The sequence below is a fragment of the Micromonospora sp. NPDC050495 genome (assembly GCF_040655175.1).
In the GTDB taxonomy this organism is placed as follows: domain Bacteria; phylum Actinomycetota; class Actinomycetes; order Mycobacteriales; family Micromonosporaceae; genus Micromonospora.
Window position 1 is genome coordinate 1 of record NZ_JBFAJK010000046.1, and the last position, 41,288, is coordinate 41,288.

Sequence of the window (41,288 nt, forward strand, 5' to 3'; positions counted from 1 at the left end):
AGGGATTTTCGCAGTTTCCACCAGACTGCAACGCCTTGACCTGCACCTTCACACCGCGACGCCGACTATATCGACGCTGAGCTGCGGAACACAGGTGAACCGACCGCCGCGCAACTACGCAACTGGGTCATCGGGCTGCCCACCCGGGACAAGGACGCCATCCTGACCGACCTGATCACCGGCGGCGGCAGCCACGTGCGCAGCCGACTGCTGCGTCGTTACCGCGACGCGCATCCCACCGACGTGTTCACCCTGACGGCCGCTCGTACCGCCGAGCAACTGCTCGCCACCGCCGCGGATCTGCGCGCGGAACGGGAACGACGGGACGCCGAGCAGCGCGAATGCGAGCGCGTTCGCCGGGAACGGTCCGCAGCAGCCGCCCGACAACGGCACCTCGCTCTCGCGGTTGACCAACCCGCGGCCTGGCAGCGGATCGACGAACTCATCGCTACGAAGAAACCCCGCGAGTACGACACCGCAGTTCAACTCCTCGTCGACCTGCCGACCTCGGCGAACGCGACGGAGACAACACATCGTTCCGACGCCGGCTGGCCGAGCTACGGGCGGTGCACGCCCGCAAGCCCAGCCTGCTCGAACGCCTCAACCTCGCAGGCCTCGACACCTGAACAGACCGGAGCGACCGCCGCCCACATCTACACATGTCCCTGTTCTCTGGCGACGCGACCCACGAACGCATTATCAAGCTGCAGCTGATCCTGACCCAGACCCGCCCGGTCGTGCGGGTGCCTGCCCGGCGACCGACGAACTCACCGCAGTCGACCGCTGGCCCGATACCGCCGTCATGCCGCCGTTCCCTATCCCGTGCGGCTTCGTCGGATGACACATGGTTCGCCGCCTGGTGACCATCGCCAGAGTGCGGGGAAGATCGTGAGGCCGCCCGCGGCGTACCGGCGTGACGACCCGGACAGCCGACGCCAATGGCAGCAGACTCCAGGAGCCCGTCCGGACCCGCAACCAGACATCGATCAACGTTGTTTGCTGGGGTGGGCCCGAAGGGTCGGGTGACTGTCAGGGTGTGTGCTGCCGATGGCCAGCTAGGAGTAGGACGCCTCGGCACCCTCGCTGACGACCGCTGTATCAGCACTGGATGGAGACTTGCGACCGATCGCCCTTTCCGAAGTCGTGGCTACTGAACCGCGGCGGGTCCGCGCCCCTGACCAGCACAAGCGAAAAGGGTGATGCCCGATGGGCAGCCTGTGGGCCGGCGTCGACGTCGGCAAGACCCACCACCACGTGTGCGTCGTCGACGACGACGGCACCGTGGTGGTGTCCGAGAAGATCCCCAACGACCAGCACACCATCTCCGGCATCGCCGGGCGGCTCGGCAAGCGCCGCAAGCCGATCCGCTGGGCCGCCGACCTACGCGGCGGACCCGCCTCACTGCTGCTGGCGGTCCTGTTCGACCGGGGCGCGGACGTGCGCTACGTCAGCGGCACCGTCACGTCCCGGATGGCGGAGGCCTTCCACGGCGAGCGCAAGACCGACGCCCACGACGCCTACGTCATCGCCCAGACCCTGCGCATGCGCAACGACCTTCCGACACTCAGCGTCGCCGACAGCGTGCAGCAGCAGTTGAAGCTGCTCGTCTCCCGCCGCCTCGACCTGGTCGCCGACCGGGTACGCATCACCGCCCGCATCCAGGAACTGCTGACCATGATCAGCCCTGCGCTAGAGAAGGCGCTGAATCTGCGCAGCAAGGGTGCGCTCCGGCTCCTCCCGCAGTGGCAGACCCCCGCCGGACTACGCCGAGCCGGCGAAGCCCGCATCCTGGCCTACCTACGCCAGCACGGTGTCCGGGCCGCCAAGGCACTCACCGGCAAGGTTCTCACCGCTGCACGGTCACAGACCGTCGCCGTCGCGGGGGAGGCCACCGCGGCCGGGATCGTGGCGCAAATGGCCACCGACCTGGAGGCAGCCAACGACCGCATCACCATGATCGAGGAAACCCTCGCAGGCATCGTCGCCGACCATGAACTGGGCGAGATCGTCACCAGCCTGCCCGGCATCGGCACCACCCTCGCCGCCGAGTTCCTCGCCCACGCCGGCACCCTCACCACCTACCCCAGCCCCGCAGCACTCGCCGCCCACGCCGGCCTCGCACCGATCTCCCGGGACTCCGGCCGCCGCCAAGGCCACCAGGTCCGGCCCCACCGCTACCACCGCAGCCTGCGCCGGGTGTTCAGCATGTCCAGCTTCGCCGCCCTGTCCCACTGCCCACGATCACGCGACTACTACGACGGGTGACCGCACCACGGCCCGGAAACTGCGCCAGCAGTTACACAGCCTGCCCAGCCGGGACCCGAACGATCCCGGCTACCGGCGGCTGCGCTACGTGCGCTACGCCGATGACACCCTGCTCGGGTTCGTCGGACCACGAGCCGAAGCCGAGGACATCAAACGGCGTCTCGCTCAGTTCCTGCGCGACGATCTCAAGCTGGAACTGTCCGAGGACAAAACGCTGATCACGCACGCCCGCACAGGCGCGGCGAGATTCCTCGGCTACGAGCTCACCGTCCAGCACGGCGACCACATGCACCATCGTGGGAACCGGACGGTCAACGGCACGATCGGGTTACGCGTGCCGAAGACGGTGATCAAGGCCAAGTGCGCTCGGTACTTGCAGCGCGGCAAACCCGCGCATCGGACCCGGCTGGTCAACCACGATGACCACACCATCATCGCGACCTACGGAGCCGAATACCGAGGCATCGTCCAGTACTACCTGCCCGCCGGAGATGTCTGGCGGCTGAGCCGGCTGCGCTGGGTCATGGAGACCTCCATGCTCAAGACGCTGGCCCTCAAGCACCGCTCAGCGGTGTCGAAGATGGCCCGGAAATACCGGACCTCCATCGACACCCAGCACGGCAAGCGGCGGTGTTTCGAGGCCCGCATCGAGCGTGAGGGCAGAGCACCACTGGTCGCCCGGTTCGGCGGTATACCACTCAAACGGCAGAAGACAGCGGTCCCCATCGACCGCAGTCCTGCCCCGGCCGTCGCCCGCAAGGAGTTGATTAACCGGCTTCTCGCAGGCAGGTGCGAGGTCTGCAGCGGCAGCGTGGACGTCCAGGTCCACCACGTCCGCAAACTCGCCGACCTCAACCAGGCCGGGCAGTCACGCAAGAACACCTGGACGAAGATCATGGTCAAGCGGCGACGCAAGACGCTCATCGTCTGCGCCGACTGCCACCACCAGATCCACTCCGGGAACAGCGCCGCACTCACGCAGTAGTCACCGGAGAGCCGGATGCTCGGAAACGGGCCCGTCCGGTTCGGGAGGAGGGCGTTGGAAAAGGACCTGCCCCGGCAGACACCTCGTCAACGCCCCACCTCACCACACCGACGGTGTGCCGGCCCTTCTTCAGATCACCCGTCTCGTCGATGACCAGCACCGCCTCGACATCCCCGAGGTGCTCACCGACGAACTCGCGGACATCGGCACGAACCTCGGCGTCATCCCACGTCACCCGGGTCAGCAGCTCCTGCATCCCGTCCGGGCCGGCATCCCCGGCGTACTCGGCGATCGTCCAGCAGTTCTTCCGCGGCAGCGGCGCCAACAGCCCCCGAACGAAGTCACGCACCCGCCGACGCGGTTCCGGCCTGCGGAAACGCTGCCCGACCGTCAACATCAGGTCATCGAACAACACCCGCCACCGCTGGGCGTCTACCCTGTATCCGGCAGCCACCGCTGCGTCATGGTCAGTCCACACAACCGTCCATGATCGACGGTGGCTGCCCTCGTACCCCCACCGCACCAAACCGCAGCTCAGCCAAGGTCAACATCCCCGGCTGGAGTATTAACTTCGAAGAGCCAGCAAACCTGGACGAAGATCATGGTCAAGCGGCGACGCAAGACGCTCATCGTCTGCGCCGACTGCCACCACCAGATCCACTCCGGGAACAGCGCCGCACTCACGCAGTAGTCACCGGAGAGCCGGATGCTCGGAAACGGGCCCGTCCGGTTCGGGAGGAGGGCGTTGGAAAAGGACCTGCCCCGGCAGACACCTCGTCAACGCCCCACCTCACCACACCGACGGTGTGCCGGCCCTTCTTCAGATCACCCGTCTCGTCGATGACCAGCACCCCGTCGGGGTGGCCGAGCTGCTCGATCAGCCAATCACGCACGTCATCGCGGACGGCGTCGGCGTCCCACGCCGCCGTACGCAACAACCGCTGTATCGCCTGCGGATCCGTGTGACCAGCCCGTTCCCCGAGGGACCAGCAGCTTTTGCGTTCCACGCCCGACAGCAGCCCTTCCACGAACTGCCCGGCGGTCCGGCGCGGCTCCGCCCGCACGAATCGGCCCGCGACACGCGTCACCGCCTCGTCCAGGATGATCCGCCACCCGGCGGGGTCTACGCCGTGGCCCACGGCCACTGCACGATCTTCGGTTGTCCTCAAGGCATCGATGATCAACGCGGTGGCCGTGCTCATGCTCGTGCCACGCCCAACGCCGAAGCCAAGTGACGTTGGAGTTCTAATAGTGCTTTGTTAGGTCGGTGTGGCGTGTCGCTTGTACGAGCGTCGTGCTGGTGTTTGGGTGCGGTGCGTGGATGAGCGAGAGCTGGCTTGGGTGCGGGGGCAGTTGGAGGATTTCGCGGCGGGGGTGTTCGCGGGGTTGCCGCGGTCGGATCAGCGGGCGACGGGTCTGCGGTATCTGCGGGGACTGATGCTGGACGGCCGGCGTAAGTCGATGCAGCCGATGGCCGAACGACTCGGGGTCGATCACCAGCAGTTGCAGCAGTTCCTAACCTCATCCACCTGGGATGTCGCCGGGGTGCGGCGACGGTTGGCGGCGGCCGCGGTCGACCTGGTGGCGCCTCAGGTGTGGGTGGTGGACGACACCGGGTTCCCCAAGGACGGCAAGGCGTCGGCGTGCGTGGCCCGGCAGTACTCCGGCACACTCGGCAAGGTCGCCAACTGCCAGATCGCCGTCAGCGTCCACGCAGCGACCGACGCCGCCTCGGCGGTGCTGAACTGGCGACTGTTATCGTGCCGGAATCCTGGGACCACACCTGCGTCCCCGGCCCGGACGGCAAGCCCGCGAACCCGCATGCCCGCAGGCTGCGCCAGCAGCCGGTCACCCTCGATGCGGCCGGGGCGAAGAAACCACACACCCGCGTGCAGTTGCCGCCCGAGGAGCAGATCGACCAGATCCGCCGGCGGCGCACAGCATCGAAGGTCCCCGACGCCGAGCGGTACCGGCCGAAGTGGCTGATGGCCCTGGAAATGCTCGACGAACTGGCCGCATGGGGGCTGCGTCCGCCGCTGCTGACCGCCGACGCCGGCTACGGCCAGGTCGCCGAGTTCCGCCAGGGCCTGACCGAACGCGGCATCAGCTACATCGTGGCTACCACGTCGAGCACCACCGCTCAACCCGGCGACGCCCAACCCGTGCAGGTTCCCTACGCCGGAGTCGGCAAGCACCCCACACCGAAGTACCCGCAGCCGGCTCGCAGCCTGAAGGACCTCGCCCTCGCCCACGGCGCCGAGGCAACAAGTGTGGTGCGCTGGCGTGCCCGGCTACCCGCACCCGACCGAGCCCCGGGCCGGCCTGCCGGCGAGCTGGCCGGGCACTTCTTCGCCGTGCGGGTGCGTCCCGCCGGCCGGGCCGTCCGACGCGGACCGCACCGCGGCGACGACGGAGTCCTGCTCGAATGCTGGCTGCTCGTGCAATGGCCCCCTGGCCATGACGAACCGACCGACTACTGGCTGTCCGACCTGCCCGCCGACACACCCTTGACCCAACTGGTCCGCCTGGCCAAGAGCCGCTGGCGCGTCGAGCACGACTACCGCGAACTCAAAACCGCCCTCGGGCTGGATCACTTCGAAGGCCGCTCCTGGATCGGCTGGCACCGCCACGTCACCCTCACCGCGGCCGCCCAACTGTTCCTCACCCAACTACGGACGACACACCCAAAAGCAACGGGGCAGACCTGAGCCTCTACGCGGTCCTGCGGCAATTGCAGTACTTACTCGCGACCTGGCTCGGGTTCTGCCCCCTCTGCCGCCAACTCGTCCCAACCTAACAAAGCACTACTAACACGCTGCTTCGCCCTTGTCCGCAGGCTGATGACCGCGCGTGGCCGGTGCTGACGGCCACGTGGGCCCGTCAGTGGGTGGGATCGGGAACGGCTCCTACGTCGGTGGCCGGCTGACCAACAACGCCAGCAACATGCAGCGATGGATCAGGGATCCCCAGGGGGTGGATCAGGGCACGGCGATGCCGAGCCGCGGTGTGACGGAGGCCGATGCTCTGGATCTCACGGCATTCCTGTTCACGCTTGAGTGACGCCTCAGCTTGTCCTGACTGGAAGGAGGACCCGGTGCCGGCCACCGCGCGGGGCAGAACCCCGTCCCGATGGTCCGTGCGATTCGGCCGAATGGCCGGAGTCGCTGCGGCCTGCCTGTTCCTCCTGCCCCCGGTGGTTGCGCCCGCGTCGACGGCGGTCCTGACCGGTCAGGGTCCGCCGCGGTACCCGGTGGCGGCGAGCAGGTCCGCCACCCGGGTCGCCAGCCGGCTCGCCTCCGGCTCGTCGCCGAGCTGTCCGACGGTCCGGGCGAGGGTCTCCGAGGCCCGGCTCTCGACGAGTCGGTATCCCGCCCGGTTGGAGAGCGCCACCGCCGCCCGGGCGTCCGCCACGGCGGCGACCGGGTCACCGGCGGCCAGCCGGGCGGCGGCCAGGCCGGCCAGCGCGGTAGCCTCGCACCAGGAGAACCGCGTCTGCCGGGCCTGTTCCAGCGACTGCAGGTGTTCCGCTGCCGCCTCGGCTGGGCGACCCAGGGCCAGCAGGACCCGGCCGAGCGCGTCCCGCGCCCACGCCTCGGTGCCCAGGTCGCCGATCTCCCGGGTCAGCTCCACGCTCCGCTCGGCGTCCGGCCGGGCCTGCGCGGCGCGGCCGGTTGCGGCCCAGAGCACCGCCCGGCCGGCCAGCGCGGTCGCCTCGCCGTACCGGTAGCCCAGCTCGCGGTTGGCGGCCAGCCCGCGGGTGTAGAGCTCCTCGGCGGCGGCGTGGTCGCCGAGATCGCGGCGTACGCTGCCCAGGTCGACGAGGAGAACGGCGACGTTGTACCGCGCCCCGGCCCGCTCACCCCGGTCGTGCGCCGCCCGGAAGTGCTCCTCCGCCTCGGCCAGCGCGCCGAGCTGCCAGTACGAGAAGCCGAGGTTGGCCAAGGACATCGCCTCTCCGCCGGCGTTGCCGAGCCGGCGGTTCAGCTCCAGGGAGAGACGCGCGCAGGTCAGCGCCGCCTGCGGCTCGCCGAGCCGTTGGTGCACCGCGCTGAGGTTGTTCAACATCGCGGTACGCCCCTCCGCCCAGTCGTCTCCGGTGTCGATCGCCAGCGCGTCGCTGAGTTGTCGGCGGGCGTCCTCGTACGCACCGCTGGTGACGTGGACCAGGGCGATGCTCAGGTGCATCGCCGCCTGGGCCAGCGGGTCGCCCTCGGCCCGCGCGGCGTACAGCGCGACGGTCGCCGCGGCTAGCCACTCCGCGCGCCACCCGCGCTGGTGGAAGTACGCACGCAACGCGTCGGCGAGCTGCCAGGAGTAGTGCCGGGGACCCTGCCGGGCGGTCTGTTCCACCGCCGCAGTAAGGTTGGTCCACTCGGCGTCCAGCCAGGCCAGGGCCGCTTCCGGGGTGTCGAAGGGGTCCTCCGGTACCGGCCGGGGCAGCCGCGCGAAGTGCGGGATGAGCTGCCGGCCCGCCGCGTCGGCGTTCGTCAGGTAGTGGTCGAGGAGCCGCACCCGGGCCTCGTCCCGCCGACTGTCGTCCTCCTCGCCGGTGACCCGGTCCACGGCGTACCGGCGCAGCAGGTCGTGAAAGCGGTACCGGCCACCCGGATGGCGCTCCACCAGGTGCGCCGCGGCGAGAGCGCGCAGCAGCCGTTCCGCAGTGCCCGCCGGCGTACCCGCGAGAGCCGCGGCGGCACCAGCGGCGAAGCTGGCCCCGGGGACCAGCCCGAGCCGGCGGAACAGCCGCTGCTGCTCGGCCGGCAGTGCCCGGTACGACAGCGCGAACGCCTTCGTCACCGCCCCCTGGTCGGCCCCGTCGATGGTCAGGCCGGCCAGCGGGTCCCCCTCGGCGAGTTCCCGGGCCAGGCCTGCGATCTCCGGCTTGCTGGCGGCCTGCAGGTTGGCCGCCGCGATGCGCAGGGCCAGCGGCAGGTGCCCGCAGAGCTGGGCCAGCCGGGCGGCGGCGGCCGCCTCGGCCCGGACCGCGCCGTCACCGAGCAGGGTCGCCAGCAGGCCGGCCGAGTCGGCCGGGCTGAGCACGTCCAGCGGCACCGGCCGGGCGCCGGCCCGGACCACCAGCTCGCTCAGGCGGTGCCGGCTGGTGACCAGGACGGTGCCGGCGGACGGGATCAGCGGCAGCACCTGGTTGGCGTCGCGGGCGTTGTCCAGCACCAGCAGCACCGCGCGGCCCGCCAGTTTGGAGCGGAACATCGCCACCCGGGCGTCCAGCCCGTCGGGCACGGCCCGGGGGTCGACGCCGAGCCCGCCGAGCAGGTGGGCCAGCGCCTCAGCCGGCGGGACGGGCTCCCGCTCCGCGTCGAAGCCGTGCAGGTCGACGAAGAGCTGTCCGTCGGGGAAGGCGTCGCGGACCCGGTGCGCCCAGCGCACCGCCAGAGCAGTCTTGCCCACCCCGGCGGTGCCGCTGACCACCCAGATCCGGATGCCGGCGGAGGGTTCGGCCAGGATCGCGTCCAGCCGGGCCAGATTGGCGGCCCGGCCGGTGAAGCCGGGCACGTCGTGGGGCAGTTCGGCGGGTCGCGCCGGTGCCCCCCGTTCGACGGTCCGGGGCAGGTCCAGCGTGGGGTCGCCGCGCAGGACGAGTTCCCCCAGGCGGCGCAGCTCCGGGGCGGGGTCGAGGCCCAACTCCTCGGCGAGCTGGGCCCGCACCCGCCGGTACGTGGTCAGCGCCCGGTCGGCCCGGCCCTCCCGGTACAGGGCGAGCATGAGCTGCCCGGCCAGGCGCTGCTGGTCCGGATGCCGGGCGACCTGGTCGGCCAGCTCGGCCACCACCTGCCGGGCCCGGCCGAGCCGCAGCAGCGCCTCCGCGCGGTCCTCCACCGCCGTCCACCGGGCCTCAAGCAACCCGGCGCAGAGTCGGTGCCGGACCTCGTCGTCGGCCACGTCGGCGAGCGGCTCCCCGCGCCAGAGGCCCAGCGCGGTGTCGAGCAGGTCGACCGCGGCCTCCTCGTCGGCGGTGCGGGCCTGCGCGGTCAGCGCGGTGAACCGGTGCGCGTCCACCTCATCCGGGTTGACCCCGATGAGGTAGCCGGCGGCCCGCCCGGCGATCTCCACCGGCGCGCCGGCCCGACGGAACGCCGCCCGCAGCCGGGAGACCAGCGCTTGGACGGTGCCCCGGGCGCTGGGCGGGGGCGACTCCCCCCAGACCAGGTCGATCAGCCGCTCGACCGGCACCACCTGGCCGGCCTCGAGCAGCAGCGTGGCCAGGACCAGGCGGGGCTGCCGCCCGCCCAGGTCGAGGTGGACGCCGTCGGACCATACCTCGACGGCGCCGAGCACCCGGAACTCCATGTCGTGACGTACCTCCCCGGTGATGCAGTATGCCGGTCCGCCGTGCGGCGGCTGCAAGCCAGCCGCAAGGGGTTTGCAGTCATGGGAGTAGATCATCGTGCGGTCCTCATCGGGGCGGCTCCCCCCAGGATCGCGCCCCGACGGGGACACCATCGCGGGCGGCACGGGCCGCCGCAACACGGGACGTCTTGGGTACGGAATTTACGGTCCGGAGGAAGGTCGGAGGATGCTCGCATCGGCGGCCGCGCTTGCCGATTTCGCAGTCGCGCGCGCGTACAACCGCGGTTCGTCGGCGGTCCGAAGGGGCTGGTGGCCGTGTCCGGTGGAACGGCCGAGGGTGCAGGCGAGGCAACGGCATGCCAAGCAGGGCGCCGTCGCCGTGTTTCGCACAACAATGGCAACGATGACGCCTGTCGCCAGGATCCCGCCAAAGCTGAATCAGATCTCGCCCGGACCCTCGTGGCACATCTCCTTGTGTGTCTTGTAATGCGATAACACAACATATTGCTTCGATTAGAAGGCGCAAACCTCAAATGGATTTCCGACGGCGCTTGCTCGCCGGTGTATTGCTCAGCCCGCCCGTTGCGCAGGCGCAGTCTGCCCCGGTCGTAGCGGTCCATAAGGTGCCGATTGCCGCCGGTATCAGCCGTCACCAGGTGACGAGCCCAATTGGCCGGATCGGCGAGTCGCCTACCGGTGACGCTTACTACGACGACATTCGCGTACCGCAGGCAGGGATTCAGGCAACTGCTACGTTCGAGACTGGGTGGGGGATGTGACGCTGCGCGGCGATCATATAGCTCTTGTCGGAATGGCCGCACGGTTCCCGGGGGCCGACTCCGCCGACGAGTTCTGGCGGAACCTCTGCGACGGCGTCGAGTCCGTCGAGTGGCGCACTCCTGAGGAGCTGCGCGAGATGGGAGTCGACGCGGCCGAGTACACCTCGAACAAGTACGTGTCTGCCTCCTACTCGGCGTCGGACCTCGACAGCTTCGACTCGGGCTTCTTCGGCCTCACACAGCGCGAGGCCGAGATCAAGGACCCACAGCATCGCCTTTTCTTAGAACTCGCCAACACTGCGCTGGAGCAAGCTGGTTACGACTACCGCCGCATGACGCGGAGAGTCGGTGTCTTCGGCGGCACAGCGAACAGCACGTACCGCGAGGACTACGTCTCGCGGAATTCGGCAGTCATGCGGGTAGCCGGTGGCATGAGCGTCAGCATCGGCAACTACCCCGATTACGTTGCCCCTCTAGTCTCGTACAAGTTCGGGTTCCTCGGGCCAAGTATCTCCGTCTACACGGCGTGCTCCACCTCGCTGGTCGCCGTCCACCTGGCTGCGCAGAGCCTGCGCAACGGCGAGTGCGACGTGGCCCTGGCGGGCGGTGCTCAGGTCGACCTCCCCCTCGGCGCCGGGTACGCGCACGTCGAAGGCAGCATCTACTCCGCCGATGGGCACGTGCGACCGTTCGCCGCGAACGCCACTGGCACGATTTTCTCCAACGGCGGTGGCGTTGTGGTTCTCAAGCTCCTGGAGGACGCCCTCAGGGACGGCGACACCATCCACGCCGTCATCCGCGGTTCCGCCGTGAACAACGACGGCGACGACCGGGCCGGATTCACCGCCCCCGGTGTCCACGGCCAGACCGAACTGATCCTCGACGCGCTCAGCGACGCGGAGGTCGACCCGCGCACGATCGGATACCTGGAGGCCCACGGCACCGGCACCGTCGTCGGGGACCCCATCGAGATCAGCGCGATCGCCGAGGCGTACGCCCAGCACACCTCCGAGCGCGGCTTCTGCGCCCTCGCCTCCCTGAAGGGCAACGTCGGGCACCTTGGCCCGGCGGCCGGCATCGCCAGCCTGATCAAGGTGGCGTACGCGCTGCGCGAGGGCGTCATCCCGGCCAGCCTTAACTGCACCGAGCTCAACCCGGCACTCGAACTCGACAAGACCCCCTTCCGCTTCCAGCGTGAAGCCACGCGATGGGAGTCGGACGGTTCCCCGCTGCGTGCCGCGATCAGCTCCTTCGGCATCGGCGGCACCAACGCCCACGCCATCCTGGAGCGGGCCCCGGAGCCGGAGCCCGCGGCGACGTCCGATGACGAGCAGGGATACCACGTGCTTCCGTTGTCGGCCCGCAGCGCGGACGCTCTGGAGCAGGCCGCCGCCGACCTGGCCGCGCACCTGGAGACCCATGGGGGTGAGCTGGCTGATGTCGCGGGCACGCTGCAGAGCGGACGCGGCCAGCACGACTACCGGCGTGCCGTCGTCGCCGCCACCACCGAAGAGGCCGTTGCGGCTCTGCGCCGTGGAGGTGACTCCGCTCTCGCCGTCGACGGCCGGGGCGGCAAGCAGCAGGAGGTCGCCTTCCTCTTCCCGGGTCAGGGGGCTCAGTACCCGGGCATGGCGCTGGGGCTGTACCGCACCCAGCCCGTCTACCGCGAAGCCCTGGACCGCTGTGCCGACGTCCTCGTGAAGGTGCTGGACTGCGATCTGTTCGGCCTGCTGTACGCCGACGCCTCCGACCCGGAGGCCGCCGTGCTGCTCGCGGAGACCCGGATCACCCAGCCCGTGACCTTTGCCGTCGACTGGGCGCTGGGCCAGCTGTGGCAGTCCTGGGGGATCAGCCCGGCGGCGATGCTCGGCCACAGCGTCGGCGAGTACGTCGCCGCCACCCTCTCTGGTGTCCTTGAGCTAGAGGACGCCCTGCGGCTCGTGGCCGGTCGCGGCGCGCTGATGCAGTCGCTGCCGCGCGGTGCGATGCTCGCCCTGCCGCTCGACGCGGAGGCGGTCCGCCCGCTGCTGGACGACCCGGAGCTGGCCGGCGAGGTTCAGCTCGCCGCGTCCAACTCACCATCGGCGAGCGTGGTTTCGGGCACCCAGGAGGGTGTGGACAAGCTGCGCGAGATCCTCGAGGAGATGGGGCTCCGGGCGACGCCGCTGCGCACGTCGCACGCGTTCCACAGCCAGATGATGGACCCGATCCTGGATCAGTTCCGGGAACTCGTCGCCTCGGTCCGGCTGTCGGCGCCCGTTCTTCCGTACGTCTCGAACGTCACGGGCGACTGGATCACCGAGCAGGAGGCCCGCGACCCCGACTACTGGGTCCGGCACCTGCGCGGCGAGGTTCGCTTCGCTGCCGGCCTGGCCACCCTGGCCCGGCGGGGCGGGCTCGTCCTGCTCGAGGTGGGAGCAGGGCAGGCCCTGTCCTCCTTCGCCCGCCAGCACGCCATGGTTGACGGCGGTCAGATCGCCGCCGCCCAGACGCTGCGTTCCCCCAACAAGGCAGTCGACGACGGCGCATTCGTCCTGGCCGCCGCCGCCAGGCTGTGGGCCTCCGGCGTGAACCTCGACTGGGCCGAGGTCACCGGCCGCCCGCACCGCAAGGTGCCGCTGCCCACCTACCCGTACGAACGCCGCCGCTGCTGGGTCAATCCGGACCCCGTCACCGAGTCCGCCCAGACCAGCCTGACACGGGAGGAGGGCACGAAGCCGCCGCTGCGGGCCCCGCTGTACGTGCCGGTGTGGACCGAGGCGCCGCACCAGCGGCACCAGGCGGACAGCGCCCTCGGCGAGACCTGGCTGATCATCACCGACGACGACACGCGTGGGCACGAGCTGATCGAGACCTGCCGGGCGACCGGCGCGTTCGTCGTCTCCGCCGTTAGCGGCTTCGGCTTCTCCGATGGCGGCGACGGCTATGTCGTCAACCCCGACGACCCCACGAGCGTGAGGGAGTTGCTGGAAGCCGCCTGGGGCGCGGGGCAGGCCCCGAACCGTGTGCTGTACGCAGCAGGGGTGTTCACGGCCGCTGACGAGGCGTCGCCTGCACTCGCCCAGCGGACCTACGACCGGCTGCTCCACCTCGCCCAGGGCCTGGCACGCGTCGCTCCCGAGAAGCTCGATCTGCTGGTCGTGACCGACCGGGCCCACGCCGTCACCGGAGCCGAGGCCACCGTGCCCTATGTGGCCACCGTCCGCGGCCCGGTCATGGCGATCGCGACCGAGGTGCCCGGGGTGCGCACCCGCCACCTCGACGTGCAGATCACCGACGAGCCCGCCCGGCTGCTCCGGAGCATCGTGCGTGAGCTCGGCCAGGACGCCGAGGACCACGTGGCCGTCCGCGGTGCGCGCCGCTGGGTGCGGGATTACCGGTCGATCGCCAACGAGCCCACGGAATTCTCCCTGCTGCGCGACGAGGGCGTGTACCTCATTACTGGTGGTCTCGGCGGCCTTGGTCTGGAAATCGCCAAGGACCTCGCGGCCCGTCACAGGGCCCGCCTCGTCCTCGTCGGCCGCAGAGCTCTGCCCCCCACGGAGGATTGGGACGTGGTGCTGGCTGACCCGGCGACCGGTGCGGAGACCCGACGGCGCATCTGGGGCGTGCGGAAGCTGGAGTCCCTCGGTGCCGAGGTGCTGGTGGGAGCGGCCGACGTGGCGGACGAGACTGCCATGGCCGAGGTGGTGCGCGCCGCGAGGGAGCGCTTCGGCACGATCAACGGTGTGATCCACGCCGCCGGCCTGCCTGGTGGTGCGCTGATGGAGATCCACACGCCGGAGGCGGCCGCGCCGGTGCTCAGCCCGAAGACCGGAGGAACGGTCGTGCTCGATCGCCTGTGCGGCGAAGAGGTGGACTTCATCGCGCTGTTTTCGTCGATCATCTCCGTCTGCGGCGACTACGCCCACTCCGACTACGCCGCGGCGAACTCCTTCATGGACTCCTTCGCCGCATCGCGTGACGGATCCGGACCTTACGTAGTGTCCATCAACTGGGCTGGCTGGAGTGAGGTCGGCATGGTGGCCGGCGGTAACGTGTCCCAGGGCGTCAAGGACCTGGCGCGCGCCCACAGCACCTCGCTCGGCCACCCGCTCATGCACCGCCGCTACGTCGACGAGTCGGCACTGCGCGAGTACGAGAGCGAACTGCGCCCCGAGGCCCACTGGGTGCTGACCGACCACCGGCTCGGCGGCGTTGGCGTCATGCCGGGCACCAGCCTGCTGGAGATGGTCCGCGTGGCGGCACGCGATACCACGGGCGCCGAGCACATCACCCTGTCCGAGGTCATCTTCATCGACCCGCTCGTGGTCGCCGACACCACGACCATCCGGGTCCGGCTCTCCCTCGACGGTGACGACATCTGGAGCTTCGAGCTGACGGCCCACGACTCCTCCGGCAGCGGCCCCCGCGTGCACTGCCGGGGCCGAGCAGGCGTCGACACCGGCGCCGCACCCGCCGCGGTCGATCTGGAGGCGCTGCGTACGTCGCTACGCGCGGAAGACCTCTCCGACTTCGACGAGTCGGACGAAGGCGTCATGACCTTCGGGCCCCGCTGGGATGTGGTCACGTCCTACTACCGTGGCGAAGACGGCCAGGGCCTGGCGGAGCTGACGCTGCCGCAGGAGTTCCACGCCGACGACGAGGGGCTGGTCATCCACCCCTCCCTCATGGACCGGGCCACCGCCTTTGGCGTGGGTGGTTTCGAAGGCCACAACTATCTGCCCTTCACGTACCGTTCCGTGACCGTCCTGCGCCCGATGCCGACGCGCTGCTGGGCCGTCCAGCAGCACCACAGCGACCCGCAGCGGCCCGACTTCCTGGACGTGGACGTCACCATCGCCGACGAGACGGGCCAGCCGTGCGTGGTGATCGAGGGCTACACGATGCGATCCGTCCGCGTCGATGCCGAGCAGCCCGCAGCCGTTCAGGGGCCGGATCGGTCGGAGCCCTCGCACGTGCCCAGTGACCGGCTGCGCACGGTCGAAGGCCAGGAAATCTTCCGCCGCATCCTGGGCCTGCGCCCCGGCTCGCAGGTCGTGGTCTGCCCCGAGGGGTTGTTCAGCCGCCTGGCGCGTGTCCGCTCCTTCGGTACGGCCGAGCTCGGCAAGACCGAGAACCTCTTCGCCGACGGCCAGGCCGCGCGCACGCTGGACACCCCGTACATCGCGCCAGAAACCGAGGTCCAGCAGATCCTCAGCTGGATGTGGGGCGAGGTGCTGGGCGTCGCCGAGGTCGGCATCGACGACGACTTCTTCGGGATCGGAGGCTCCTCGCTCGTCGCGGTGCAGCTCATCGCCCGTATCGCCGACCGGCTCTCGGTCCGCCTCTCCATCGCCGACCTCTTCGAGTACCCGACTGTACGAGCGCTAGCGGGCTGCGTTGAGGCTCGGCTGATCGAGGCCCTGGGGCAGATGAGCGACGAGGAGGCGCAGGCGATGCTGGGGCGCGGGGAGACGGCATGACCACCGGGTCCACGTCTCTCTCCCCGGCCAAGCAGGCGCTGCTGGCCAAGCTGCTGGCGGGCAAGAGCACCGCTCTTGCCCGCCAGCAGGGGCCGGTCGCCTCGGGTACCGTACCCGCCGAGGTGCCGCTGACCCCGGCGCAGGAGCGCATCTGGCTGGCGGACCAACTCGCCGAAGACGCCCCTTTGTTCACGCTGGGATTCACGGCCCGCGCCGAGCGTCGCATGGACGTCTCCGACGCCCAGCTGCTGCTGGAGAGCATGCTGTCCCGGCACGCGGTCTTGCGCTCGCGCGTGGTCGTCACCGCCGGCGGCCCCGTCATCCGGTTTCGTGCGATGAGCGACTTCCGTGTCGAGCACATCGAGATGGGCCTCGAAGCGGATCCTTCGACCGCGCTTCGGCTGGCCGAGCTGGAGCGGGCATGGCTGAGCCACCGGTTCGACCTGACCGGGGAACCTCTCATCAGGATGGGTCTTGTGACCTTCCCAGATGCCGTGGCCCGCCTGCTGGTGGCCGTGCACCACCTGACCGTGGACGCGGCATCGCTGCAGGTCATGCTGTACGGGGTTATGGACGGGGCCATGCCCGCCAGCGGGCTCGACTACCCGGACATCGCGGTGTGGGAAGCGAGCGAACTGCGCGTCACACACCGCCGGCGTCAGGTCAGGGAGGCCGTTGCCGCCCTGACCGGCGCGTCGGAGCCGACGTCGCTGCCGGACGACTTGGTCCCGCCCGCGGAGCCGGACTTCGCGGCCGGTATCCACGACATCGCGATCCCGGTGGAGCTGGCGGACCAAGTGCGGGAAACCGCCCGCCAGTTGGGACTGGTGGACCAGGTGATCATGCTTGCCGCGTGGGCCGTGCTCGTCGCCCGCTGGAGCGGCCGGTTTGACCTGGTGATCGGCATGCCCGTATCAGGGCGTGACGTCGAGGGGGCACTCGGGGTGGTGGGGCCGTTCATCAACACCGTGGTGCTCCGCATAACTGTCGACCCCGAGGCGCCGGTGACGGCCTTGTTCGAGCAGGTCCGCACGCGCATCGCCGAGGCGCTGCGGCACCAGGACGCCCCCTTCAACGAGGTAATGGCCGAGGTCTACGGGCGATCCGCCCGGATCGGCGTGATCTTCAACAAGCACGCGGTCGATACCAGATTCTTCGCGATGGAGGCCGCTCTCCCCCGTACCGCGGCGGAGAACGGCGTGGCCCTGGAGATCTCCGACGACGGGCGCGTCATGCGTCCGCGCCTGATCTTCCAAAAGGAGCTCTACACCAAAGCGAGCATGACCGCCCTGGGACATCGCTTCACTGAAGTGCTGCGTGCCGCCTGCATGCGGCCACAGCAGCCGGTGGCTGCGCTCGGCATGCCCGCAGCCTGGGTCCCTAAGGTGTCGGCTTCCCGGCGGGAGCCGGTCACGATGGCGGATCTGCTGGGCCGCCACGCCGATCGGATCGCTGTCCAGTTGAACGGCGAGACGCTCTCGTACGGCGAACTGCGCGATCGTGTCCGGTCGCTGCGCGACCGGCTTCTCTCGGCGGGTGTCCGGCCTGGGCAGACGGTCTCGGTGAGCACGACGCGATCCGTCAACGCCCTGGTGGCGCTGCTGGCCGTCCTGGACGCCGCCGCTGTGTACGTACCGATTCCCGTGGCAACTCCGCAAGGCAGGCGCGAACAGATCCTCGCCTCCGCGCGCCCACGCGTTCAGGTGAGGGAAACGGTGCACGCCGATGAGCCTGCAGAGCTGACGATCACGGCGGAGAGCGGCGAGAAGATGGCTCAGCATCTCATTCCCGCAGCCGAGTTGTGCGACCGAATGGGCGGATACTGCCTGTACACCTCTGGGTCCACCGGGCGCCCCAAGGGCGTGCTCGTCCGCCGCGCCGCGCTGCTGGCGCATGCCGCCTCAGCGGCGGCCGCGTACGGCATCACGGCGGATGATCGGTGCCTGCAGTTCTCGGGGCACGGCTTTGACGTGTGGATAGAGCAGGTCATAGTGGCCCTGACCACCGGGGCGATCGTGGTCCTGCGGGGCGACGACCTGTGGGATCCGGCGGACTTCGCGGCCGAGGTGGCCGCCCGCCGGATCACCGTGGCCAACCTCCCCACCCCGTACTGGCACGAGCTGTGCGCCCAAGGCGGTGCGGCTCTCGAGGAACTGGCAGAGGGACCCCTGCGCGAACTGCTCATCGGGGGAGAGGCGTTGGACCGAGGCGCTCTTGACGCCTGGTTCGGCCACATCACCGGAACCCCAAGGCTCAACAACGTCTACGGACCCACAGAGGCCGTCATCACCGCTGTGCACGGCGGCCTGGGACCGGACGACGCGCGCTGGGCGCGCGTGCCGCTGGGCAACGCCATGCCGGGCCGCCACACCTACGTACTTGACCCGGCGGGCAATCCCCTAGAGGTCGGCGCCGTCGGCGAGCTTTACCTCGGTGGACTCGTCGCCGAGGGCTACTTGGGCGATCCCCGCACCACCGCCCTGCGCTTCCTGCCCGACCCCTACGCGGGCGGTGGGCAACGCATGTACCGCACCGGTGACATCGTGCGCCTACGGCACGACGGTCGCCTGGAGTTCCAGGGCCGCCGGGACGGCCAGGTGAAGCTGTCCGGCATCCGTACGGAGCTCGGTGAGGTCGAGTCCGTCCTGCGCAGGCACCCGCACGTCAACGAGGCCGTGGTGCTCCTGTGCCCGCAGCCGCAGCCGCATCTGGTCGCCTGGGCGCGGTGCGAGACCGGGGCTGTCGTGGGCGAGGCCGAACTACGCGCCCTCGCCGCCGCCCACCTGCCGTCCGCCGTCGTCCCGCGGTGGATCCGGGTCACATCCGAACTGCCGCTCACCTCCGGCGGCAAGGTCGATCGGGCAACACTCCGGGACGAGGCGGATCAAGAAGTGCCGGCCACGTCTCTGGTGCCGGCGGATACGGCCGACGCCGTAACGCGTGAACTGCTGCGTATCTGGGGCGATCTGCTGGGCAGGGCAGACATCCGGGCCGACGACGACTTTTTCGCGCTCGGCGGCAGCTCACTGCTGGCCACCCGCGTGGCCGCGGCCTGCACCGAACGCTTCGGCCGCCGGGTGTCCATGGCGACAGTCTTCAACAACCCCGTCCTGGACGACCTGGCCGCTCACATCCGCCGGACCCCGGCGGACGAACCCGATGCCGAGGCCGGGGGCACCGCTTCGAACGCCTTCCCGAAACCAAGGAGCCCCGAGGACAACGCTCGCGTCCCCCTGTCCACCGCCCAGCGGCGTTTCCTCTTCCTGTCCCGCCATGCCGCCGAGGCGCAGGCGTACAACGTGCCCATCGCCCTGCGGATCGAGGGCCCGCTGGACGTCGATGCCCTGGCCAGTGCGGTCTGCGATGTCCTGAGCACACATGAGTCCATGCGGCTCGCCGTCCGCATGGCGGCGCACGGGCCGGAAGGCCGCGTCCTGCCGGTGAGTCGGCAAGAGGTGCGGGCGGATCTGGAGCCGCGGAAGTGCGTCTCCTGGGAGAAGTGCCGCGAGCGGGCGGCCGAACTGGCGGCGCGGCCGATCGACCTGACCGAAGGGCCGTTGCGCACGGCGTTGCTGTCCGATCGCAGCAACCATCTGCTGCTCCTATGCGTGCACCACATCGCGTGTGACGGCGAGTCCGTCGAGACGATCGTCCATCAACTCGTCAGTCGCTACACGGCGCACACGGCACAAAGCGCGGAATCGATGCCCGCAGCTGTCCAGTACAGCGATGTGGCCGGTCGACAGGAGGCCGAACTCGCAGCCTCAGCAGCTGACATGCTGCGGCGCCGGGCAGCCGCCCTGGAGGACGTTCGCCCACTGGAGGCGCTGAGCCTGCGGCACCGCTTCGACCACAAGGGCGCAGTCGCCGAGGTGGTCTTCGAGAGCGATGCGCTCACCCGTGCCGCCGCTCGGGCCGCAGTCACCCCGAATGCCGTCATGGTCGCGCTGTGGCAGCTCGCCGTGCACCGGTGGACGGGTCAGGACGACTTCGCCGTGGGGCTGCCGGTCTCCCTTCGCGCCCACGAGGTCCAGCACGAGGTGGTGGGACCGCTGCTCAACAGCATCGCCGTACGGGCCCACTTCCCGGCCATGGGCTCCCTCGCCGACCATGTCAGGTGCACACAGCGACTACTGGCCGAAGCGTACGAGGACCGCTTCCTGCCATTCGAGCAGCTGGTCCGCGAGGTTGCGCCGGAGCGCGACACCTCCGCCATGCCTCTGTTCCAGACGCTGGTTGCTTGGGAGGGCAGCCGGGGTGACCTGAGCGCTGGCGGGACCATATTCCGCCCCGAGGGGCTGGGCTCCGGGGTCACCCAGTTCCCGCTTGCTCTGGAGGTGTGCGAAGACGGGGAGCGGGTCAAGGCTCTGGTGCGCTACAGCACCGCCCTGGTCGGGGAGGATGACGCCCGCTTCCTCGCGGAGTTGGTCGGCGTCATGCTTCGCGTGCTCGACGAAGATCCGGAGCGGTCCCTGTACGACCTCGACGTCGACAACGATAAGAAACCCGTCTACACGGCCAACCCCCCGGCTGAGGGCTTCCGCTCCTTGCCACAGCTGATAGCGACCCTGCCCGCCGATCGGCCCGCCGTGTCGGACGGGTGCCGGGAACTGACCCACGCCCACTTGGAACGTGAAGTCATGTATGCAGCAGCCACGTTGAACGCCATGGGGGTCAGGCGCGGTGACCGCGTGTGCACCTTCCTGCCCAGGACCGTGGAAACGGTCGTTGCCATGTTGGCGATCATGCGTTGCGGCGCCGTGTACGTCCCCGTCGACCGGCGAATCCCGCGCGAGCGCCTCCACCGCATGACCGAGCAGTGTGGCGCATCGGTCGTCGTGGTGCACGCCGATGACCCGTCGGCGATCAAGGAGCTCCCGCAGGAAACGCAGGTTCTGGCTCTGGGGGCGCTGGACGCCACCAGGCCGCAGCCAGCGCCCGCCCCAGTGTTCAAGGCGGTACCGGGCGATGCCGCGTACCTCATTTTCACGTCCGGATCGACTGGTGCACCCAAGGCCGTGATGGTGGGACACAGAGAACTCGCGGCGTTCCGGGAAGCGATCGCTCCCCAGTGGGGACCGGACGAGACGCTGATCGCGGTGACCACGGTCGGGTTCGACGTGTCCGTCCTGGAACTCCTAGTCGCACTGTCACTCGGCGCTCATGTGGTGCTCCACGACAGCGGCCCGGCCTTCGACCCCACCGAGCTCGCAGCGCACATCGCCCAGATGCGGGCCACCCGCCTGTACTCGGTACCCAGTCTCTGGGAGCAACTGCTCGCCACCGACGCCGATCTTGCCGGCATGACCGGCGGCTGCGGCGGCGAACCGCTCAGCCCCGCTCTGGCCGACCGTGCCCGTCGCAGGGGCGTTCACCTGCACAACCTCTACGGCCCGACTGAGACGGTCATCTGGGCCACGGACCAGCCGGTGGACGACCTCGACCTGCCCTCGGCGCAGGAACGTGTGGAGCGGCGCGTCCCGGTCGGGCGCGCCGTTCCGGGAGTCGTCCCCTATGTCATGGACCGGTGGCTGCGACCCGCGAGGACGGGCGCCGAGGGCCAGCTGTACATCGCCGGCACGACCGTCGCGCAGGGCTACCACCGTGCGCCCGCGGCCACTGCCCTGCGCTTCGTGCCCGATCCCTTCGGTCCTGCCGGTGCACGGATGTACCGGACCGGCGACCGGATGCGGAAACTCCCCAATGGTGCCCTGGAGTTCCTCGGCCGCGTTGACGACCAGGTCAAAGTACGCGGGTTCCGTATCGAACCCGGCGAGATCGAAGCCGTGCTCACCGGCCATCCACAGGTACGGGACGCCGCCGTGGTCGTCCGTGACGGGCGCCTGATGGCCTATGTGGTTCCTGGCGAGGGGAAGCCCACACAGGAGGAGATACGCGGACATGTCGCAGAGCGGCTGCCGGCACACATGGTGCCGGCGGTCGGCTTCATCGATGCCCTGCCGCTCACGCCCAGCGGCAAGGTCGACCGCAAGGAGCTGCCGGAGCCCCAGCTGTCCGAGTCAGAGGAGAGCGAGCCGCCCAGGGACACGGTCGAGCGAGTCCTGGCGGAAATCTGGTCCGGGGCGCTGTCCGTTACCGCCCCTGGGCGCGAGGACAACTTCTTCGACCAGGGCGGGGACTCCATCAGCGCCCTGCGCATCGTCGACCGGATCCGCCGTGTGCTGCGTACCGAACTGTCCGTGACCGACGTCTTCGAGGCCCAGACCATCGCACAGCAGTCCGCGAAAATCCGCGCGATCAACCCGAACTCCGAGCGCGTGGCGGCAGTGGCCGAACAACTACTCATGGCTGCAAAGGCGAATCGATGACCGGTGTCTTCGACGATCCCGAGTTTCTGCGCTTGCTCGACGCCGAGATGCAGGCTCACGGACTTGAGCAGGCACCCGCCACGGGCACCGAAGCCGCCGACGGTGCCGCGGACTCCTCCCGGTTGACCCGGGCCGAGACCCGGCTGTGGTTCCTGCACCGCCTCGACCCGGACAGCGCGGCCTACAACATCGCAGCCGGCGTCCGCCTTTCCGGGCCGCTGGACACTCGGCGACTGTCCGACGGCTTCTCGGCGGTGGTCTCACGGCACGAAGCCCTGCGCACGGTCTTCGAGGACGAGCGCGGCCGCCCCCGGGCCCGGGTCCTGGGCCCGCATGACATGGCACCGGAGACGGTCTTCGGCAAGGGCTTTGAGTCACCGGACGCCGCTCACCAGTGGCTGGCCGGGCAGGCCCGCCGTCCGTTCGACGTCGCGGGCGGTCCGCTCGCACGGCTGGCCGTGGCCGAGGCTGCGGAGAACGAGCACCTGGTCTGCCTCTGCGTCCACCACATCGTCGGCGACGGCGACAGCCTTGACCTGCTCATCGCGGAGATATTCGGCCAGTACACGGGTGCCGCGGCAGGGCCCGTCGTCCCACGCACGGTGACCGGACCGGAACCGGTCACCGCGCAGGAAGAGCTGGAATGGTGGCGCGCCAGGGTGGCAGGAGCCCCCACGGTTGTCGAGCTGCCCACGGATCACCCGCGCCCTGCGGTACAGGGCAACAACGGACGCCGCATCGGGCGCCTCCTTGATGAGCAGTTGACCTCCGGCATTACGGGGCTCGCCCGGAAGCTGCGCGTCACCCCCTCGTCCGTACATCTGGCGCTCTATCGCTACCTGCTCCAGGTCCTCACCGGCGAGCAGGACCTGCTGATCGGCTGCCCGGTCACCACCCGGCGGGTCGAGGACTCCCTCCGTGTGGGGAACTTCGTGAACATGGTGTGCCTGCGCACGCCGGTTGCGGACGACCCCCGCGTACGCGAACTCGTGGCCCAGGTACACCAGGCAACCAGTGAAGCCGTGTCCCACCGCGATCTGCCCTTCGAGCGGCTGGTCGAGGCCATGGAGATTGAACGGGAGCGCAGCAGGCCGCCGCTCGTCCAGATCGTGTTCAACCACCGCCGTACGGACATCAGCGCGCGGGAACTGCCCGGCGGGATCTCCGCCGAACGCCTCGAAGTCGACCTGGGCATCTCGAAGTTCGACCTGACACTCACCGTCGAGGAGGCACCCGACGGCACGCGCCTGTACCTGGAGTACGACAGCGACCTCATCGCAGCCGACACGGCCCGCTCCTGGCTGGTCTGTTACGAGGTGCTGCTCACCGAGACCGTGGCCGGCCCTGACGCCCCCATGTCCGCGCTGCGACTCGGTGCCCCGCTGCCGCAGGCCACCAGCGGGCGCCATACGCCCCCGCGGCTGGGGCCGCGCGGCATCGTCGGCTGGTTCGAGGAGCAGACCGCCGCCCACCCGGAGCGCGAGGCCGTCGTGCACGGCTCCACCCGCATCGGCTACGGCGAACTGGACCAGCTGGCCGAGGCGCTGGCCGGCCGCATCGGCCGACGGGTGGCCGATCCGCGCATCCCGGTCGCGGTCCTGACCCGGCGCGGCGCCGACCTCGTCGTGGCGATGCTGGCCGTGGCCAAGGCGGGGCTCACCGCACTGCCGCTTGACGAAGAACACCCGAAGCTGCGGCTGCGCTCGCTGCTCAAGGACGCGGGCTGCACCGTGCTCGTGGGGGATCCCTCCCTCGCGGAGTGGGTCGGAGCCGGGGACCTCGACGTCGTACCGCTGGACATATCAAAGGCGCTGGCCGCCGAGGACTTCGAGCCCCGCGTGGTGACGTCGGCCTCCCCGCTGTACCGCATCTACACCTCAGGCTCCACTGGCACCCCCAAGGGCGTCACCGTGACCCACGGAAATCTCGCGTCCCTGCTGGCCGAGGGCCGCGCGGCGCTGGGGTACGGGAGGGCCGACCGGTGGACGCTGTTCCACTCGATCGCCTTCGACTTCTCAGTCTGGGAGATGTGGGGCCCGCTGACCTCCGGCGGCACCGTCGTGGTCGTCGACCGGGACACCGCCCGCACCCCCGACCGGTTCCTGAGGCTGCTCATCGACGAGCGCGTGAGCGTGCTCAACCAGACCCCGACCGCGTTCGACTCGCTGGTCCACCTCTGGGCGGGAACGCATGCCCCCTTCCCCGGCACGCTGCGCACCGTCGTCTTCGGCGGCGAAGCCCTCAAACCGGCCGCCCTGCGACCGTGGTTTCGGCTGCCGATCGCGGACCTGCCGCAGCTGATCAACATGTACGGAATCACCGAGACGACCGTGCACGTGACCCTGCGCAAGATTACACGGGCGGATGCGGAGCGGCTCATGACGGGCGGCCCGATCGGGGTACCGCTGCCGCACCTGTCCGCATACGTGCTCGACTCCTGGATGCGCCCGCTGCCGCCAGGTGTTCCCGGTGAGCTGTACGTCGGCGGCAAGGGTGTCGCGCAGGGCTATGCGGGCCGGGAAGCGCTGACCACCACCCGGTTCATGCCGGACCCTTTCGCGGCCGACGGCAGCCGTATGTACCGCACAGGCGACCGCGTCCGGCTGCTCCCAGGCGGTGAACTGGAGTACCTGGGCCGCATGGACGCCCAGGTGAAGGTACGCGGCTTCCGCATCGAGCCGGGCGAGGTAGAGGCGGCGGTGGCCGCCCATCCCGCTGTGACCGCGGCCGGCGTGGTCGCGGACGAGGGACGGCTGATGGCCTTCGTGGTGCCCGCATACGACGGCCTGGACGCTGCGGAACTGCGTGCGCACCTGGCGGCGCGGCTTCCCGCGCACATGGTTCCCGTCCTGACGGCAACCACCGACCTGCCTAGGACCGTCAACGGCAAGCTGGACCGTCGCGCTCTGCGGGAGCGCGCCCGGAGGGTGCGCCTCGCCGGTGCCGTCCGGTCCCCCTACCGGGCTCCCCGAGGGGAGCCCGAAGAGGCAATCGCCGCGATCTGGGCCGAAGTGCTCGAGTGCGACCGCGTCGGGGCGGACGACAACTTCTTCGAGCTCGGCGGCGACTCGATCCGCGCAGTGCAGGTCGCGGCGCTCGCCCGGGAAAAGGGACGGGGGTTCTCCGTCGCGGATGTCTTCACCGCCCAGACCGTGTCCGAACTCGCCGTGCTGGCAGGGGCGCCGGATGCCCGCCAGCGCGAGGAAACCCGCCCCTTCGAGCTGACCGACCCCGCCGACCGGGCCCTGCTGCCCGAGAGCTGTGAGGACGCCTACCCGCTCACCCTGCTTCAGCAGGGCATGGTCTTCCATCAGCTCGACGACGCCGCCTATCTGAACGTGACAGGTGTCGCGGTGCGCGCGGCACTGGACGAAGGACTGCTCCGCGACGCCGTGGCCCATGTCATGGCCCGCCACGCGGTACTACGTACGTCATTCGACCTGTCTACCTACAGCGAGCCTCTCCAACTCGTCCACCGTGAAGTCGAACCGCCGGTCACCGTCGTCGACTTGAGGAGAGAGAACGAGGCGCCACTGGCTTTCAGCGAGGCATCCGCCCGGGTGGACGCATGGATGCGTCAGGAGCGGCAACGTGCCCTGGACCTCAACCGCGCTCCGCTCTTCCGTATCACCGCGCAACAGGCGGACGTGGACCTGTTCTGGTTCTGCGTCACCGAATGCCACGCCATCCTGGACGGCTGGAGCTTCACCTCGACGGTCTCCGAGATCCTTCGCGCATACGAAGTCCTACTCACCGGCGGCGAGTTGGTAGCTGTCGAGGCCCCTGCGACGCTGTTCCGCGACTTCGTGGCCGACGAGCGCACAGCCCTTGCAGACCCGGCAACCCGCGAGTTCTGGGACGAGACCCTGGCCGGGGCCGAGCCGCTGGAGCTGCCCGCCCGGCGCGGCGAGCACCCCGCTGCCGCCGACCGGCGCGTCGTCCCACTGCCGCTCGACGTCCAGCGCGGCCTCGAACGGCTCGCCGACCGCTTGGGCACTCCCGTCAAGGATGTTCTCCTCGCCGCGCACGCCGCCGTACTCGCTCTGTGGACCGGCCGCGACGAGATACTCACCGGCCTGGTCGTCAATGGCCGTCCGGAAATGGTCGGAGCCGAGGACACCCGAGGCATGTACCTCAACACCCTTCCAGTACGGCTGAGAACGGCTGGCCTCACCGGCACCACCCTGGTCAAGGAGTGCTTCTGGGCCGAAACCGCGCTGCTGCGCCACCGGATCTACCCGGGGGCGGCACTGGAGCGACGTGGCGCACACGGCCCCCTGATCACTGCGGTCTTCAACTACACCCGCTTTCACGCCCTCAAAGAACTCGACAGGGACGGGTCGGACTCGTCGGCGGTCCGGCTCTCCGGGGAATTCCAGGAGATCGCCCCGACGAACTACCCGCTGTACGCCTCCTTCGACCACGGAGCTGACGATGCCCACGGGCACTTGGTGCTCCTCCTAGCCGCCTCCCCACGCCACTTCGCAGAGTGGGAAGCGGATCAGCTGGTGGAGCTGTACCGGTCGGTGCTGAGGTGGCTGGCGACCGAGCCCGAGGAGGCGCTGTCCTCCCGCCACGTCCTGACACCGGACGGACAGCAGACGATCCTGAACGCGTGGGGTCGGGGCGAGTCCGGCGCTGCCTCCCCCCTCCAGGTTCCGGTCCGCATCCGGGCGTGCATGGCAGAGCGGGCCACCGCTCCCGCCGTTACCGACGCCCTCGGTACGTACTCGTACGCCGAACTCTCCGAGGCCGCGGAGGGTGTGGCAAACGGTCTGCGCGCCGCGGGCATCGGGCAGGGTGATCCGGTCGCTGTCTGCCTGCCACGGCGCATGGAGCTGATCGCGGCGATCATCGCGGTGTGGCAGTGCGGCGCCGTCTACGTACCGCTGGATCCGGCGCATCCGGCGGCCCGTACCGAGCTAATCAATGACGTGGCCCGGCCCCGAGCCGTCGTGGTGGACGCGCAGACCGTCGGCAGGGCACCGCACGGCACTGCCGTAGTGCGGGCGGACATGCCCTCCGCGGCGCAGGTCGGCGCAGCGGATGCGGTCGTGATTCCCGGGGCCGTCGCGTACGAGATGTTCACCTCCGGCTCCACGGGACGTCCCAAGGGGGTCGCCGTCTCCCATCACGCGCTGGCGGTGTTCGCCGACGCGGCGACCGGGGAGTGGGGCGGTGAGGACACCGTCTTGGCCGTCACCACCGTCGGCTTCGATATCTCGATCGTGGAGCTGCTGCTGCCGCTGACTGTCGGAGCCCATCTCGTGCTGCACGACACCGGTGGCGTCCTCGATCCGGACGCCCTGATGACAGCGCTGCGTACGTCCGGTGCGGACCTGCTGCAGGCCACGCCGACCGTCTGGGGCGCACTCGCCGACACCAGGGGCGACCTGACGGGCCTGCGCGGCTGGTGCGGCGGCGAGGCGCTGCCGACTCCCGTTGCCGAGACCCTGCTCAAGCGCGGGGTGCGCCTGGGGAACTGGTACGGACCCACCGAGACCACCATCTGGTCGACGGCAGTGGACGTCACGGACGCTCACCTGGACCGTGGCGTGGTGCCGATCGGCCGTCCACTGGCCGGGGAGCGGGTGTACGTACTCGACGATGCTCTGCGCCCGGTCCCTGCGGGTGTCGTGGGCAACCTCTACATCGGGGGCGGCGGCCTGGCCCTGGGGTATGTGGACCAGCCGGGCGCGACCGGGGCGCGCTTCGTCCCCGATCCTTTCGCGGATGACGGATTCCGCATGTACCGGACCGGAGATCGGGCACGCTGGCGCACCGATGGCGTTCTGGAGTTCCGGGGCCGCAACGACGATCAGGTCAAGGTGCGCGGCGTGCGCATCGAGATGGCGGACGTCGAGTCCGTCGTGCGCTCCCACCCGGCTGTCCGTCAGGTCGGAGTCGTCCTGCGTGACAACCGGCTCGTCGCCTTCGCTGTCGCCCAGCCGGACGCCGAGGACACCTTCGACGCAGCGGAGGTGCGCCGCCACGCGGCGCGGACTCTTCCTGCCCCGGCGGTCCCCGTGATCGTCCGCGTCGCGCAGCTGCCGCTCAACGCCAACGGAAAGGTGGACCGCAAGACGCTGCGTACCGTCGACGTCGACGTCGACGTCGCCGATGACGCAAGCGAGGGCTCCGCTCGCGCGCGGCATTTCGAGCCACGAACGCCGCTGGAGGCCGAACTGGCCCGCATCTGGCAGGACGTGCTCGGCGTCGAACCGGTCGGCCGGGACGCCGACTTCTTCGACTTGGGCGGCGACTCGCTGCGGGCCCTGAGGATGGTCGCCAAGGCGGCCGGCAAGGGAATCGTGCTCAGCCCGGCCGACCTGTTCCGCCACCCCGTGCTCAGTGAGGTCGCCGCCGTGGCGGCCGCGGCGGGCCCGGCCTCCGCGACCATGTTTGACGACGGCCCGGGACCGGTGCCGATCCTGCCGAGGGCGCGAGTGTTCTTCGACCGGACCGGTGACGACCCGGCCCTGGAGCAGCTGTTCCACTACCTGGAGCTGCAGATCGACCTGGACCCGGAGGCGGTCCGCGCGGCCCTGGAGTGGACCGCGCGGCGCCACAGCGCCCTGCGCATGCGCTGGCAGCGCACGGAGGCGGGATGGCAGCAGTACGTTGCCGAACGGCCCGAACTCGTCACCTTCCGGGTCCTCGACCTGCGGGAGCTGCACGAAGGCGAGCGCAGCGAACGGCTCGGAGAGTTCGAGCGCACCGTCCGGGCGGTGACCGACCTGGAGCACAACCCGCCGTGGTCGGTGACGCTTGTGCGGCTGGCCCCCGACTGCACCAGGCTGCTGTTCGCCCTCCACCACCTCGTCATCGACGGCTTCTCGTGGCAGCAGCTGATGGAGGACTTCCTCCACGCATACGAACGCGCCATGCGGGGTGAGAAGTTCGGTGATGCCCCGGCGGTCGAGGGCTTCGCCGCCTGGGCGCGCGCCTCGGCCGCAGCCGCACACCATCCCAAGGTGCAGGTGCTGGCCGACCACTGGGCGCGGGTGCTCGGCGGGTTCCGACCCGTTCCCGTCGACCGCGATCCGGGACCTCCGACGCGTGGGGAGCAGTACCGAGTGCCCCTCTCGCTGGCCCCGGCCGAGACCGCCCGCCTGCGTGAACTGAGGGACGAGGACGGCCGTTCGATGATGGAGGCCGTCCTGTCCACCGCCATAGCACGGGCGTACCACCGGTGGACCGACGGCCAGCCCCTGCTGCTGGGCATCCTCACGCAGGGCCGGGACGGGTACGGCGGGGCGGCGGGCCCCGAGCCCGGCGGCAGCGGTGGCCTCGGCTGGTACACCGGGATGTTCCCGACTTGCATCGATGCCGTACCCGAGGAGACGCCGCACGACGGTCTGCGACGGGTCGCCGGACTGCTGCCCGGCGATCCTCTGCTGCGCAACTCCTTCGGCCTCCTGCGCTATCTCGCCGATGGCACGCCCGGTGCGGAAGCACTGCGGCACCTGCGCCAACCCCAGATCCACCTGAACTACTTCGGGGAGCGCTCTCCGCACGCGCTGCTGGGTCAGGAGTCATACGTACGCCTCCTGGACCCGCCGCCATCATCCATGCAGGACGCCAAGGCCCAGGCGGAAGCGCTCATAGAGATCGAGTGCGAAATCGTCGACGGATCCGTCGAAGGCTCCGTGCGCTACAGCGGCCGGCACTTCACCCGCCACCGCATCGAACAGTTCTCCGCGTACATCCAGCAAGAACTCACTTCGCTCGCACAACTCTGAGAAGGTGTCATGCCCCTCTTCGACGAAGACGACCTGACCATCACCTACCACGTGGTCGTGAACCACGAGGACCAGCACTCGATTTGGCCCATGGGCCGGGACATCCCCGACGGGTGGCGCTCAACCGGCTTTACCGGGCAGATCGACGCCTGCCTCGCCGAGATCGAACGCGTCTGGACGGACATGCGCCCCCTCAGCCTGCGCAAGGCCATGGACGCGGCAGTCATCTGATGAACGACTCCCACCTTTTGCCCCTGGGCGGCAGCGGCGAATGGGGCATCTGGCCCTCCCTCGTCGTCCGCACCACCGGAATGCCCTTCGACTGGCTCTCCACGGTCGGCACGGACTCCTTCGAAGAGGCCAAGTCAGCCGCGCTCGAGCAGTTGTGCACGGCAGCCAGAGACGACCTCTTCCAGGGCGCGCTCGCGTGGCAGAACCCCCTGCTGGGCGAGCAGGTACGCAAAGGCGCGCACTTGGCCGGGCGGCGGCGACGCCACGTGCGCCGTTCGCTGGCCGCCTACCTGTCCCGCTACTGCGCCAAGAACGACACCATCGGCTGTTTCGGACCGTCGGTGTGGGGTACGTGGAACTCGCAGCCGACACGGGTCACGTCTGCGGGCCGGCCCCCTAAGTCCCGGGACGTGTACATGGAGCTGTGGGCGGTCCGCACCTTGGCCCGCGCGCTGCGCCTACGGCACGGCTTGGACCCCTGGGTGGTGCCGCACATCGCTCCGAGCCTGGACATCACACGTGAGGCCATAACCCTTCAGAACGGCTCCCGGCTGCCAGTGACACCGCTCCGGCACGAGGTGCTAAAGGCATGCGACGGCACGCGCGCCGCCTACGAGATCCCGCTCGGCTGCCCGCATCGGGACGCCGACGAGGTGCGCGTCGAGGTGCGGCGCCTGCAGGCCATGGGCGTGCTCAGCGGCGACTTCGCCATCCGCCAGGCACGTCGCCCGGAACGCCAACTGCGGGGCCAGCTCATGCGGGTTAGCGACGTCGAGCGCCGCACGGCCGCACTGCGGGACCTCGACGAGGTCACGTTGGCCGTGGCGGCCCTGAAGGAGCACGCCACCGAGCCCGAGCGGCTGGCCCAGGCGCTGACCGCCGCCGAGGAGGTCTTCGTACGCATCACCGGCGAGCAGGCCGAGCAGGGCGCCGGGCAGTTCTACGCCGGCAAACGCATCGCCTACGAGGACTGCATCGCCGACCTCGACGTGGAGCTGGGGCCCGAGGTCCTCGGCAAGGTGGGGCCCGTTCTGGAACTGGTGTTGATCAGCTCGCGCTGGTTCTCCCACGCGATTGCGGCGGAATACATCCGCGCGGCCTGGCAGATCATGGAGGCCGACGAGGGACAGTGGCCTGACGGCTATCCGTTCTCACGCCTCCTCGCGGCCATGTCCACCACCTTCTGGGACGACGCGGTACGGCCCGTCGACGCGGCCCGCGCCGAGCTCCGCTCCCGCTGGACGAAGATCCTGCTGCCGAACACCGACGGCTCGCCCACCACGCGCTCCGTCGCCGAACTTCGGGATGCGGTGCACGAGATGTTCCCCGCGAGCGGGCCCGCGTGGACCGCGGCCCGCTGGCACAGTCCCGACCTTATGATCGACGCGGACTCCGTCGACAGCATCCGGGCCGGGCGGTTCCAGGTGGTGCTCGGCGAGCTGCACTCGTGCATCAACACCGTCAACATCCTGGTCTTCCTGGACACCGCGCCGAACGTCCGGGAGGTGCGCTCCTGGATGGACCGTGAGATCGCCGGGGCAATTTTCCCGCTCTATCCCTTCGGCACCGGGCACGTGAACTCCCGTTCCGCCCCGCCGGCCGCGCATCTGTCGTCGCTGTGCCGGTACATCGGCGTCGGCAACGAGCCGGCGTACCAACCGAGTTCGGCCGAACTCATCCCTGCTGCCTCCCTGCGGGTCGTCCCCGCGGGAGGGGGGTTGCGGGTGGTGTCCGCGGACGGGGCGTTCGAGGAGGACCTTGTCGAGGTCCTGGGTGACTACCTCAGCACCGCTGCGGCGCAGTCGTTCGGGTTCCTGGAACCGCAGGCCCACCAGCCGAGGGTCACCGTCGACGACGTCGTGGTGTGCCGCGAGACCTGGCGCGTGCCGTTCGCGGACTTTCCCGGGCCGAACACGAAGGAGGAACCCGTCTACGCCTTTTTTCAAGCGCTGCGTGAACGGCTCGGGATTCCGCAGAACGCCTTCGTCCGGGTCGCAGGCGAGGTGAAGCCGGTCTATGTCGATCTGGCCAACGCACTGATGGTCGACATGCTCTGGTCGAAGATCCGCCGCGGACGCGGGCGCGTGCCCGATGGCGACCTGGCGTTCTCCGAATTGCTCCCGGGCCCGGACGGGATGTGGCTCAAGGACGACTCCGGGCAGCGGTACCCCGTCGAATTCAGGATTGTGAGCACAGACAGGAAGAACCATGACTGCGACCTTTGAATCAGTGGGCGGCCCGAAGGCGGATGGCGCCCGTCGGGAGCCGGCTGTCCGTATCGCCGGACTGGCGAAATCCTTCGGCGATGTCCAGGCCGTCGTCGAAGGCCGCATGGAGGTGTTCCCGGGCGAAGTCGTGGCCGTCCTGGGACCGAACGGCGCCGGCAAGACGACCAGCCTGCACTGCCTGCTCGGCCTGAGGCGGCCTGACGCCGGTGTCGTGGAGTTGATGGGCGGCTCGCCGACCTCACCGCGGGTACGGGCACAATGCGGCGTCGTCCTGCAGAACTCGGGGCTTCCGGGCACCCTCAGGGTGCGCGAACTGGTGGAACTGTTCCGTGCCTACTACCCCGAACCTATGGACACCCAGGAGGTCCTGGACCTGGCCGGTCTCGCGGACTTGGCCGAGCGGTTCTTTGGCGAACTCTCCGGCGGACAGCAGCAGCGCGTCTACCTCGGGCTCGCATTGTGTGGCAGGCCTCGCGTCCTGTTCCTCGACGAGCCCAGCGTGGGGCTGGACAGCGTCTCGCGCCGACAGCTGTGGTCCGCGGTGCAGCGTGTCGCGGCCGAGGGAACCGCCGTGCTGCTCACGACGCACTATCTCGAGGAGGCGGATGCCCTGGCGGACCGCATCGTCCTGTTCGCCTCCGGCCGCACGGTCTTCGAGGGCTCGTCCACGGAGATGAAGTCGCACTTCGGCCGTCGCCGCATCTCCCTGCGGCCCACTGATGAACCCGACCTGGAGGCCGTGCGGGCCAGTGGCGCGGAGGACGTCGAATACGTCGATGGCATGCTGTCGCTGACCACGGCCTGCACGGCGGACGTCCTGCGGGGCCTGCTCCGTGCCGAGCCGGACCTCAACGATATCGAGGTGCGTGGCGTCAGCCTGGAAGAGGCGGTCGAGGAGGTCCTGCGTACCTCCTCCGCCGACCTCCCCGCCCCGACCGCGCCGCTGCCCCACCCCTCCGCAAAGGGGGGCCGGGCTGCCGAGCGACTGGATGCCACCTCCTGGATGCGGATGGTGCGCGCCCAGACGAAGGCCGAGTTCCTCAAGCTTAAGCGCGACATGGCGTTCATCCTGACGACCTGTCTGCTGCCCACGATCTTCTTCGCATTCTTCGGTCTCTCGCAGACCAGGAATGGTGACCTGGAGGCCATGGCCTACACGGTCGCGGGCTTCAGCGCCTACGGTGCCGTCGGCGTCGGACTGTTCGGCTTCGGCGTGGGCATCGCGGCCGAGCGCGGCTTCAAGTGGGACCTGCTCATCCGGGCCACCCCCATGTCGCCGAGCGCCTATCTGTCCTCGCGGATCGTCCCGGCCGCCGTCTTCACACTGTTCACGCTCGGCGTCCTCGCCGTCTTCTCCACGGTCGTGGCGGGCGTCAGGCTCGGTCTTGTCCAGTGGGCGGGGCTGATGGGCGGACTCACCCTCGGCAACATCGTGTTCGTCGCCATGGGGCTGGCCATCGGCTACAATCTCTCGCCCAAGGCCGCCGGTCCCGTGTCCACCATCGTCTACCTGCTGCTCTCCTTCGCCAGCGGGATGTTCGTACCGCTCAACCAGCTGCCCAGCCTGGCCGAGGCCCTCGCGCCGTTCCTGCCGACCTGGCACTTCGCCCGCATCGGCTGGGGCGCCGTCGGTGTCGAGCCTGGCTTCGGACTTCCCTCGCTCCTGGTCCTCATCGCCTACACTGCCGCCTTCACCGCCCTGGCTGTCATGGGATACCGCCGTGAAATCAAGACCCGCTTTCTTTGAGCATGCAGCGTTCCCGTCCGTTTGGCCGGGGGCGCTCCTGCGGCAGGTGCCGGGCCCGTCCGACCGACGCCCGCTGGTCATCGCGCTTCCGTACGCGGGAGGGGGCGCTGCGGCCTTCACCGAATGGCGCACCCTGCTGGACGGCGACTGCGCCCTGCTGCCCGTGCACCTGCCGGGCCGTGAGCGCCGCTTCCAGGAACGCCCCTACCGCCGAATGACCCACCTGGTCCGCGACCTCGTCGAGGAGGTCGGCCCGCTCATGGACCGGCGCGTCGTGTTCTGGGGCCACAGCATGGGCGCCGCAGTGTCGGTGGCCCTCACCATCGAGCTGGCCCGGCAGGGCACCCCGCCTCCTGCCCATGTGATCGTCTCGGGGGCGGGCTCGCCCGACCGCAGGGACGCGAAGGACCTGGTCCACGTGCTCGACGACGAGCGGCTCGCCGCCCGGCTACGTCAGTACGAGGGCACCCCTCACGAGGTCCTGGAGAACCTGGACCTCCTCAATCTCGTCCTACCGGTGATCCGCGCGGACTTTGAGCTCCTGGAAACGTGGTCGAGGCCCCGTCCAGCCCCGCTGCAGACCCCCCTCACGGTGCTGTACGGCAAGGAGGACCGCTCGGTTAGCGAATACCAGGTCGACGGCTGGCCTTCCTACAGCGACCGGCCGGTGGATTTGCGGCCCTTCGCCGGCGGGCACTTCTTCATCCGCGCGCATGTCGCGGAGATCGCCGAGATCGTCCGCGAACGGGCCATCGGGGTAGGCAGTTGACTCCCCCAGCTCTCACCGCAGCGACAAGACCGTAGACCGCGCCTTTCGAGGAGAGACATGAAGGCCATCGTCATCAAGGAATTCGGCAGTCCCGAGGTCATCAGGATTAGTGAGGTTCCCGCCCCGCAGGCCGCCGAGGGCTCGGTGCTCGTCGACGTAGAGCGCTCCGGAATCAACTTCGCCGATCTGAACCAGATAGCGGGGACGTACCTCAAGAAGAACGACCTGCCGTTCACCCCTGGCACGGAGGTCTTCGGCAAGGGCCCCTCGGGCCGGCGGGTCCTCGGCATCATCCCCTCCGGCGGCCACGCCCAGCGCGCCGCCGTTCCGGTCGACTCCGTCATCCCCGTCCCGGACTTCGTCACCGGTGAGGAGGCGCTGGCCCTTGGTATCCAGGGCTTCACCGCCTGGCACCTGCTGCGCACCTGCGCCCGCACTGTGCGCGGCCAGTCGATCGTCGTCCACGCGGCGGCGGGTGGAGTCGGATCCCTCGCGGTGCAGCTCGCCAAGGCATGGGGAGCCTCTCGGGTGATCGCAGCGGCATCGACCCCGGACAAGCGCGACCTCGCCCTGTCCCTCGGCGCCGACGCCGCCGTGGACTCGAACGTGGACGACATGACCGCCGCACTCCTGGAGGCCAACCGCGGCCGTCCGGTGGACGTCGTCCTGGAGATGACGGGCGGGCGCACCCTGGACCAGGGACTGGCCGCCCTGGGCACCCACGGGCGCATAGTGGTGTACGGGACGGCCTCGGACGAGCCGTCGACTCCTGTGCGCCTGGAGTCGCTGATCGGTATGTCCCGCTCCGTCGTCGGCTTTTGGGCCGCTGACCTGATGCGTACGAATCCCCGTGCCCTGACCGACACGCTCACCGGCCTGTTCGGCATGGTCAAGAACAAGCAGCTGAAACCCGTCATCGGCGGGACACACGCCCTGGGTGACGCGGCGAAGGCGTTCGAGCTGCTCGCCGAACGCTCGACGACGGGCAAGGTCGTGCTCGACACGACCGGGAACTGACACCGCTGCGGCACGAAGAGGCGGCGGGCCTCCGAGCAGGAAGGCCGCTGTACCCGGGAGACACCCCGCCGGAGAGAGCCCTTCGACGGCGACCGGGAAGGAACGACCCCGCCTCCTTCTTCACCTTCTAAATCAAATCACTCTGCGACCGCGAAGGCCGGCATGTTTGCGTCAGACGAGGAATCCGCCAACTTTCTGATCCACCGCCGATTCGAGGCACGGGTCCAGGAGAATCCCGAGGCGCCCGCTCTCATCCATCAGGGCCGGACCGTCAGCTACGGCGAGCTGGACGCGGCCGCGAACCGGCTGGCGGCCACTCTGAGCGCGGCTGGTACCGGCCCCGAAGCTCTCGTGGGCGTCCACCTGGCGCTGCCGCCGGAGGCGATCATCGCGGTCCTGGCGACGTGGAAGGCCGGCGGCGCCTATGTACCTCTCGATCCCGCGCAGCCCGGGCAGCGCCTTAGGCACATCGTCGAGGACTGCGGCCCGGCAGTGATCGTGACGTCGTCACAGCTGGCAGCCCAACTTCCGGCTAACAATGCCCAGTTGGTTCTGATGGACGGCGATTCCGTGTCCGCGGCCGAGGGTGAACCGGTTCGCGTGACGTCTGCCGTACGGCCCGACAACCTTGCCTACACGATCTACACATCTGGATCGACCGGACGGCCCAAGGGCATCGAGGTCGCCCACCTGGGGCTCGTCACCTCGTACAGGGCCTGGGAGGAGGTCTACGGGCTCCGAGACGGTGTCCGCAGCCACCTTCAGGTCGCAGGCTTCTCGTTCGACGTGTCGACCGGCGACTTCGCCCGGGCGCTGCTCTCTGGCGGGACGCTGGTGCTGTGCAGCAGGGAAGACCTGCTGCGACCGGAGAATCTGCACCGGCTCATCACCCAGCACGACGTGCACATGATGGACGTCACTCCCGCGCTCCTGCGGCTGCTGATGGACCACCTAGAGGCCACCGGCGGACGGCTGAACGACATGCGGGTGATTACGGTGGGTGGGGAGGGCTGGCCGCGCCAGGATTACCTGCGACTGCGTGCTCTTGTCGGCCCGCAAACCCGCGTCTTCTGCTCCTACGGGGTCACCGAATCGAGCGTAGACAGCACCTGTTACGAAACCTTTCCCGACTGGCAGCCCGGCGGGTCCACGCTGCCCATCGGACACACCTTTCCCGGCACCCGTATCGAAGTGCGCGACCCCGAACTGGGCGAGATCGAGGACGGGGCGGAGGGCGAGCTCTACCTCACCGGCGTCGGACTCGCCCGCGGCTACCGGGGCAAGCCCGCCCTGACCGCCCTGCGCTTCTTGCCCGCCCCCAGCGGTCGGCGCGTCTACCGCACGGGGGACAGGGTCCGTCGTCTGCCCGACGGAGCCTTCGAGCACCTCGGCCGCATCGACGACGAGGTCAAGATCAACGGAGTGCGCATCCAGCCGGCGGAGGTCGAGACCGTCCTGCGCGGACATCCCGGCGTCGGCCAGGCCGTCGCAGTGACCGCCCGCGAGGCAGGACGCATACGCCTCCACGCATACGTCACCCCGGCGGGGCCCGCGACAGTGACACCCGCCCAGGTGCGCGACCACGCGAAACGCGCCCTGCCTGCGGCGATGGTGCCCGCCACCGTTACGGTCCTGGACGCGTTGCCCCTCAACGCCAGCGGCAAGGTCGACCGGCACCGTCTTCTCGGTCCGGTGCGGGGTGACGAAGAGACGTACGAGGCTCCGAAGGGGAGTACGGAGATCCGGATCGCCGAGATCTGGCAGGAGGCCCTGCGGCTTCCCCGCGTGGGCGCCCTGGACGATTTCCTCACGCTCGGTGGCGACTCCATCCAGTCGGCCCGCATCTGCGCACGGATCCGTAAGGAATTCCAAGTCGACATCCTGCCCAGCGCCGTGCTGACCTGCCCGACCGTGCGCGACCTCGCCGCCCAGATCGACCGGTTGGCGCCCGAGCAGGAGCCGCCCACAGCACACCCCGCCCCCGATGGGCGCTATCCGCTCTCCCCGACCCAGCGCCGGCTGTGGCTGCTGAATCTGATCACTGGGCCAGACGCCACCTACAACATTCCCATCGCCTTTAGCGCCAAGGGGCTCCTCAACCGGGCGGCGCTCAAAGCGGCGCTCAACCGGATCGTGAGTCGGCACGCGCCGCTTCGGACCCGAATCGTCATGGCCGACGGCGAGGCGCTGCAGGAGGTCCTGCCCAGTCTCGACCTGGACATCAGAGTCACGGATCTGCGCGGGGGCCCAGTTGCCGAGCGCCGGGCACTCGGTGTACTGGCGGACCGGGTGCGCGAGCCGTTCGACCTGACGGCAGGTCCGCTCATCCGAGCGGACCTGCTGCAGTTGGACCAACGCAGGTGTCAGGTGCTCGTGACGGTCCACCACATCGTCTTCGACGGCTGGTCGGCCGAGCTGTTCCTGACAGAACTGGGGCAGGAGTACGCGGCGGCACTGAGCGGCGAGACGGCCGCTCTGTCTCTGTCGGCTTTCGAGCTATCGTACGGGGACATCGCGGCCTGGCAGGACCGGCGTCACCGTGAAGGCGCGCTTGCCCATCAGCTGGATTACTGGAAGCGTAAGTTCAGTACGCTTCCGCCCTCACTCGACAGCCTTGCGGACAGGCCCAGGCAGGATTCGGGCGAACGTGCCGAGGCCGGGCGGGCCACACAGTGGCTCGGTCCGGCGCTCACCGGTGCCGTACGGACCTGCGGGAAGCAGCACGCGAACACCCTTTTCGTCACCCTGCTCAGCTGCTTCACTGTGCTTCTGTCACGCCTCACGGGCGAGCATGACATTACCGTTGGCACCCCGATCGCGGGCCGGGACCGCGAACAGACGCAGGACCTCATCGGCTTCTTCGTCAATACGGTCGCCCTACGCACGGACCTTGATGGTACGCCGACGTTCACCGATCTGCTCGGCCGGATGCGCGATGGGGTGCTGGAGGCCTATGCCAACCAGGACGTTCCATTCGAGGATGTGGTTGCGGGTGTGTCGGCCGCCCGTGCCGTGGGCCGTAACCCACTCTTCCAGATCTGGTTCAACCTGTTGGGCGACCCCGACCAGCCGCCGCGCATGCTGGGACTGGACACGGAGATGACCGAACTCCCGGCGCACGCGGCCCTCTTCGACCTCGGCCTGTACGTCACCGACCACGGGGACCGGCTCCGGCTCGACCTGTCCTACGACCGGAGGCTGTTCAGCGACACGCGGGCCCAGGTGATCCTCGAACAGCTCACCCACGTCATCGAGGCCATGACCTCCAGACCCGAAGAGCGGATCGGCGGGATATCCCTGGTGGTCGACACCCACCGAGCTCTGCTGCCGGACGTCAGGGTCGGGTTGGGAGGTGCCATGCCCTCTGCTCTCACCGCAGGGGTGCGCAGGGGAATGGCAACGGCCGCCGTCCACGACGCGTCCGGCGCGAGGCTCGCAGGAGAGCGACTGGCCACGCTTGCCTCCCATGTCGCCCACGAACTGGCCGCACTCGGCGTGCGAGAAGGGGAAGTCGTCGCGCTATACGCGGCCCGGACCACCGCTCTCGTACCGCTGCTGGTCGGCATCCTGGAACGCGGCGCGGCATTCGTGCTGCTCGACCCGGCCCAACCGCCCGCCCGACTGCGGGCCCAGATGGCGGCCGTGGAACCGGCGCTGCTGATCCGGTTCGAGGAAGCTGGTCCGCTGCCGGAGGCGATCACGGGCTCTGGCGTACGCGTGACCGAAACCGGGCGGCTGCTCGACGCGCCCGACGAGCCAGCGCCTGCGGAGTCGGCCCCCGGCGCGGCACATCCCGCGTACGTCATGTTCACCTCGGGATCGACCGGGCTGCTGCCGCGCGGTGTCATCAGCGGACCGGACCCCCTCGCCCACTTCCTCGCCTGGTACGTCCCGACCTTCGGCCTCGGCCCGGACAGCCGCTTCGCGCTGCTGGCCGGACTCGGACACGATCCGCTGCTGCGCGACGTCTTCACCCCGCTGTGGGTGGGGGGCGAACTCCATGTGCCTGACACCGAGCTTCGCAGGAATCCGCTGTCGCTCCTGCACTGGCTGGTGCAGCGCCGGATCACGGTCCTCCACCTCACCCCGCCCCTCGCACGCCTGCTGGCGATCGCGAGCGGGGAAACGGGGATGCGGCTGCCGGACGTCCGCCTGATCTGTTACAGCGGCGACGTCCTGCGGCAGGGCGACGTGACCGCGCTCGCGGCGGTCGCGCCGTCGGCCCGGCACGTCAACTTCTACGGGACGACCGAAACCCCGCAGGCGATGGCGTTCTACGTCGTCGAGCCGCAGGACCTGGACCATGCTGCGGATGCTGGCCTCTCCGTACCGATTGGCAGAGGCATCGCGGACGTACAGATCCTCGTCATCAACGGCTCCGGGGAGCTGGCCGGCATAGGCGAGGTGGGCGGAATCGTGATCCGCACGCCCTTCCTCGCCGAGGGCTATGTGAAGTCCTCCGGTACGGGAGGCTTCCACCGCGACCCCATGCCGGGGGTACGCAGGTACGCCACGGGCGACAGGGGCCGCTATCTGCCCGATGGCACCGTCGAGATCCTCGGCCGCACCGACGGCCAGGTGAAGATCCGGGGATTCCGCGTGGACCCGGCGGAAATCGACGCCTCCTGCCGACGGCTGCCCGGCGTAAGTGACGCGGTGACGGTTGCCAGGAAGCACGCAGAGGGGGACATCCGCCTGACCACATACGTCGTGACGGCGGACGGTTCGGCACCCGTGGCCGGTCAACTGCGCGCGGACCTCGCGGCTCTCCTACCCGAGTACATGACCCCTTCCGAGGTGATAAAGATCACCGGCATGCCCCTGACACCCAACGGCAAGATCGACGCCCGGGCGCTCCCGGAGCCGACGCCGAACAGAGAGCCCGAACGACGCGCGTCGGGAGGTGACCTGGAAGAGACCATCCGCAACATATGGAAGGCCGTGCTGAAGGTGGACGACGTCGCGCCGAACGACAACTTCTTCGACCTCGGCGGTACGTCACGTCTCATGGTCCAAGTACAGGCGTCGCTGCGTGAGCGGCTGGGAAGGGACACTACGCTCGTGTCGCTCTTCAGACACGCCAGCACGGCAACGCTCGCTCGCCACCTCCAGGAGACAGCGGTCCCCACCCCCGCTGGGAGCACGCCACGCCGCGAACGCCGCCGTGGCCACGCGGCAGCCCGAGCTCAGCGGCTCGGACGCCGAGGCGGCCGCTCATGACACCGTTCGTCCTGTTCGACCTCGACGGCAGACTCATCCTCCGGCCTCCGGTCCGCAACGGCAGCACATGGCCGCGAATCAGTGGGCGATCCGTGAGACATCGCGGGCCTGGTGGAGGTCTTCACGGAACGTGACGTCCCGGACGTGGTGGACGCGGTTCTCGATGTGCCATTCGCGGCGGGTGCAGTCCTGCAGGTCGGCG

At 69.6% G+C, this 41,288-nt stretch carries 16 protein-coding genes and 2 pseudogenes; 14 read left to right on the forward strand and 4 right to left on the reverse strand.

The genetic code is table 11. The features are described from left to right. Nucleotides 1-114: 114 nt before the first annotated feature. On the reverse strand, nucleotides 115-486 hold the full coding sequence (locus AB0I11_RS28790; protein WP_357327479.1) for a hypothetical protein: 372 nt from the start codon (nucleotides 484-486) through the stop codon (nucleotides 115-117). Between the two features lie 720 nt (nucleotides 487-1,206). On the opposite strand from AB0I11_RS28790, the gene AB0I11_RS28795 reads away from it, so the two are divergent. Both AB0I11_RS28795 and AB0I11_RS28800 read left to right on the forward strand, forming a co-directional pair. Then, entirely contained in the window at nucleotides 1,207-2,265 is a 1,059-nt protein-coding gene (locus tag AB0I11_RS28795; RefSeq protein ID WP_357327482.1) for an IS110 family transposase, read from the forward strand. A gap of 88 nt (nucleotides 2,266-2,353) precedes the next feature. Continuing rightward, a complete protein-coding gene (locus AB0I11_RS28800) occupies nucleotides 2,354-3,250 on the forward strand; it encodes a group II intron reverse transcriptase/maturase (RefSeq protein WP_357327485.1) in 897 nt (298 codons plus the stop codon). 97 nt (nucleotides 3,251-3,347) lie between these two features. On the opposite strand, the pseudogene AB0I11_RS28805 reads toward AB0I11_RS28800, so the two are convergent. Next, a pseudogene (locus AB0I11_RS28805) lies at nucleotides 3,348-3,647 on the reverse strand (transposase); the annotation flags it as partial. Nucleotides 3,648-3,746: 99 nt separating this feature from the next. Here AB0I11_RS28805 and AB0I11_RS28810 point away from each other — a divergent pair. Further along, nucleotides 3,747-3,941 carry a hypothetical protein gene (locus AB0I11_RS28810; RefSeq protein WP_357327488.1) on the forward strand — a complete coding sequence of 65 codons (195 nt, stop codon included), beginning with the start codon at nucleotides 3,747-3,749 and terminating at the stop codon, nucleotides 3,939-3,941. Here AB0I11_RS28810 and AB0I11_RS28815 read toward each other — a convergent pair. Then, a complete protein-coding gene (locus AB0I11_RS28815) occupies nucleotides 3,931-4,452 on the reverse strand; it encodes a transposase (protein ID WP_357327491.1) in 522 nt (173 codons plus the stop codon). The genes AB0I11_RS28810 and AB0I11_RS28815 overlap by 11 nt on opposite strands. Before the next feature lie 115 nt (nucleotides 4,453-4,567). Between AB0I11_RS28815 and AB0I11_RS28820 the strand changes: the two are divergent. Both AB0I11_RS28820 and AB0I11_RS28825 read left to right on the forward strand, forming a co-directional pair. Beyond that, nucleotides 4,568-5,958: pseudogene (locus AB0I11_RS28820) on the forward strand (transposase). A gap of 142 nt (nucleotides 5,959-6,100) precedes the next feature. Next, nucleotides 6,101-6,310, forward strand: coding sequence for a hypothetical protein (locus AB0I11_RS28825; RefSeq protein ID WP_357327494.1), 210 nt, complete (start codon nucleotides 6,101-6,103; stop codon nucleotides 6,308-6,310). 168 nt (nucleotides 6,311-6,478) lie between these two features. Here AB0I11_RS28825 and AB0I11_RS28830 read toward each other — a convergent pair whose 3' ends face one another. Then, entirely contained in the window at nucleotides 6,479-9,559 is a 3,081-nt protein-coding gene (locus tag AB0I11_RS28830; RefSeq protein ID WP_357327497.1) for a BTAD domain-containing putative transcriptional regulator, read from the reverse strand. 775 nt (nucleotides 9,560-10,334) lie between these two features. Here AB0I11_RS28830 and AB0I11_RS28835 point away from each other — a divergent pair. The 9 genes from AB0I11_RS28835 (at nucleotide 10,335) to AB0I11_RS28875 (ending at nucleotide 41,086) form a co-directional block, all read left to right on the forward strand. Continuing rightward, nucleotides 10,335-15,803 (forward strand): beta-ketoacyl synthase N-terminal-like domain-containing protein, encoded by a 5,469-nt coding sequence (locus AB0I11_RS28835; protein ID WP_357327499.1) that lies wholly within the window; start codon nucleotides 10,335-10,337, stop codon nucleotides 15,801-15,803. Beyond that, nucleotides 15,800-22,132 (forward strand): amino acid adenylation domain-containing protein, encoded by a 6,333-nt coding sequence (locus AB0I11_RS28840; RefSeq protein WP_357327502.1) that lies wholly within the window; start codon nucleotides 15,800-15,802, stop codon nucleotides 22,130-22,132. The genes AB0I11_RS28835 and AB0I11_RS28840 overlap by 4 nt, the downstream gene beginning before the upstream one ends. Next, a complete protein-coding gene (locus AB0I11_RS28845; RefSeq protein ID WP_357327505.1) occupies nucleotides 22,129-29,874 on the forward strand; it encodes an amino acid adenylation domain-containing protein in 7,746 nt (2,581 codons plus the stop codon). The genes AB0I11_RS28840 and AB0I11_RS28845 overlap by 4 nt, the downstream gene beginning before the upstream one ends. A gap of 9 nt (nucleotides 29,875-29,883) precedes the next feature. Next, the gene (locus tag AB0I11_RS28850) at nucleotides 29,884-30,105 is read left to right on the forward strand and encodes an MbtH family NRPS accessory protein (protein ID WP_357327508.1); all 222 of its coding nucleotides are present in this window, start codon (nucleotides 29,884-29,886) and stop codon (nucleotides 30,103-30,105) included. Then, nucleotides 30,105-32,330, forward strand: a complete 2,226-nt coding sequence (locus AB0I11_RS28855) for a lantibiotic dehydratase (RefSeq protein ID WP_357327511.1) — start codon at nucleotides 30,105-30,107, stop codon at nucleotides 32,328-32,330. The genes AB0I11_RS28850 and AB0I11_RS28855 overlap by 1 nt, the downstream gene beginning before the upstream one ends. Continuing rightward, on the forward strand, nucleotides 32,314-34,080 hold the full coding sequence (locus AB0I11_RS28860; RefSeq protein ID WP_357327514.1) for an ABC transporter ATP-binding protein/permease: 1,767 nt from the start codon (nucleotides 32,314-32,316) through the stop codon (nucleotides 34,078-34,080). The genes AB0I11_RS28855 and AB0I11_RS28860 overlap by 17 nt, the downstream gene beginning before the upstream one ends. Then, on the forward strand, nucleotides 34,055-34,849 hold the full coding sequence (locus AB0I11_RS28865; RefSeq protein ID WP_357327517.1) for an alpha/beta fold hydrolase: 795 nt from the start codon (nucleotides 34,055-34,057) through the stop codon (nucleotides 34,847-34,849). Before AB0I11_RS28860 ends, AB0I11_RS28865 begins: the two co-directional genes overlap by 26 nt. Nucleotides 34,850-34,906: 57 nt before the next feature. After that, complete coding sequence (locus AB0I11_RS28870) at nucleotides 34,907-35,866, forward strand: NADPH:quinone oxidoreductase family protein (protein WP_357327520.1); 960 nt, start codon at nucleotides 34,907-34,909, stop codon at nucleotides 35,864-35,866. Between the two features lie 162 nt (nucleotides 35,867-36,028). Continuing rightward, nucleotides 36,029-41,086, forward strand: coding sequence for an amino acid adenylation domain-containing protein (locus AB0I11_RS28875; RefSeq protein ID WP_357327523.1), 5,058 nt, complete (start codon nucleotides 36,029-36,031; stop codon nucleotides 41,084-41,086). Nucleotides 41,087-41,288 lie beyond the last annotated feature (202 nt).

Excerpts from the sequence above, each read along its gene's own strand:
- AB0I11_RS28795 (WP_357327482.1), top strand. The coding sequence starts at position 1,207 with ATGGGCAGCCTGTGGGCCGGCGTCGACGTCGGCAAGACCCACCACCAC.
- AB0I11_RS28815 (WP_357327491.1), bottom strand. The coding sequence starts at position 4,452 with ATGAGCACGGCCACCGCGTTGATCATCGATGCCTTGAGGACAACCGAA.
- AB0I11_RS28830 (WP_357327497.1), bottom strand. The coding sequence starts at position 9,559 with ATGGAGTTCCGGGTGCTCGGCGCCGTCGAGGTATGGTCCGACGGCGTC.
- AB0I11_RS28840 (WP_357327502.1), top strand. The coding sequence starts at position 15,800 with ATGACCACCGGGTCCACGTCTCTCTCCCCGGCCAAGCAGGCGCTGCTG.
- AB0I11_RS28845 (WP_357327505.1), top strand. The coding sequence starts at position 22,129 with ATGACCGGTGTCTTCGACGATCCCGAGTTTCTGCGCTTGCTCGACGCC.
- AB0I11_RS28850 (WP_357327508.1), top strand. The coding sequence starts at position 29,884 with ATGCCCCTCTTCGACGAAGACGACCTGACCATCACCTACCACGTGGTC.
- AB0I11_RS28855 (WP_357327511.1), top strand. The coding sequence starts at position 30,105 with ATGAACGACTCCCACCTTTTGCCCCTGGGCGGCAGCGGCGAATGGGGC.
- AB0I11_RS28860 (WP_357327514.1), top strand. The coding sequence starts at position 32,314 with ATGACTGCGACCTTTGAATCAGTGGGCGGCCCGAAGGCGGATGGCGCC.
- AB0I11_RS28870 (WP_357327520.1), top strand. The coding sequence starts at position 34,907 with ATGAAGGCCATCGTCATCAAGGAATTCGGCAGTCCCGAGGTCATCAGG.
- AB0I11_RS28875 (WP_357327523.1), top strand. The coding sequence starts at position 36,029 with ATGTTTGCGTCAGACGAGGAATCCGCCAACTTTCTGATCCACCGCCGA.